Here is a 52,732-nt window from a genome sequence, read left to right as displayed (position 1 = left end):
CGAGCTTGAACTCGCGGCTGAACTTCCGTCGTTGCATCTCCATCCTCCGGTTCCGAAAAACACCTTATCTCGGTGTCCACGAAACCGGCAGCAGCTCAACCGCCAGATACTGGCTCAAATTTGTCCACGCCGCCTAGGCCAGCGCCTGGTCCTCGGGCCGATTACGATTTCTCCGCAGGTTGTCGTCGTCGGATGGGACAACGTCGCCAATCCGAACGGCACGAAGCCTGCCAACAACGCTACGAACAGTGCGGACCCCACTAGCCCGTTTGGCGGCAGCACGGTTGGCGTCGTGATCGACACGGTAGATCGAGCGTCACAGGACGCGGGCGACGCGAAGTCGATTGCCGAGCAAATCAATACGGTTGCCATTCCCGCAATCAACCAGGCGGTGGCGACGGCGAATGAGCGGATCACCGCTGCCCGGCAGGATGCGGATCAGGCGGCGGCCGATGCCAATGCCCGCATCGATGCCGCCGATCGGGCGATCGACGACGCCGTGCGCGACTTCGCTGCCGAGGCAACCCGGGCGCAGGGAGCCGACGAAGCCCTTACCCGGCGGATCGATTCGATCGTGGCCGAAAGCGGCGGTTATGATGATCGTGACCTTCGCGCGATCATTGCCACCGAGCAGACGGTCCGGGCCGATGACGACCGCGCGCTGGGGCGCGAGATCGCCACGGTTTCGGCTCGTGTGAAGGATGGCGATGATGCCGTTCGCGCCGACGTGAAGGTCACAACCGATGCGCTCGCTCGGTCGGACGAAGCATTCGCGCAGCGAGCCGAGGAGATCGAAGCCAACCTCGGCACGGTCGACAGCCGGATCACGGCAAAAGCCGAGCAGATCACGACCGCCTATGTTGAGGCTGACCGCGCTCTCACGCGGCGGATCGACAGCATCGTGGCTGAAGGTGGCTATGACGACCGGGACGTGCGAGCCGAGATCAAACGCGTCGACGATACTGCGATCGATCGCGACAGCGCCGTCGCTCGGCGCATCGATACGGTGGAGGCGACCTTCTCCACCGGCGGCGGCAACATGGTGCCGAACAGCGATCTCGTTACGACGGACGGTTGGTCGACCGGCATTCATGCGCCCGGCGGTCCGCTAGATCCCGCCCCGTATTTGGGTTTCAACGCGGCCGGTGATCCGTACCATCCGTCCGGTGAGAACGTGCTGTCGATCCTGCAATACGGACCGCCAAATTCGGCTGACGGTTCCGCGTATATCGAATGGGCAAGCGCGACCTTCCCGGTCACCGCCGGCGAATACCTCCAATTCTCTGCGCTGGTGAACTGCCACCGTGCACGGGTCACAGTGTTTTTGGCATTTCGCGATGCGGCGGGAGGGTACGTCACGGCGATCCCTTCGCCAGTCGTAGGACCGATCGACAACCTCGGTAACCGTCTGTCCTATTATGCTCGTACCGGTGTTGTTTCGGCGCGTGTGCCCGACGGCGCGGTCAACGGCTATTTGATCCTGCGGAAACTGGACACGATCAGCGGCCAAGCCGACAGTTACGCATGGTTTTTGCGTCCGTATGTCGGAACCGCGCGCGAAGGTCAGACGGCGTGGAACCCGTACAGCGTCGGCCGCAACAGCCCGGTGTTGTTGGGCACGGTTGCACGGGTCAAGGACACCACTGACGCGCTCGCTCGCGCTGACGCGGCATTTGCCGAACGGGCGCAGTCGATCGAAGCCAGCCTCGGGACGGTCGACGCGCGGATTGGCGCAAAGGCGGAAGAGGTGACGCGCGCCTATGCCGACGCCGATCGCGCGCTGGGCTCGCGCGCGGCGACACTGGAGGCCGCCGTATCTGCCACCAGCACCAGCATCGTCTTCAATGATACTTTTAACTTTTGGCCGGACGGTGCCGCACTGCCGACCCGCTGGTTTCTGTGGAGTACGAGCGGCAACTTCAGGACGAACAGGCTCGCACCGGGTCGCGGCGGCGGGCAATTCTGCGTCCAAACCTTGAACGACACGGCCGAGGTCGACAGCGGGTTCTTCCAGACCATCTACACGGCCGGCGCTGGCAAATGGGTGATCGAAGTGACCGCCGGCTTCGACACCTCGGGCGCGCGCGGTGCCGGCGTCACGCTGCACGGCGTCTGGAACATCGACTTCTGTTCTGATGCCGACATCAATGGCGTGATCGGTGATCGGCCCGGCGAGACCCGGTCGTGGACGAAGATGGTCGACCTTGATGGCCGTGACCAGATCAACGTCCACGCGATGCATGGGTGGTCGGGCTTCGGTCGCGGCATGGCCGCGAAGTATATGGTCTGGCACCGCTTGGCGCTTCGTCCCGCCACCGATGGTGAGATCAAGGCGGGCAAGGCGGATGCCGCGCTGAACGCGCCCGGCGGCGTGCTGGCGCGTATCAAGACGAACGAGGACACGCTCGCCGATCTGCCGAACCGGTATGCCGCAGCGAGCCGAACAACGACGTTGGAAGCGCAGCTGCGTGGCGACGCGCCGAGTGGCTTGAACGATGCGATCGGCGGCGTGAATGGCCGGATCGACACGTCGAACAGCCAGCTGATAGCTCGCATCGAGGACCGTGCAACCGCCATTGCCGATGCCAAGGCTGGGGCGGTGGCGGCCCGAGCCACGACGCTGGAGGCGCAGCTGCGCGGCGACGCGCCGAGTGGCTTGAACGACGCGATCGGCGGCGTGAATGGTCGTATCGACACGTCGAACAGCCAGTTGATCGCGCGCATCGAGGACCGCGCAACGGCGATCGCCGACGCGAAATCAGGAGCGGTGGCGCAGACCGTGCAGACGCTGCGATCAGAGTATAATCAGACGAAGGCCGATCTGACCGTAGTCGCTGGAGTGGCGAGCGACGCATATGGCCGAAGCCGGGCCTTCCTCCGGCAGGAGGCGGTCGCGGGCAACAATCGCGCGCAGATCTCGATCTACGCCGACAGCAACAGCGGCGCTGGCGTCGAGATCGTCGGCGACGTTCTGATAAGCGGCAACCTGCTGGTCACCGGAACCGTCAACACGCAGCAGCTGGCCGAAGGCAGCGTCAGCGGGTCGTTCGCGCTCTCCGGCCCCGACGTTCGCATCAATCCGGGCGGGGAAGTGACTTCGGTCGGCGGAAACGTCCGAACGTCGTCGACCTCTGCCGTCCGGATCGAATGGAAGATGCTCTCGGTACACCTTTTAGATGCCGGTCAGGGAAGCGACAATTGCTACGCAAATATCGTCCGGATCATCAACGGTGGCGAAACGATTGTCTTGGCCTATGCCCTCTCCCGAGGTGGCTTCAACACCGATTGGGTCATTGATTTCCCGCCGGAGGGAGTCGCCCGATATGAGCTGCGGTTTCGAGACTATCAGGGCAGCGGCGGCTCTTATTACTGGAATATGAGCCAGATCCAGATTGGCGTCACGGGGCTCAAGCGATGAGCCGATACGCGCTTGTATCCGGCGACGGTGATGTCGAGGCGGTCCTCTCGACCACGTCGATGCAGATGTTGGAGGACAACATCCCCCTCGGCGCGATCGCGATTGAGTGTCACGACGAATCGGTGATGCCGGGGCGGGTGATATGGGATGGTCAGGCTTTCGTGCCCGTCCTCCCGCCGCCGCCGTCCCTTGAGCAACTCAAGGTGCAGGTATGGGATGCGGTCCGGGGGGCGCGCGATCGGGCGGAATGGTGGGGTTGCAGCACGCCGCTCGGCCGCGCTGACAGCGATCCGGACAGCCAGCGCAAGGTCGCCGGCGCTGTGCAGATGGCGATGATCGCACAGGCGGCCGGCGCGCCGTTCTCGATCGACTGGACGATGCAGGACAACCGCAGCGTCACGCACGACGCTATCGCGATGATCACGCTCGGCGTTGCGGTCGGGCAGCACGTCGCCGCCTGCCATGCCGCTGCGCTGGCGAAGCGGGCTGCGATCGAGGCGGCGACGGATGCCTCAACGCTGGTCGACTTCGACAGCGAGGGAGGGTGGCCCGATGCGCCGACTGGCTGACGTGGTGATGCAGCTGCTGGTGTCGGTCGACCAGCTAGCACAGGTCGCGATCGTCGGCGTTGCCTACCTGCTGCGTCTGACCGATACCTGCCCCTCGGCCGACGAGACGATCAGCAGCTATGTCGGCCGCGGCCAGCTGCGCGGCGCACGCTGGGCGGCGATCGTCGCGCCGGCGATAGACGGCCTGTTCGTCCTGCTGGGGGAAGCGCCCGGCCATTGCCGGCGCAACGTCGAGAGCGCGTTTCTGGGCCTGCCGCCCAAGCCCTGACACCTGAAGGAATTGCGATGACCGACACGACGCCCTCGCCGGCGCCGCGGTGGCTGGCGTGGATGCCTGCCGCTTCGGTTGGCGCACTCATCGCCGGCGGGCTGCTGACCGGCGGTGGCTACATTTCCAAGCTCGACGAACAGGGCCGCCGTATCACGGTGCTCGAGGAAATGGCCAAGCAGCAGCAGGAAATCGACAAGCGGACCACCCGGATCGAGGCGAAGCTCGACGTGCTGGTCCCGCAGCAGGATCGGCAGGCACGGCGATGATGATCGATAGCGGAATCTTCCTCCTGCTGGTCGGCGCCGTGCTGCCGATCGCGCAGGCGGTCGCGGACAATTTTCGCGGCTGACGCCGCCCATCCAAAGGAACATCGAAATGCTGACGTCGCTCCTCAACCGGGGGCGCGTGCTCGCGCGCGCGCATTCGGTCCGCATCGCCGTGCTTGGCGCGGTCTCGCTGCAGGCCGGATGGCAGTCGCTGCCGCCGAATGTCGTCGCCCTGATCCCTGACCGGTTCCAGGAGTGGATCGGCAGTGCGCTCTTCTTCCTTGTGATCCTCGCCCGTGGCGTGCCGCAGCCGGTGGTTGCAGAGAAGCTTGGCCTGCTGGGCGGGGCGGTGCCGAAGTGGCTCGCCGCGGCGCGCGCACCGATCAACCGCGCAGTCACGGCGATCGTCGTGCACTGCTCGGCCACGCGCGAGGGGCAGTATGTCGATGCGGCCGAGATCCGGCGCTGGCATCTTGCGAAAAACTGGGCCGACATCGGCTACCACTTCGTCATCCGTCTCGACGGGATGATCGAGATCGGCCGCCCGCTGTACCTGTCGGGCGCGCATGTCGAAGGGCACAACCGGACAACGATCGGCATCTGCTACGTCGGCGGTGTCGCCAGTGACGGGAAGACGCCGAAGGACACGCGCACGCCGGCGCAGAAGGCCGCGCTGCTCGACCTGCTGACCGAGCTGAAGGCGAAATATCCGCAGCGCCCGATCGGAACCGCAACGGTCGCATCGATCCGCAGGAATGGATCAAGGCCTGCCCGAGCTTCGACGCGGTCGGCGAGTACACCGGCCTGTGATCGCAGGCCTCGCCAAGCTCGCGATCGGGATCGGGGTACCGACCCGTATCGCGAAGCCAGTGGCGATCGCCGTGGTCGTGCTGGCGATCGGCGGCGCGGTCTGGTTGGCGATCGCGCTGGTCTATCGCTCCGGTCGGACCGCTGGCGGGGCCAGTGCCCGGGTCGCGATCGGCGAACAGCACCGCGAGCGCACTGCCGAGGCGCGCGCCGACGAGCGCCTCGCGGCCGACGTGACGATCGCCATCGCCGACCGGACCGCGCGCGCGGACGTGCTGTCCGAGACCCTTCTCCGCTCCACCATCAAGGATCTGCGCAATGCACTCGACGCCACGCCGCCGGCTGTTGCCGGCGCTGCTCCTCCTGTCGTGCCTGTCGACCGGCTGCGCGACGACCTCAATGCGAGCATCGCTCGCGCGAACCGAGCGGCCGAAACTGCCGCCGCTCCCTGAAGCGCTGACGCGGACCGAGACGATCGCCCCGCTGACCGCCTCGCGGACGGGCGAACTGGTGTCGGTCCCGAAAGCCTTTCTTGCCGAGCTGCTGGAGCGGTTCGCCGAAGCCGTCGCCGCCGTCGGCCGTGGCAACGTCCGCGCCGTCGCCGTCCGCCAGGAGCGGACCTGCCTCGACGCCATCATCAGCACCGGCACCGCCCCTGCCGGCTGCACCACCCATCAGCCGCGCTGATCCTGCGGGAGCATATCCATGACCAAAGTTCTGTACTTTCCGCCGGCGTATCTGTTGTTGCCGCCGGTGTTGATGGACCTGCCCGAAGCGGCAGCGCCGTCGCTCGTGAACGCGGGCACCTTCGCATATCCGGTACCGATACTGGTCGATCGCGTGCTCGGCGTAGTAACACCGGCCCCGGTACCGACGCCTACGCCGAGCCCGACGCTTACGATCAGCGGCACGCCTGGTACGGCGACCGTAGGTACGTCAGCGACGTTCACGCCGGCGATCAGCGGCGGCACCGCTCCTTACACGCTATCGCTCGCCAGCGGCACGCTACCACCCGGTCGAGTGGTCAACGGATCGGCCAGGACGGTCACCGGCACCTACACCACCGATGGCAAGTACATCTATGTCCTGCGAGCAACGGATTCGGTCGGGGCAACGGCGGACCTGGCCATCAACCTGACCGTCGCCGCTGCGGTAGCCGGGTACGACGTGATCCTGCTCGCCGGACAGTCGAACATGGTCAGCCGCTCGGGTCCGATCAGCGCCACGCTCGACGCCACCGACGATCGCATCCTGCAGTACGGCTTCGATAGCCAGACGATCACGCTGGCGTCCGATCCGCTCGACAGTCAGGACGAGGGTGCTGATACGGTCAGCATGGGCCTGTCGCTGGCGAAGGCCTACATCGCCGATGGCAAGCTGGCACCAAACCGGAAGGTGCTACTCGTGCCGGTCGCGAAGGGCGACACCGGCTTCACCGGCGGCTTCTGGGTTGCCGGCGGGGAAGGCGATGTCGCCGCCATTGCCCGCGCCAACGCCGCTATGGATCAGCCGGGCTCGAACAAGCTGGTCATGATCGCATGGCATCAGGGCGAGCGTGACCGATTCTCGAACCGACTGGCGTATTCCTCCAACATCGATGAGCTCATCACGCGCTGGCGTTCCTCGATCACGGGTGCAGCTGGCGTGCCGTTCATCCTCGGCGGGCTTGTCGCTGGCGGTGCCCAGACTGCCGGCGATATCTCGGTCGCCCTCGAAGACACGCCCAACCGCGTCGCGTTGACGGCATTTGCCACGAGCGCCGGGTTGTCGGCCGGCAGCGACAACACGCATTTCATCGCGTCCAGCCTGCGCACGTTTGGCGGCCGGTATTATGCGGCGCAGGCCAGCGCACTTGCCAACAACGCCGCCCCGGCCGCGCCGGCCAAGGTCACCGGGCTGGTCGCATCGTCGGCATCCGGCCAGGCGGGTCTGACGTGGTCCCTGCCGTCCGCCAACCGGTCGGCGATCACCGACTACATCGTCGAGGCCAAGCCAAGCAGCGGTACGACCTGGACGGTGGTTGCAGATGGGACGTCTGCGAACACATCGGCGACGGTTACCGGCCTCACGAACGGCACCGCCTACGACTTCCGCGTCAGCGCAGTGAACGCGATCGGGACGGGTTCGGTCAGCGATCCGGCAAGCGCAACCCCGGCCGCGCCGCCTTCGACAGGGCTGCTGGCGACATATACCGCGCCGGATGGCACGAACCTGACGGCGTACACGACCGACAGCGGTCACTCGTACACCCGCACCGACGGGACGATGCAGATCATCGGTGGGCGTGCCACCGCGACGGCGGTCGGGGCGGATGGCGTCTACAGCTGGGAGCCGCAGAGCATCTTCCAGCGGATCAGGGCGCGGATGATCGTCAACAGCAAGAACGGTTCGCACCAGATCCGCTACCGTTTTCTCGACGCCAACAACCACTGCTACTTCGGGTTGGGGTCGGGCGGCTCGTCGCACTCGCTGGCGTGCGCCATTACCGGCCAGACCGGCAGCATGCAGGGCGGTGGGAGCATCACCACGCCGGCGGTCGCGGTCGGTGATGTGCTGGATTACGAGCTGACCATCACCGGGACCGTTGGGGACGAAACGCACACGCTGCGGCTTTCGCAGAATGGCGGGCCGCAGGTTGTTCTGTTCACCGGAAAACCGACGGCCATCGCGATGCAGACGTTGGCGAACCCCGGCAAGATTGGCCACAGGGAGTTCAGCAGCAGCAGCTCGGCCACGACCGGCGTCCAGATCGACAACCTCGACGCCGTCGCGCTGTAATTCAGAGCGGCACTTTCGGAGGGTGCCGTTCACGCCACTCGACGCGCTTCGGATCGCTGTCCCGCCACACGGCAAACGCGCTGATCGCGAGCAACGCCGTCAGGCAGAACGACAGCCAAACCTTCTGCCACCTCGGCATCGACCACCCCCGCGATCGAGGCCGAAAAACCCAACGCCTCGCCTGTCCCACATCGGGGCAAAATCCCGTCGCTGCAACGATCCGTCTAATCCGAACTGGAGCTATTATGACCGACGTCACCACCATCACCGCCAGGCACGGCAAGACCCCCAAATTGCTGCCGGGCCCACTGATCAAGTTTCCCGCCGCTCTCAACACGACCGTGGGAGCCTGGGACGAGGCGAAGCGGAAATACGCCTACAAGTGGGGTACCCGGGTCTGCTTCCTCGTTGGCATCGAGCGGCTCTATCTGGTGGAAGGCACGACCTATAGCGCGACAGCGCCCGTTATCGAGCAGCCGCCAGTGACGACGCCGACACCGTCCCCATCGACCAAGGTCCGCACCGGCACCTTCACCACGCCCGCCGGCGGCATCGAGGCGTTCCTGCTGACCGACTTCTATTCGCTTGGCGTCGGCAGCCTCGGCAGCTTCGGTACCGCTGGCCCGCTGCCGGCCGGTATCCCGACCGATGCCGATCGCGGCTATCTGCGCGGCGGTATCTTCTGCCATGCGACGGACCCGCTGATGGGCGACGCCGTCCTGTACGGTCGCTCTGTCGAAGGCTTCGTCACCGCGCACCGCGCCGGCGGCAAGACGGTCCAGTCGGCCTCGGCGGTGCTGACCGGCTATCACCAGGTGGACGGCACCGTGTCGGCCGAGGCCGAAGCGATCCGCTTCGTCGGTACCACGGACGACGGGATCGGTGTCGACCAGCGGATCTCGGTCGACGGCAAGCGCATCCTGATCGACGTCGAGTTGGCAAACCGCACCGCCGCCGAACTGGTCGACCTGCGCTACATGCGCCTGATCGACTTCGACCAGCCCGGTGCCTACGAGACCGTCAATGAGGTCGTGGAGCGCGGTCGCGCGCGGGCGACGATGGCGGGCAATCGCGTGATGCTGGTCGGCAGCGATGACCCACGTGCGACGATCGGGCTGGCGATCGCCGTCCCGCCGACGCTCGATCCCTATGCGATCAAGGCGCTGCCGGTCGGCACGAAGCGCAAGGGCGACGATTCGATNACGATCGGGCTGGCGATCGCCGTCCCGCCGACGCTCGATCCCTATGCGATCAAGGCGCTGCCGGTCGGCACGAAGCGCAAGGGCGACGATTCGATCCATATCGTGTTCGACATCGGCACGCTGGCGATCGGCGCGTCGACCCGCTTCCGGATCGTGATCGACGGGTCGGCGATCGCCTCTTGAGGCACCCTGCCCGTCAGGGCATAGCGAGCGGGCTGGTTCGAACCTAACCGTTAGGATCAGCCCGCGCGCGGAAATAGGCCGACCGGTTCGCCGGGTGGCCTGCGGAATAAAAGACCTTCGGGGAATACGTAGGGCGCAGTCGCCTATTCTGCGCGGTTAGCCACCCGGTACCTGGTGGTGCCGTTGAGGCGATCAGCCAACGTATCCCCGAAGGCCACCCCGACAGCTTTCCTCCTCGTCGCCATCCTTCGAACCTTCGGACCTTATCGTCCGGAGGTCCGAAGGGTTGCGACCCTCGCCGCTTGCCGTGGCGACACCAGCGCGGCCTAACCGACGTGCTTCTCCAGGAAGAAGCTGACCTTGACCGATCTCCCGAACGCATGCCCGCCGGCACCCTACCTCGGCGGCAAGCGCAACCTTGCCAAACGCCTTTGCGCGATCATCGAGACCATTCCCCACAAGGCCTATATCGAGCCGTTCGTCGGCATGGGCGGGATCTTCCTGCGCCGGGCTCGGCCGGCGCCCGTCGAGGTCATCAACGACCTGTCGGGCGACGTCTCCAACTTGTTCCGGATCGTCCGCCGCCATTATGAACCGTTCGTCGACGAGATGGCCTTCCTGTTCGCCGGCCGGGCCGATTTCGACCGGATGCGGATGGTCGACCCGGCGACCCTGACCGACATCGAGCGGGCGGTCCGCTTCCTCTATCTCCAGCGGCTCGGCTTCGGGGGGAAGGTCGTGGGCCGGACCTTCGGCCTGCGGCGCGACCAGTCGTCGCGCTTCGATCATGCCCGGCTCCGCGCCGATCTGCGGCGGCTGAGCGCGCGCCTCGCGCCGGTGACGATCGAGCAGCTAGATGCCGTCGAGCTGATCGTCCGGTACGACAGCAAGGACGCGCTCTTCTACCTCGACCCGCCGTATCATGAGACCACCGGGTACGGACTGGACTTCGGACCGGACCGGTACCGCGCGCTGGCCGACCGACTGGACACGATCGCGGGCAGCTTCGTGCTGTCGATCAACGACACGCCGCTCATCCGGGAGATCTTCGCCCGGTTCGTGATTGAGGAGGTCGCCACGACGTGGACGGTCTCCGGGCATGCTGCCCGCGCCGGCACGAAGGTGACCGAGCTGATCATCCGTAACCGGCCACGTTAAGTTTCGGCCGCCAGGATGCGGGTATCGAAGCGGGTATTGCCGGCTTGCGCAATTTCTCAAACTGGCGGTTTTCTGCGCCCTCGGATGTGACCACGGCGGACGGGTTGTCCGCCGTGGTCGGGGTAGGGCCCGGTTAGATCGGCTCACTCCGATCAACCCTGGGCCTGGGGGGGGCGGCCAAGAGCTGTCCCGAACCCCGACGCTCTCGGGGGGTATCCCTCCGGAATAGCCCCGCGCCAGCGGCGCGGCAAGTTCGTGCTTTCAGATAGGATTCGACGATGCTGACCAACGCCGCGGTGCGATCCGCGCGGCCGAAGCCGTGCGCCTACAAGCTCTCCGACGGGCAGGGCCTGCACCTGTATGTCGCGCCGACCGGGCTCAAATCATGGCGCGTGCGATTCCGCGTCGCCGGCCGCGAGCAGCTGCTGACCGTCGGCCAGTTTCCCGACGTCGACCTGACGGCCGCGCGTGACGCAGCAGCAGCTGCGCGGGACGCGCTGCGCGCTGGACGAGATCCGCGCGAAGAGCGCGCAGCGCGTGTCGAGGTCGACCGGACCTTCGCCACTGTCGCCCGCGCATGGCATGCGCACTGGCGGTCGAGCTGGACCGACGTTCACGCCGGCGACGTCATCACCAGCCTCGAGCGCGACGTCTTTCCGGCGATCGGCACGATCGACGTCGACGACATCGGTGCCGGCGACATCCGCGACCTGCTGCGCGCCGTCGAGGCGCGCGGTGCGATCGAGACTGCCAAGCGTCTGCGCCAGCGCATATCGAAGGTGTTCGGCTACGCGATCGCAAACGAGCTGGCCGAGGTCGATCCGTCGACCGCGGTCCGCCACGCGCTGTCGGCCGCGCCGATCGCCGGCGAGCAGCTGGCGTTAATCACGCTCGACGACGCGCGCGAGCTGCTGGCGGCGTCGACCGCCGCCGGCGGCCCGGCGATCGTCGATCTGGCGTCGCGCTTCCTCGCGCTGACCGCTGTCCGGCAGGGCACGCTGCGCGGCATGCGCTGGGACGAGATCGAGGGGCTCGACTGGACGGGCGACGCGATCGGGCCGGCCGCGCCAGTGTGGCGCGTGCCGGCGGCACGCATGAAACTCGCGAAGGCGAAGAAGGGCGACGCACGGTTCGACCACCTCGTGCCGCTGTCGCGGCAGGCGGTCGAGATCCTGCGCATTGTCCGCGCGTTCGGCATCGATACGGATCTCGTCTTCGGCCAGTTGTCGGAGAGCGCGATCGGCGGCCTGTATCGGAAGGCCGGCTTTGCCGGTCGGCATGTGCCGCACGGTTGGCGCGCCACCTTCTCGACCATTCTGAACGAGAAGATGCCTGCGGAGCGGGTGACGATCGATCGCGCGCTGGCGCACGCGGGGAAGGGGAACGTCGACGTCAACATCAAGGTCGAAGGTGCGTACAATCGCTCGAAGCAGATCCGCGCCCGCCGCCGGCTGATGCAGATCTGGGCCGATCTCCTATTCCCGGCCGCCTGACCTGTCCCCCCGGGGAGCGGGGAGGCTTTTTCGGCACGGTCCGTGCTCGTCCCCGTCGCTTAGCCTCGGGGCGGCGCAGCCGCCCTGTCCAGCAACGTCCGCTGGACGTGACGGTGCGTCTGCCGGGCGGTGGCAGGCGGGGACAAAACGCAAGGCGGGTCGGTTGGACTGGGTGGTGCTGCCTATTGATGCGTGTCGCGGAAGCGACACCTTCTGATCTTCATTCTGAGGGGGGAGACAGTCCATTATCCAGACTCGGGCATGGTCCTCGATCGACGGCGGCTTCCAGGGCGGCGAGGGCGGCAGCGAGCCCGGTGATGGCGGCGGGACGTGGAGCGGGGCTGGGCGCGGGCAGGGGGGGCGTAGTGGACCGCTGCTTTGCCCGAAGGACCATCCGGGCTTTTGCGCGGGCGAGCAGCTGGCGGAAGCGGTCGCGGACGTTCCGTCCGGCGCGGGAGGCGATGCGTGCCTCGTCGACGAAATACGAATTGTTGGTCTGCTGGCGAATCGGACCGCCCGGCATCGGATCGCTTAAGCGTATCGTGCGCCTAACCCATCCCAGGAAGCCATATTTGTCGAGGCGAGCAAGCGCGTCGACGATCGTCTGTCGGACATAGCCGGTCACCTTCATCAGTTGGCTGAGGGCCGGGTCGATCCGGCCAGTCTTGAACTCGTGCCAGTGATGCCGCAGCACCGCTTGCAGCACCACGATCCCCGTATCTTTCAGCGGCCGACCGTTGCCCTTGCTTCGCTCGAATAAGTCGAACTCGCGCGCGGTCGCCACCAAGGCGTCGACGACTGCGAACGTTGCCGCCTCACTGCCGTCGGCCAACCGCCGCGACACCTGCACGCGGCTGTCGTGGACGTCATAGCTCTCGCGATGGACTGCGCGATCGTGTCCGCGCTCGCGGCCAGAAAGCTTGGCTGCAAAGCCGCGGCTGACCGCCCGTGATGCGCGGGCGATTTCACGGGGGGTCGAAGGGGTAAGCGACATCGGTCGGCTCCCAACAGGGAAGTCGATGGGCGCACGAAAGCGCCGTCGGAATCGCATCCCGACGCCGCGCATCGTGTATGGGTTAGATCAGCGAGCCGCGACTATGGCGGGACTCGTGGATATCTGCGGGATGGAGGGGGGCCGCGAGCTGCAGCCCGCCGTCTCAAGCCTTATAGAGCTTGAGGGGTCTGTCGTGGTGGTCGCGCTCCTTCGCTACCACTTTATCCATCCGGTCAGAGCACCATCCGGGCTCCCGGAACTCCGACGACATCCGATGTGGCAGCATCCTCACATTCCGGCTTGGCCGCGTGTGACGGAATCAGTCGGTGGGCTGGATTCCAGGTTTGCCACGATCCGGTCGATCGCATTACATTGGACGACCATGCCGCAAATGTAGCTTTGCGTCTGGTAAAGGATACGGTTCGCCGTTCCCGACCACAATGCTCGTCCGTCCAAAACCGGTGATGCAAGATGTGATCAGCAGCCCATGCCGGCGTCCGTGCGATCGGTTTTTGTGTCCCAAAATCGAACTGTTGCCCGCTTCGTTGGTTTAGCTTCAACAACGATAACGGAGAGGTTCGGACATGGTTACCATTAGTCAACGCCGCCCGATGATCGATGGTTCGCGCGATCGTCCGCCCAACATGACCGGGTTGATCCTGTGCACCCTGCTGGCGATCCCATTCTGGGGAGTGGTCCTCGCCGTCGTCCTCTAACCCGTTCCCAAGGATGCGCTTGCAGCGGGTTCGGGACGCCCCATGTTGCGTTCGAATGTCGGCTCTGATTAGACGGGTCGAGTGTCTCGAACGGAAAATGTCGCAATGTCTGTAGTCCATCACACCCGTATGCTCGTCCTTGGCTCCGGCCCGGCGGGGTTATCCGCAGCAATTTACGGGGCGCGGGCCGGGATGGAGCCTATTGTAGTTCAGGGTATCCAACCCGGTGGCCAGTTGATGACCACCACCGACGTCGAGAATTATCCGGGCTTTCGCGATGTCGTGCAGGGTCCATGGCTGATGGGCGAGATGCAGGCACAGGCCGAGCATGTCGGTACCCGGATGATGTGGGACACGATCGTCGATGTCGACCTCACGCGCCGTCCGTTCCGCCTGACCGGCGACAGCGGCGACGTATACGAAGGCGACGTGCTGGTGATTGCGACCGGCGCACAGGCCCGGTGGCTCGGCCTCGAAAGCGAGGAGTTGTTGAAGGGCAAGGGCGTATCGGCCTGCGCGACCTGCGATGGGTTTTTCTATCGCGGCAAGAAGGTCGCGGTCATCGGCGGCGGCAACACCGCGGTCGAGGAGGCGCTGTACCTGACCAATCACAGCGACGATGTCACGATCATCCACCGCCGCGACAGCTTCCGCGCTGAACGCATCCTGCAGCAGCGGCTGTTCGCCAGCGACAAGATCAGCGTGCTATGGAACAAGCAGGTCGAACGTTTCGTCGGTGGTGGCAGTCCGCACGGGCTGGTCGGTATCGAACTGAAAGATACGGTGACCGGCGAACTGTCGATGCTGCAGGTTGATGGCGGCTTCGTCGCGATCGGTCATCACCCGGCGACCGAGTTGTTCCGCGGGCATCTGGCGCTCGACGAGGACGGCTATATCGCGGTCGAGACCGGATCGACCCGCACCAGCGTACCAGGCGTATTTGCCTGCGGCGACGTGATGGACAAGGTGTACCGCCAGGCAGTGACGGCAGCGGGGACCGGTTGCATGGCCGCACTGGACGCCGAGCGGTTTCTGCAGGCCGCCGAGTTCGACGAACTGGCCGAAGCCGCGGAATGACGCCGGGAGCGGGGGTGTTCCGGCACCCCCGCACGAAACCCTAAACGCCAGCGTTGGTCAGTCGGGCGAGTTGGTCGTCGGACAGTTGCACGCGCCACGACCCAACCAACTCCTCCAACTGCGCGACGCTGGTCGCACTGGCGATCGGGGCCGCGACACCCTCCTGCGCGGCCAGCCACGCCAGCGCCAGTTGCGCGAGCGTCGCACCGGTCTCCGGGGCTACCGCATCCATTGCAGCCAGAACCGCCGCACCTTTGCCCTCCAGCAACGTCGCCATGCCCGCACCCCGGACGCTTTGCGACAGGTCCTGCATCGAGCGGTATTTTCCGGTCAGGAAGCCGGCGGCGAGGCCGTAATAGGGCGCGACGCCGATATTATGTTCGACGCATAAATTCTGAAGCTCGCCTTCATATTTATGCCGGCTGACGAGATTATATTCGGGTTGCAGGACGTGGAAGCGCGGCAACCCTTCTGCAATGGCGATATCGATCGCCGATTTCAGTCGCATCGCTCGGAAGTTCGACGCGCCGAGTGCCCGGATCTTGCCGGCATCGATCAACCGGCCGAATGCGGCCAGATACTCGGCCTGCGGCACCGCCTCGTCATCCTGATGCGCATAATAGAGGTCGATACGGTCAGTGCCGAGCCGCGCCAGCGATGCCTCCGCCGCTGCCGCGATGCGCGCCGGTGCCAGCTTTTCGCCGCCGTCGCCGGATAGCATCCCGACCTTGGTTGCGAGCACCACCCGGTCGCGCTTGCCCGATTGCCGTAACCATTCGCCGATGATCGTCTCGGACTCCCCGCCGTGATGGCCATCGACCCATGCCGAATATATGTCGGCCGTATCGATCATCGTGCCGCCCATGTCGACGAATGCGTCGAGAATACGGAAGCTCTCGGCGCGGTCGATCGTCCAGCCAAAGACGTTGCCGCCAAGGATCAGCGGCGGGGTGGCGAGTTCGGTCGCACCCAAATTGCGCAGCGGGACATCGGTCATCATGGTTCCTTTGGTTGCGCCGTCAGAACATTGGCTTCGAGACTGTTCGCATCCAGCATCGCAGCAGCATCGTTCAAAGCCGCCGCTTCGCTATCGGTGACTCCACCCGGCGCACTCGGCTCGTCGCCCGCGCTACAAGCGGCGAGTAGCAGGAGGGGTAGGACATAGGTCTGCCGCATCGATCGTCTTCCTACGAAAAAGGCCGCACCCCGTTGCGTCGGGGTACGGCCTTTCGATCCAGATACCCGTCGTCCGTCAGCGCTGAAGGTCGCGTCCGGCCCGTTCGAGGCTCTGGCCGGCTTCGCGCTGGGCGTTGTCGGTGGCCGCATCTGCCTTTGCAGCACCGCGATCGATGGCGGCACCGGCGCGATCGGCTGCGTTCTCGATCTTGTCGCCCGCGCGATCGGTGGCGTTCTCCGCTGCTCCCAGCGCACGCTCGCCAGCGGTCTGGACGTCGTTCACGGCCTCACCCATCGTGGCGTTCACGTCGGCGGCGACGGCATCGGCGGCCTCGCCGGTTTCGTTCTGGGTCTTTTGGCTGCAGGCTCCGATCGAGAGTGCGACGGCGGCGATTGGCAGCAGAAGAAGCTTTTTCATGGCGGTTTCCCTTCCGGTATGATCGCGGCCCAACGCGCCAGCAACGGTACGGTTTCATCTGCGCAACGATGACGCAAAGCAGCACGCGGTCGATTGACCCCATATAAAGATATCTTTATATGATGACCCATGGCATTCGCCCTCGATATCCTGCGCGCGGCAAGCGACGTGACCCGGTTGCGGGTGCTGACGCTGTTGCGATCGATGGAATTGTCGGTCGGCGAGTTGGCACAGGTGCTGGACCAGAGCCAGCCAAGGGTCAGCCGGCACGTGAAAATCCTGTGCGATGCCGGTCTGGCGGTCCGCCGCAAGGAGGGTAGCTGGGTCTTCGTTGCACTCGGGACACCCGCGGTGGTCGATCCGCTGTTGGCGGCGCTCGATGCGTGGATGGCGGCGGACGATGCCGCGACCGCAGACGATCGGGCAAGGTTGGCCGCTGTACGCGCCGATCGCACGGCCGCTGCCGCTTCATGGTTCGAGGCACATGCCGGCGAATGGGATGCGATCCGGTCGCTGCATATCGCCGACGAACAGGTCGAAGCGGCGATGATCGCGGCACTGGGTTCCGCACCGATCGCACTGCTGGTCGATATCGGTACCGGCACCGGCCGGATGCTCGAACTGTTCGGGCCGCAGGCCGCACAGGCGATCGGGATCGACCGGTCTTCGGAAATGCTGCGGCTGGCGCGGGCGAAGCTGACCGAGCGCGGCATCGATCAGGCCGAGTTGCGGCAGGCGGATATTTACGCATTGCCGCTGGATACGGCGGTTGCCGACGCAGCGGTGCTGCATCACGTGCTGCATTTCGTACAGCATCCGGGCGCGGCGATCGAAGAAGCTGCCCGCGTCCTGCAACCGGGTGGCCGGCTGCTGATCTGCGATTTCGCGCCGCACGAGCGCGAGGAATTGCGGCAGCGCGATGCCCATGCGCGTCTGGGTTTCTCAGACGAACAGATGCTGGGCTGGTTCGCGAGTGCGGGCCTTGCCCCGGTATCGACCCGGACATTGGGTGGCGGCGAACTGACGGTGAAACTCTGGATGGCACGGCGGACGTTCGACGTGCGCGAGGTGAAGGCAGCATGACTCCTACCATTTCCGACCTCGAAGAAGCGCGGCGCGCACTGGATGCACCGTTGTTCGCCGATCTGGCGGGCGACTGCGCGGTCAGCTTCGAATTCTTTCCGCCCAAGAGCGACAAGATGGAGGCAGCACTGTGGGAAACGGTGCGCGCACTCGAACCCCTCGCACCGAAATTCGTGTCGGTGACTTATGGTGCGGGTGGATCGACGCGCGAGCGGACCCATGCGACGGTCGCACGCATCGCCCGCGAGACGTCGATGCCGGCCGCTGCCCATCTGACCTGTGTCGAGGCGAGCCGCGCCGAGATCGATCAGGTCGCCGAGGAATATTGGCAGGCGGGCGTGCGTCACATCGTCGCACTGCGCGGTGATCCGCCGACCATGGGGCAGAAGTTCGTCCCGCACGCCGATGGCTATGCTAATGCCGCCAATCTGGTCGCCGGGTTGCAAAAGCTGCATCCCTTCGAGATTTCGGTCGCGGCCTATCCCGAATGCCATCCGGACTCGGAGCATCAACAGGCCGATCTCGACAATCTGAAGCGAAAGATCGACGCCGGCGCGACGCGGGCGATCACCCAGTTCTTCTTTACGCCCGAAGCGTTCTTCCGCTTCCGCGATGCTGCCGCTGCCGCGGGGATCAGCGCGGAGATCGTGCCGGGCATCCTGCCGGTGTCGAATGTGGGGCAGGTGCGAAAGTTCGCCGGGCTGTGCGGTGCGTCGATCCCGGCGTGGATGGACCGGCTGTTCGAAGGGTTGGACGATCATCCGGGCGCGCGGCAGCTGGTCGCGGCGACGGTCGCGGCGGAAATGTGCCGCAAGCTATATGCCGGCGGCGTGCGCGATTTCCACTTCTACACGCTCAACCGTGCCGAATTGTCCTACGCCATTTGTCATTTGCTGGGGCTGCGGCCGCGCGCGACGCCGGTCGCCGCGGCAGCCTGATCCGAAGGTTCGAAGGAAGACTCATGACCTCCGTTCGCGAACGCCTGAACGCCGAAGCCGCAAAACGCGTCCTCATCACCGACGGCGCGTTCGGCACCGAAATCCAGAACTGGAAACTGTCCGAGGCCGACTATGCCGGCAGCCTGACGCTGGGGCATGACCAGAAGGGCAACAACGACATTCTGGCGATCACCAAGCCGGAGGTGCCGGAGACGATCACCCGTGCCTATCTGGACGCCGGGTCGGATATCGTTTCGACCAACACCTTCAGCGCGAACCTGATCAGCCAGGCGGATTATGGTGCCGAGGCGCTGGTGGCCGATATCAACATCCAGAGCGCCCGGATCGCCCGGTCGTTGGCCGATGACTATGCCGCGCGCGACGGCCGGCCGCGCTTCGTTGCCGGGGCGATCGGGCCGACCAACAAAACGTTGTCGCTGTCACCCGACGTGAACGATCCCGGTTATCGCGAAATCGATTTCGATCATCTGAAGAACGTCTATCGCGAACAAATCGATGCGCTGGTCAGCGGCGGGATCGATTTCGTGCTGATCGAGACGGTGTTCGACACGTTGAATGCGAAGGCCGGGGTGATGGCGGCGATCGAGGCAGGGCAGGCGCTGGGCCGCGATCTGCCGATCATGCTGTCGATGACGCTGACTGATCTGTCGGGGCGTAACCTGTCGGGCCATACGGTCGAGGCGTTCTGGCACGCGGTCCGCCATGCGAAGCCGGTGACGATCGGGCTGAACTGTTCGTTCGGCGCGGAACAGCTGCGCCCGCATGTGAAGACCCTGTCCGAGATCTGCGACACGCTGATCATGGTGTACCCAAATGCCGGGCTGCCTAACGAACTGGGTGCCTATGATGAGGCACCGGTGACGACGGCGGCGTTGGTCGGCGACTGGGCCGATCACGGACAGGTCAATATTCTGGGCGGCTGCTGCGGATCGACGCCCGCCCATATCAAGGCGATGGCCGAGCGGGTGAGGGGCGTCGCGCCACGCCGGGTGCCGAAGGTGCCGGTCCAGACGCGGCTTGCGGGCCTCGAACCGTTCACGATGGCGGCCTGAACCCGAAAGCCCTCTCTCCTTCAGGGGAGAGGGTTGGGAGAGGGGCAGTCCACCGTCCTCTCCCGTATATTCCCCTCTCCCCGGCCCTCTCCCCTGAAGGGGAGAGGGAGAGAAAGCTCTCATGACCAACGCTTCGACCATTTTCGTTAACATCGGCGAACGCACCAACGTGACCGGCTCCGCCCGCTTCAAGAAGCTGGTGATGGCCGGCGATTATGCCGCCGCGGTCGAGGTCGCGCTGCAACAGGTCGAGAGCGGGGCGCAGGTGCTCGACGTAAACATGGACGAGGGGCTGCTCGACGCGCATCACGCGATGACGACGTTCCTCAAACTCATTCAGGCCGAGCCGGATATCGCGCGCATTCCGGTGATGGTCGACAGCTCGAAATGGGACGTGATCGAGGCCGGGCTGAAATGCGTCAGCGGCAAGCCGATCGTCAATTCGATTAGCATGAAGGAAGGCGAGGAGCAGTTCCTGCGCCAGGCGCGCATCTGCATGAACTATGGCGCGGCGGTCGTGGTCATGGCGTTCGACGAGGTCGGGCAGGCCGATACGCAGGCTCGCAAGGTGGAAATCTGTGGTCGCGCCTATGACCTGTTGATGACGATCGGCTTTCCGCCCGAGGACATCATCTTTGATCCCAACATCTTCGCGGTGGCGACCGGGATCGAGGAGCATAATAACTACGGCGTCGACTTCATCGAGGCGTGTCGCGAGATCAAGGCGCGCTGTCCGCATTGCCATATCTCGGGCGGGCTATCGAACCTGTCGTTCAGCTTTCGCGGTAACGAGCCGGTGCGGCGGGCGATGCATTCGATCTTCCTCTATCACGCCATTCCGGCGGGGATGGACATGGGAATCGTCAATGCCGGTCAGCTCGACGTGTACGACACGATCGATGCCGAGTTGCGGACGGCGTGCGAGGACGTCATTCTCAACCGCGATCCGGGCGCGACCGATCGGCTGATCGCGCTCGCGGAGAAGTATAAGGGCACCGATGCGGTTGCCGAAAAGGCTGCTGCCGAATGGCGGTCGCTGCCGGTCGTGAAGCGGCTGGAGTATGCGCTGGTCAAGGGCATCGACGCGCATGTCGTCGACGATACCGAGGAGTGCCGCCAGCAGTTCGCACGCCCGATCGAGGTGATCGAAGGGCCGCTGATGGACGGCATGAACGTCGTCGGCGACCTGTTCGGGTCGGGCAAGATGTTCCTGCCGCAGGTCGTGAAATCGGCGCGCGTCATGAAGAAGGCGGTCGCGCACCTGCTGCCGTTCATCGAGGCGGCGAAGGAGCCCGGTGCGAAGGGCAAGGGCAAGATCATCATGGCGACCGTCAAGGGCGACGTCCATGATATCGGCAAGAACATCGTCGGGGTCGTGCTGCAGTGCAACGGTTTCGACGTGGTCGATCTGGGAGTGATGGTGCCGTGGACCCGCATCCTCGAATCCGCGAACGAGAATGATGCCGACATGATCGGCCTGTCGGGCCTCATCACCCCGTCGCTCGACGAGATGGTCACGGTCGCCGAGGAGATGAAGCGTGCAGGAATGACCATGCCGCTGCTGATCGGCGGGGCGACGACGTCGAAGGTCCATACTGCGCTGCGTATCTCGCCGGCCTATGACGGACCGATCGTCCATGTGCTCGACGCGAGCCGGGCGGTCGGCGTGGCGACGACGCTGGTCAGCGATACCGGGCGCGACGCCTATGTCGCGCAGGTCGCGGCGGATTACGAAGCGGTGCGGATCGCACGGGCGGGCAAGGGGCAGAGCGAACTAACGCCGATCGCCGATGCGCGGGCTAATGGCTTCAAGGCCGATTTCGCCCAAAAGCCGGCAGCGCCCGCCCAGCCCGGACGGCATGTGTTCGATGATTGGGATCTGGCGGACCTGCGCGACTATATCGACTGGACGCCGTTCTTCCGGGCGTGGGAGCTGGCGGGGAACTTCCCGGCGATCCTGACCGACGCGGTCGTGGGCGAGAGCGCGTCGTCGCTGTACGAGGACGCGCAGGCGATGCTCGACCGGATCATTGCCGAGAAATGGCTGACGGCGAAGGGGATTGCGGCGCTGTGGCACTGCTGTGCGCAGGGCGACGACGTGATCGTCGACGTGCCCGCCGAGCAGATCGAACCGGCGCTGGAGGCGGGGCGGGTGTCGCCGCTGTCGGGGGTGCCGCACGATTTTGCGACGCCGATGCAGACGACGCATGCCACCCACGCGATCCGCATGCCGTTCTTGCGTCAGCAGGTGCAGAAGCGTGAGGGTCGGGCAAATATGTGCCTGACCGATTTCGTCGATCCGGCGGGGGACTGGATGGGCGGGTTCGCGGTCGGCATCCACGGGATCGACCCGCATATCGCGCGGTTCAAGGCCGAGAATGACGATTATCAGGACATCTTGCTGAAGGCGCTGGCCGACCGGTTTGCGGAGGCGTTTGCCGAGCGGCTGCACCATCACGTCCGCACCGTGCTGTGGGGCTATGCCCCCGACGAGCAGCTGACCAACGAGGCGATGATCCGCGAGCAGTATCGCGGCATCCGCCCGGCACCGGGCTATCCGGCCTGCCCCGACCATAGCCAGAAACCGATCCTGTTCGAGATGCTGGGCGCGACGCAAGCCACTGGAATCACGCTGACCGACAGCTTTGCGATGCTGCCGACGGCGGCGGTGTCGGGGTTCTATTTCGGGCACCCGGACAGCGCCTATTTCGGGGTGGCGCGGATCGGGCGGGATCAGTTGGCGGACTATGCCGCGCGGCGCGGGGTCAGCGTCGAGCAGGCGGAGCGGTGGCTGCGGCCCAATCTCGACTGAGCGCGACCAGCACCTGGGCGCGCAACCAGTCGCGGTCGGCGGGGCGGGCGAAGCTGTGGCTGGCCGAAGCGTGGTGGTGCACGGGGATGCGGGCGCGCAGGTCCGAAAGGTGGCGAAGGTGCCACGCATCGAGGAATGCGCGGGCGGTGTGATCGTCGGTCGCGAGCAGGATGTCGGTCGGGGTGCCGGAGGCCAGCCCCTCCGCGAAGCGGTTGGTCAGGCCGGTTGGGGTGCGGCGATCGGTGGCGAGGGTGACCAATCCGCGCGTCAGACGGCCGAAGTTGACACGACCGGTCAATAGTCGTCGCCATGCCGAGGGCGAAACCAGCCGCTGCGCATAGGTCGCGCGGATCGCGGCGGCGGGCGGCAGGTCGTTGGTGGGTTCGACGACCCATGGGTTGGCGAGCAGCAGGCGGTCGATGCCGGCCGATCCGTGGAACAGCGCGAGGGTCGTCGCCGCGTCGCAATTGCCGAACGCCACGATCCGTTTCGCGCAGGTCGCCGCGCGCAGCCACGCGGTGGCGCACATCAGGTCCGGCGCGGCCGACAGGAATCCGCCATTGGTCCCGGTCGAATCGCCGATGCCGCGCCGGTCGTAGCGCAGCACCGGAAAGCCCGCCGCCGCCACCGCCGCCGCCAGCAGCGCCATGCCGCGATGCGCGCCGATCCGCAGTTCGTTGCCGCCCGAGACGATCAGCAGCGCGGTGTCCCCTTCGGCGGGATCGAGCGTCGCGGCGATGGTTTCGCCGGCACAGGGGATCGTCACCAGCCGACGCAAGCGCGGCTCCATGCGGCGAGGTCGTCGGCGAGGGCGGCGGCAAGGTCCGGGTCGTTGCCCGGTTCGCTCCTGCGCCACAGTGGTGCCGCGTCGATGCGAAGATCGGCCGGGCCGGGATCGGTGCCGAGCCGGACGGTTCGGAGCGGCTGGACGGTAGCAGGCGTCGCGGTTTCGAGTTCGGCGAGCAGCGTCGCCGACAGGCGGTTGCCGGCGACGTCGGCCATGTCGCCGTCGCGATCGATGCCGATGCGGGACAGTTCGCGGAGCAGCCGCTCGCCCGTTTGCGGGGCGAGGTGCCAGCGACCGGCGACGTCGGCGTCACGATCGAGCAACGCGCTGGCACGGATCGCGGCGGTGACGACCGGCCGGTCGGTTGCCTCGACCAGCGCGACGACGGCGCTGCGCCAGTCGGTCAGCGTGACCGCGTCGGTCGGGAGCAGGCTGTCGCCCTGTCCCGGCAGGTCGGGCAGCATCGCACCGATATCGCGGGCAGCGAGAGCGCGGAGCAGCCCGACCGCGAAGGTGCGGGTGCGGTTGGCTTCCTCGAACGGGGGCAGCAGCAGCAGGACGACCGGACCGGTAGCGGGACCGAAGCGCCAGAGCGCCTCGCTGCCACCGGGCCAGTCGTAGCGGTCGATCAAGCGGGGGCCTTGGCGCTCGCGAAGCGGACCAGCGCGCCGAAGGTTTCCATCGTTTCGCCGTCGATATCGTCGTCCTCGATCAGGATGCCGAGCCGGTCCTCCATCTCGGTCAGGACGCCGGCGACCGCCATCGAATCGAGTTCGGGCAGCGCGCCGAACAGCGGCGTCGCTTCGTCGAAGGCGGCGGCGCGTTCGGCGGACAGGCCCAGCACGTCGCGCAACACCGCGCGGACGGTTTCCTCGGTCGATGCTGAACCCTGTGCGATCACGTCGTTTCCCCTGTCGGCGATATGGTCGCCGGATCGCGGGTGTGTAAGGGTTGGGGCGCGGGATGCCAAGGTGGCGGGTTGGGGGGCTTTGCCGTCGTTCCTGCCTTGCGTTCGGCGGGCCCGCGCTTGTGGTCGTTGGAGCAAAAAAAGTCAGGTCGAGGGGGCCAGTCGCAGGGCGTTCTTCTGCTTGGCTCTGGACCCCCGCCTGCGCGGGGGCACGGCAGATGGGCGGGTCGTCCGAGGCGAGAGCGACATTCAGTTCGCTGGGCGCAGGAATAGTGTTCCATCCCCTTTCGTCACTCCCGCGCAGGCGGGAGTCCATATGTGCCAGCGTTGCGAATCCGGCCGAGACGTCAGTGTCTATGGATTCCCGCCTGCGCGGGGGCACGGCAGATGGGGCGGGTCGTCCGGGGCGAGAGCGACATTCCGCAGTCAGGCTAGCGAACTGCTCCCCTCCCTGACAAGGGAGGGGCGGGGGGTGGGTAGGTTTGGGGCTGGCGAGTCGTTCCCTCGCGGGCCGACCCACCCCCGACCCCTCCCTTGTCAGGGAGGGGAGAAATCGAAATCTTACTGAATGTCGATCGCTCTAGTCGCTCGCCGGGGGCGGCTGGGTCGGTGTGCTCGCAGTTTGACCTTCCGGACCGTGATGCCGGTAGCCTCACCGGTTCAATCCGTCCCGCAACTGGGCTAAGGCGCGGGGATGCTTGATCCGGTTCCGCAGACGATCGATCGATTGCCGCTTCGTGGGAGCCCCGACGCCCCGGCGTTGATCGATCGCGAGGGGGTGCTGACATTCGCCGAACTCGAAACGCTGGTCGCGCGGGTCGCCGGTGGGTTGCGGAGTTTACCCGCCGGCGCGCGGGTGGCGACGTGGTTGCCCAAGACGCGGCTGGCGTGCGTCATGCCGCTGACGGCGGCGCGGGCGGGGCTGGTGCATGTGCCGGTCAATCCCGCGCTCAAGCGGGCGCAGGTCGCGCATATTCTGGCCGATAGCGGGGCGTCGCTGCTGGTGACGCAGGCCGCGCGGCTTGCGGCGTTGGCCGCGGGGGATGTGCCCGCGGGATGTGCGGTCGCGACCGACATGCCGGATGGCGCGCCGATGGCCGCGAGCGACGGCGATCCGGCGGCGCTGGTGGCGATCCTCTATACCTCGGGGTCGACCGGGCGGCCCAAGGGGGTGATGCTGAGCCATGCCAATTTGTGGCTGGGGGCAGTTTCGGTCGCGCACTATCTGGCGCTGACGCCCGACGACCGGGTGCTGGCGGTGCTGCCGCTGAGTTTCGATTATGGGCAGAACCAGTTGTTGTCGAGCTGGGCTGCGGGGGCTGCGGCGGTGCCGCTGGATTACCTGACCGCGCGCGACGTGGTGAAGGCGGTCGACCGGTTCGCGGCGACGACGCTGGCCGGCGTGCCGCCGTTGTGGACACAGTTGCTGGAGGCGGAGTGGCCGGCGGGGACGGCGGCGCGGCTCAAGCGGCTGACCAATTCGGGCGGGGCACTGACGCCGCGGATGGTGCGGGGGTTGCGCGAGCGGTTCGCGGGTGCCGATGTGGTTGCGATGTATGGGCTGACCGAGGCGTTCCGGTCGACCTGGCTGGACCCGGCGTTGATCGATGCGAACCCCGATGCGATGGGTCGGGCGATCCCGTTTGCCGAGGTGGCGGTCGTGCGCGCCGATGGCAGCTGGGCCGGGCCGGACGAGCCGGGCGAACTGGTCCATGCCGGGCCGCTGGTCGCGCAAGGGTATTGGCAGGATGCCGAGCGGACCGCGCTCCGGTTCCGGCCGGCACCGGCGTGGATGGCGAGCGGCGGCATGGCGGTATGGTCGGGCGATACGGTGGCGGAAGGGGCGGACGGATTGCTGCGCTTCGTGGGACGCGATGACGAGATGATGAAGGTGGCGGGCAACCGGATCAGCCCGACCGAGGTCGAGGAAGCGGTCGAGGCCGGCGGCGAGGTGGCCGAGGCGGTCGCGGTCGGGCTGCCCGATCCACGGCAAGGGCAGGCGATCGTCGTCGTGGCGCGCGCGGCGGTCGAAGGCGCGGAGGTGGCGGTGCGGGCACGGCTGCGCCGCGACTTGCCGAGTTTCCAGCAGCCGGCGCATTATGTCTGGGTCGAGGCAATGCCGCGCAACGCCAATGGCAAGCTGGACCGGGTGGCGGTGCGGGCGCTGGCAACGGCGGCGGTCGCATGAAGCCGATCGGGCCGATCCCGGCGGGCTTTGCCGGGCAGTCGCGGTTGACGGTGGGCGGGGTCGACTTTGCCGAACTGCTGGCGCGTGCCGGGGATACGCCGGCGTTCCTGTATGACGGCGGGGCAATCGCGGCGCGGGTGGCGCGGTTGCGGGCGGCGCTGCCCGACGGGGTCGGGGTGCATTATGCGATCAAGGCCAATCCGCACCGCGACCTGCTGGCGATGATCGCGCCGCTGGTCGACGGGCTCGACGTGGCGTCGGGCGGCGAACTGGCGATGGCGCTGAACGAAAAGCCGGCGACGGCGATCAGCTTTGCCGGGCCGGGCAAGCGCGACGATGAACTGACGGCGGCGATCGGGGCCGGCGCAACGCTGCATGTCGAATCGGAGGGTGAAGCCGACCGGGCGCTGGCGATCGGCGATCGGCTGGGCATTCGTCCCCGGATCGCGGTGCGGGTGAACCCTGATTTCGAACTGCGCGGATCGGGGATGCGGATGGGCGGGCGCGCCTCTCCGTTCGGGATCGATGCGGCGCGGGTGCCGGCGCTGGTGCGGCGGCTGGTGGCGGTCGGTGCGGACTGGCATGGGTTCCATATCTTTGCCGGGTCGCAGACGCTCGACAGTGCGGCGATCATCGAGGCGCAGGCGGCGACGGTGACGCTGGCCGAGCGGCTGGCGGAGGAAGCGGGGGCGGTGCCGGCGTTCGTCAATCTGGGCGGCGGGTTCGGCATCCCCTATTTCGCGGGCGACCGGCCGGTCGATGTCGAGAGCGTAGGTGCCGCGCTGGGTGAGCGGCTGGCTGCGCGCGGTGCGGTGCTGCGCGAGACCGGCTTTGCGGTCGAACTGGGCCGCTGGCTGGTGGGCGAGGCGGGAGTGTATTGTACGCGCGTGCTCGACGTGAAGGTCAGCGGCGGCGAGACGTTCGTGGTGGTCGATGGCGGGCTGCATCATCAATTGGCGGCGAGCGGCAATTTCGGGACGGTGGTGCGCCGCAACTATCCGGTGGCGGTGGCCGAGCGGATCGATGCCGAACCGACGACGACGGCGTCGGTGGTCGGATGCCTGTGCACCCCACTCGACCGGCTGGCGGACCAGGTGGCGCTGCCGCAGGTGGCGGTCGGCGATACGATCGTGCTGTTTCAGGCGGGGGCGTATGGCGCGACGGCCAGTCCGGCGGCGTTTCTGGGGCATCCGCCGGCGCGCGAATTGCTGGTTCGGGAACCGTCATGATCCGGCGACTGTCGCAAAATGGGACAGGGTCGACGCTTGTTGCTGTACTCAACCGGATATTTACCCCTTGGCCGGCATAGCGGGCTACAGTCCTGCGCGGTCGTGGCCGTGCGCGTTCGAACGAGGAAGTTTTATGCGTCCAAAGGGTGGAGTTGCCGGGGTGGCGCTGTGCGCGGTGCTGGGCGGATGCGCCGGCGGCGCGACGCGACCCGAACTGCCGCCCGCGCCGTTCGTGCAGGCAAAGGAGGCACCGGGTGAGGCCTATGTCATCGGGCCGCTCGACCAGCTGAGCATCTTCGTGTGGCGCAATCCCGAATTGTCGGCGAAGGTGCAGGTGCGTCCCGATGGGCGGATCACCACGCCGCTGATCAACGACATGCCCGCCACCGGTAAGACCCCGGCGATGCTGGCCGACGACCTGAAGCTGGCGCTGGGCGAATATGTGAAGGACCCGCTGGTCTCGGTGATCGTCGAGAATTTCTCGGGGACCTTCAGCCAGCAGGTGCGGGTGGTGGGCGCGACCGAAAAGCCCGCGTCGCTGCCATACCGCGCGAACATGACGCTGCTCGACGCGATGATCGCGGTCGGCGGGCTGAACCAATATGCGTCGGGCAACCGGGCGCGGCTGGTCCGCTATGACCGGACGACCGGCAAGCAGCAGGAATTCGGGCTGCGCATTTCCAGCCTGCTCAAGAACGGCGATTCGAGCGCGAACGTGAAGTTGCAGCCGGGCGACGTCATCATCATCCCCGAGAGCATGTTCTGAGATGGACGGGCTGTATGGGGAGCTGAAACTGATCGTCCATGCGATCTGGCGGCGGCGCTGGATCGCGCTGGGCATCGCATGGGTGGTGTGTCTGGGCGGGTGGCTGGTCGTCAGCCAGATCCCCAACAGCTATCAATCGACCGCGCGAGTGATGGTCGAGATGCGGCAGGTGTTGCCCGGTGCCGAGGCGGCGGTGGCGCAGAATGCGCAGTCCAACAATATCGATCGCATCCGCCAGACGCTGACATCGGCGGTGAACCTGGAGAAGGTCGTGCGCGGCACGTCGATGGCGGAGACGATCGCCAACGACCGCGACGTGGCGGACCGGGTGGCGTCGCTGCAGAACGCGATCAAGCTGACCGCGCAGCAGGACAATCTGTTCGAGATTTCGGCGACGTCGGGCAATCCCAAACTGGCGCGCGAGATCGTGCAGAAGATGATCGACATCTTCGTCGAGGACAATCTGGCGAGCGACCGCGATGCGACGGTGCAGTCGCTGCGCTTCCTCGACCAGCAGCTGGCCCAGCGGCAGACGCAGCTGGCCGATGCCGAGGCGCGGCGGCAGGCGTTTCAGGCGCAATATATGGCGATGCTGCCGGGGACGGGGTCGCTCGACGATCGCATGTCGAATGCACGGGCGGAACTGGCGCAGATCGATGGCGATCTGGCGGCGGCGCAGTCGAGCCTGTCGGCGGCGAACGCGCAGATGGCGGGCACGGCGGCGACGCTGCCGGGCACCGCGGGGACGGCGATGGTCGGGCCGGCACGCGCGCGGCTGAACGCGATCGAAGGGCAGATCGCCGAGGGACGCAGCCGGGGCTGGACCGACGCGCACCCCGACATGGTGGCGCTGAACCGGCAGCTGGCGGCGGCACGGGCGGCGGCGCGCGGCGAGGGCGGTGGCGTCAGCGGCGGGACGGCGGCGTCGCCCAATCCCTTCTATCTGCAATTGCGTGCGGCGCAGGCCGACCGGCAGGCGACGGTTGCCGAACTGACCCAGCGCAAGCAGCAGATCGAGGGCCAGCTGAACGGATTGCAGGCGAAGATCGCCGCCGATCCGCAGGCCGCGGCACAGCAGTCGCAGCTCGACCGCGACATCGCGTCGCTGAAACAGCAATATGACTCGCTGTTCCAGGATCGCGAACAGGTGCGTATCCAGAGCAGCGTGCAGACCGATACCGATGCGGTGAAGTTCAGTGTGATCGACCCGCCGACCCAGCCGCGCGCACCCACCGCGCCCAACCGGCCGCTGCTGCTGCTGGGCGTGCTGGTCGTCGGGATCGGCGCGGGGCTGGGCGCGGCGTTCGCGCTCAGCCGGTTGAAGACCAGCTTCGCCACGGCGGCGCGGCTGGAAAAGATCAGCGGAATGCCGGTGCTAGGCGCGATCGGCGAGGTCGTGACCGAGACAGTGCGCGCCGAGCGCCAGCGGCGGTTGAAGCTGTTCGCGGGCGGCGCGGGGGCGCTGCTCGCCGCGTTCGTGCTGTTGCTGGGCCTAGAGTTCGCACAGCGCGGGCTGGTGGCCTGAAGGGAGGACGGCCAAGTGAACGATCAGTCGCACCGTGGCCTGCGTGGCGCATCCCTGCTGGAGCGGGCAGCGGACCGTTGGCGGCTGGAGCCGGTAGCCGGCCTGCCGCCGGTGGCCGAACCGGCCGTGCCGGAAACCGCACCGGCGGGACAGCCGATGCCCGAAGCGCGCGTTCCCGCGATCGATCCCGCGCGGATCGATCGCGATGCGCTGGCGGCCGGCGGCATGCTGGTGCCCGGCGGGCCGGTGACCGCGCTGGCCGAGGAATTCCGGCTGGTGAAGCGCCAGTTGCTGGCGACCGGTGCCGATGTCGCCAAGCGCGACGAGGATGCGGCGCGCATGATCCTGATCTGTTCGGCGCAACCGGGCGACGGCAAGACGTTCTGCGCGATCAACCTTGCGCTGTCGCTGGCGGCGGAGCGTGACCTGAACGTCCTGCTGGTCGATGCCGACGTCAACAAGCCCGACATTCTCGACCGGTTGGGGATTACGGCCGAACGCGGACTGCTCGACGCGCTGGGCGATGCGAGCATCGATGCCGAGGCGCTGGTGATCCCCACCGACGTGCCGCAGCTGTCGATCCTGCCGGCGGGGACACGGACCCATGCCGATACCGAATTGCTGCGCAGCGACCGGGCGCGCGCGGTGCTCGATACGTTGCTGGCGGCCGATCCCGATCGCATCATCCTGTTCGATTCGCCGCCGGCGCTGGCGGCATCGCCGGCAGCGGTGCTGGCGACGCTGGTCGGGCAGACGGTGCTGGTGGTGCGCGCCGATCGCAGCAGCGAAGCCGACCTGCGCGAGGCGGTCGCGCTGCTCGACGGGTGCGACGAGATCCAGCTGCTGCTGAACGCGACGACCTATCGCGCCGACGGGCCGCGCTTCGGCTATTACGGGCAGGAACAGGATTGATGCATCGCGCGGCCCTGCCGGTGCTGATCGCGACCGCCGTGCCGGCACAGGCGCAGCGCGTCGATGTCAGCCCCTATATCGAAGTCGGGCAGGCGGTCGCCGCCGACCTGACCGACGGCGACGTCGTCACCTATACGCAGGTGACCGCCGGGGTCGATGCGCAGGTCACGACGCAGCGCGTGCAGGTACAGGCCAATTACCAGTATCAGCGGATTTTTGATTGGGGCAGCGGCTTTGGCGGCGGTGAAATCCATTCGGGGCTGGCGCGCGCCAATGTCGCGATCACGCGCTGGCTGAACTTGGAGGGCGGCGCGATCGCGACGCGGGCGCGGGGCGACCAGCGCGGCGGCGGTTTCGGACCGTTCGTCAACGCCAGCAACGTCAATACCGCACAGGTCTATGGCCTGTATGCCGGCCCGACGATCGCGACGCGGGTCGGACCGTTCGCGGTCAACGGCACGTACCAGTTCGGCTATGTGAAGGCCGAGGCACCCGGCGCGATCGATCTGGCCCCCGGACAACGGCGGGTCGATTATTTCGACGAGGCGACCAGCCATCTGGTGATGGGGAGCGCGGGCACGCGCGCGGGCACGATCCTGCCGATCGGCCTGACCGTGTCGGGTGCGTGGCTGCGCGAGGATGCCGGGCAACTCGACCAGAAATTCGAAGGCACCTATGGCCGGGTCGATGCGGTGCTGCCGATCACGCGCACCCTCGCCGCGGTCGGCGGGGTCGGTTATGAAAAGATCGAGGTGACGCAGCGCGATCCGCTGATCGATGCGCAGGGTCGACCGGTACTCGACGGGGCGGGGCGGTTCGTGACCGATCCGGCGTCCGATCCGCGCATCGCCTATGATATCGATGGGCTGATCTGGGACGCGGGCGTGTTGTGGCGGCCGTCGCCGCGCACCGCACTGGAGGCGCGGCTGGGGCGGCGCTATGGTTCGATGAGCTATACCGCATCGCTGCAATGGCAGACCGGACCGGGCGCGGCGGTGCAGGTCGGGGTCTATGACAGCGTCACCACCTTCGGCCGGCAGCTGACCGGATCGCTGGCGCAACTGCCGATCAACTATATCGACGGGCAGGACCCGTTCGGCGCGCGCTATGGCGGGTGCGTGTTCGGTGGCGGGGTGACGCCCGAGGGACAGTCGAACGCGGGCGCGTGCCTGACGCCGGTGTTCCAGTCGATCAGCGCGGCGACGTTCCGCGCGCGCGGGATCGATGCGGTCTATTCGATCACGCGCGGGCCGACGCGGCTGGGGCTGGGTGCGGGCTATGCCAGCCGGCGCTTCTATATCCCGCCGGTGCCGGGGGCGGTCGTCTATTCGTCGCGCGACGAAAGCTATTATGTGCAGGGCTTTGGCCAATGGGCGATCGACGGCCGGTCGTCGTTCAGCGTCGATGTGTACGGCAACTATTTCACCAGCGGGATCGGAGGCGGTCTCGACGCATGGGGCGGCGGGGCGCAGGGCGGCTATTACCGGCGGTTCGGGCGGGCCTATGGCAGTTTGACGGCCGGGCTGTACGGCTTCGACGTCGAGGGGGCCGACGCCGATGTGATCGCGCAGGCGCTGCTGGGAGTCGGGTACCGGTTCTAGGGGCGATCGATCTTCAGCTGTCAGGCCAGCGAACTGCTCCCCTCCCTGACAAGGGAGGGGCTGGGGGTGGGTCGGTCTGGGGCTGGAGAGTCCGCTCCCTCGCGGGCCAACCCACCCCCGACCCCTCCCTTGTCAGGGAGGGGAGAAGTCGACACCCTACTGAATGTCGATCGCCCTCGGATGAAGTGATAGCGCCTCGCGCTTCCCCGCACTTCGCGTCCTTCCTGCGCAGGCGGGAATCGTTATCCGCGGACGGTCGTCCGGATTCGGCGACGCCGCGTCGATTGACCGCCGCTTTCGCGGAGGTGACGAGAGAATATCATGCCATCGTCAGCGGCTTGCCGCACGGTCGTGACCTGCACATAGGTCGCGGCGCGAAATTTTAAGAAGAATAAACCGATCGGGGGTTATACAGCTCCCAACGGAGATGCTGATGTACGACGATCACTATGGCCTGACCGGTCGCCCGTTCCAGCTGACGCCCGATCCGGCGTTCTGGTTCGATACCGCGACGCATCGCAAGGCGATGGCGTATCTCGGCTATGGCCTGAGCCAGGGCGAGGGCTTCATCGTCATCACCGGCGATCCGGGTACCGGCAAGACGACGCTGCTCGGCCATTTGATGCGGACGATCGATGCCGCGCGGCTGAACGTCATCCGGATCGTGACGACACAGATCGAGGCCGACGACCTGTTGCGGCTGGTCGCGTCGGGGCTGGACGTCGATCCCGCCGGGCTGACCAAGGCGCAGTTGCTGGGCGGGATCGAACGCGGGCTGCACAATGTCGCGCGGTCGGGCCGGCGGACGCTGCTGGTGATCGACGAGGCGCAGTCGCTGCCGGTCGGGTCGATCGAAGAATTGCGGATGCTGTCGAATTTCCAAGCGGGCGGCTATGCGCTGTTGCAGATCTTCCTGCTCGGCCAGCCCGAATTCCGGCAGCGGCTGCACGGGTCGGACCGGCTGGAGCAGCTGCGTCAGCGGGTGATCGCGATGCATCACCTCGACCCGATGGAGGTCGAGGAAGTCGGACCGTATCTGGAACACCGGTTGCGGGTGGTCGGATGGACCGGCAGCCCGAGTTTCTCGCCCGATGCACTGGAGTCGCTGCACCGCTGGTCGGGGGGGATTCCGCGGCGGTTGAACCAGTTGGCCAGCCGGGTGCTGCTGTTCGGCGCGATCGAGGGGATCGACCAGTTCGGCGCGCTCGACGTCGAGAACGTCATTTCCGATCTCGACCGCGACGGGCTGGGCAGCCGGGCGGGGGATGCCGAGGCCGAGGAACCGGCGTCGTTCGCCGACGCCGATCCGCGCCCGATGACCCCGCCGCCGCCGCCGATGCCGCCGCGCCCGATCCATTTGTCGGTGGTCGAGAGTGGTCAGCGCCCGCCGGCACCGGTTGCCGATACCGAGGCGTTGCTGGCGCGGATCGAGTCGCTCGAAGCACGGCTGGAGCAGCAGGATCTGGCGCTGCGCCGGGTGCTGACGCTGCTGGTCGACTGGGTCGAGGGCGAACAGCGCCGGCCCGACCTGACGTCCGTCCGCGTCGTGGGCTGAGTCACCCCGATGCGCAACGCGATGTCGGTCGACGTCGAGGACTGGTTTCAGGTCGGCGCGTTCGAAACGGTCATCGACCGGCGCGACTGGGACGGGCTGGAACACCGGGTCGAGGCGAATACCGATGCGGTGCTCGACCTGTTCGCCGCCGCCGGGGTGACGGCGACGTTCTTCACGCTCGGCTGGGTGGCCGAGCGGTTTCCGGGGCTGATGCAGCGGATCGTGGGCGGCGGGCATGAGCTGGCAAGCCATGGGTGGGACCATCGCCGGGTGTTCACGATGACAGCGGCGCAGTTTCGCGACGATCTGGCACGGGCGCGGACGGTGTTGGAGGATGCCGGCGGACAGGCGGTGACCGGCTATCGCGCGCCGAGTTTCTCGATCGATGCCCGCACGCCGTGGGCGCATGGCGTGCTGGCCGATTCGGGTTATCGCTATTCGTCGTCAGTCGCGCCGCTGGCCCATGACCATTATGGCTGGGCCGATGCGCCGCGCGGGCTGTACCGGCCGGTGGCGGGCAATGCGCTGGTCGAATGGCCGATCACGCTGGCGCGGGTGCTGGGTCGCTACGTGTCGGCGGGGGGCGGGTTTTTCCGGTTGCTGCCGAACCGGGTCGTCGAGGATGCGGTGGTGCGCAGCAACCGGACGGACGCGCATCCGGCAATGTTCTATTTCCATCCATGGGAGATCGATCCGGGGCAACCGCGCGTGGCGAACGCGCCGTTCCGGTCGAAGCTGCGCCATTATTCGCGGCTGTCGGCGATGGCGGGGAAGCTGGAGCGGTTGATGGCGCGGCACGACTGGGGCCGGGCCGATGCGATCGTCGCCGAGCGTGCGGTCGCGCTGTGAGCCTGCGCGTCCGGCGGGCGGATCTGGGCGATGTCGGCGAACGCGCGCGGATCATGACGTTCGTGGAGGGGCGGGCCGATGCGACGCCGTTCCATCTGCCGATCTGGGGTGAGGCGACGGCGGCGGGGTGCGGGCAGGCCTATCGGATGCTGCTCGCCGAGGATGCGGGGGTGCTGGTCGGGCTGGTGCCGCTGACGCAGGTGCGGTCGCCGTTGTTCGGGGCGGCTTTGGTATCGACCGGGTTCGGGGTCGGGGGCGGCGTGCTGGGTGACGGCGCGGCGGCGCGGGTGCTGGCCGAGGCTGCGGTCGGCGTCGCGCGCGAGCTCGGCTGTCCGACGATCGAGATGCGGGGCGGGGCGGCCGTCGAAGCGCCGGGATGGACGTTCGACGACAGCCGCTATCTAGGGTTCGTGCGGTCGCTTGCCGGCGATGACGAGGCGGAATTGCTGGCGATCCCGCGCAAGCAGCGCGCCGATGTGCGCAAGGCGCTGGCGGCACCGTTCGAGGTGGCGATCGGGCGTGACCGCGCGGCGCTGGCCGAGCATTTCCGGGTCTATGGGACGTCGGTGCGCAATCTCGGCACGCCGGTATTCCCGCGGTCCCTGTTCCGCGAAGTCGTCGCGGCGTTCGGCGAGGATGCCGATGTGCTGACCATCCGCCACGCGGGACGGGCGGTGGCGAGCGTGTTGTCGCTCTATTGGCGGGGCACGGTCTATCCCTATTGGGGCGGCGGGACGGCCGAGGCGCGGGGGCTGCGCGCCAATGAGCGGATGTATTTCGAACTGATGCGCCATGCGCGAGCGCGCGGCTGCGACCGGTTCGATTTCGGGCGGTCGAAAGTCGGGACCGGGCCGGCGGCGTACAAGAAGAATTGGGGGTTCGTCGGCGAACCGCTCGGCTATCCGACCTGGACCGCCGATGGTGCCGCGCCGCGCGATGCCAGTCCGCTCAACCCCAGATACCGGCTGAAGATCGCGGCGTGGCAGAAGCTGCCGCTGACGGTATCGAACCGGATCGGGCCGTGGATCGCGAAGGGGCTGGGGTGAGCGACATCCTGTTCCTCGCCCACCGGGTGCCCTATCCCCCCGATCGCGGCGACAAGGTGCGCAGCCATCATGTGATGCGGCATCTCTCGACGCTGGGACGGGTGCATCTGGCGACCTTCGCCGACGATCCGCGCGATCTGGGCCATGATGCGGCGCTGAAGCAATGGTGCGCGAGTGCGGTGGTGGTGCCACGGACCAAGGGCAATAAGCGGGCGGCGGTCGAGGCGCTGGCGAGCGGGCGGGCGGTGTCGCTGGCGGCGTTCGATCATCGCGCGATGCGGGGGGCGGTGGCGCGGTTGCTGGGCGAGCGGCGCTATGCCGCGATCTATGTCTATTCGGGGCAAATGGCGCAGTATTTGCCGGACGATGCGCGGTTCGTCATGGATTTCGTCGACCTCGATTCGGCGAAGTTCGCCGCCTATGCCGACGATGCGCGCGGGCCGATGCGCTGGATGCTGCGGCGCGAGGCGCGGTTGCTGGGCGCGTTCGAACGCGGGGTGGCGGATCGGGCGCTGGCGACGCTGTTCGTCAGTGCGGCGGAGGCGGCGTTGTTCGGGGGGGCAGCGCAGGCGGTCGAGAATGGCATCGACACCGGCTTTTTTGATCCGGCGGCGGTCGCGCCGGTGGCGGAGGCGGGGCCGCTGATCGTGTTCACCGGGCAGATGGATTATCGGCCGAACATCGACGCGGTGCGCTGGTTCGTGCGCGAGGTGCTGCCGGGGGTGCCGGGCCGGTTCGCGATCGTCGGGCGCAATCCGACGGCGGCGGTCCGCGCGCTGGCGGGTGAGCGGGTGATCGTGACCGGCGAAGTCGCCGACGTGCGGGGCTGGATCACGGCGGCGGACGTGGTCGTCGCGCCCTTGCTGCTGGCGCGCGGCGTGCAGAACAAGGTGCTGGAGGCGATGGCGATCGCGCGGCCGGTCGTTGCCTCGACCGCGGCCGCCGAGGGTATCGATCATGACGGTTCGATCCGGGTTGCGGGGGATGCGGCTGCTTTCGTAGATGAGATCAGGGCGTTGCTGGACGATCCCGTCGCGGCCGATACGCTCGGACAGGCGGCGCGGGCGCGGACGATCGCGCGCTATGGCTGGGATGCGCGACTGGCACCGCTTGCCGGGCTGATGGGACTGTGAGCAGCGTGGCGCTCGACCGGCCGGTGGACGTGCTGACGCCCGACTGGCGGCGGTCGTTGATCGCGCTGGGCGGAATCTGGGCGGCATTGCTGCTGATCTTTCGCCGCGATGTCGGCGATGTGGTGGATATCTGGTGGAATTCGACCACCTATGGTCATTGCCTGTTCGTACCGCCGATCATCGGCTGGCTGGTATGGCAGCGGCGGCGTGAGGTGCTTGCGTTGCAGCCGGGCGCGTGGTGGCCGGGACTGGCGATCGTCGTGGGCGGTGGCGCGGGCTGGCTGGTGGGCGAAGCGGCGGCGGTGGCGCTGTTCCGGCATGTCGGGCTGGTGATGCTGTTGCAGGGGGCGGTGGTCACGTTGCTGGGGCCGCGCGTCGCGCGGGGTCTGCTGTTTCCGCTGGCCTATATGGTGTTTCTGGTGCCGTTCGGCGATTTCATGGAGCCGTGGCTGCAATCGGTGACGGTCGCGCTGACCATGCCGATCCTGCACGCCCTGGGCGTATCGGCGAGCGTCGACGGCGTGCTCATCACCATTCCGGGCGGCTATTTCGAAGTCGCGGAGGCGTGTTCGGGCGCGAAGTTCGTGATCGCGATGATCGCGTACGGGGCGCTGGTCGCCAATGTCTGCTACGTCGCATGGGCCCGCCGCGCGGCGTTCATGGCGATGGCGCTGGTGGTGCCGGTGCTGGCCAATGGCGTGCGGGCGGCGGGCACGATCTATGCCGCGCATCTGACGTCGGTCGCGGCGGCGACGGGGTTCGATCACATCGTCTATGGCTGGGTCTTCTTTGCGCTGACCATGGCGGGGGTGCTGGCGATCGGGTGGCGCTGGTTCGATCGCGATCCCGATGCGCCGTGGTTCGACGTCGCGCGGGTGCAGGCGATGCCGATGCGCGTTGCCGACCGGTCGATGGCGGCAGGTGCGGTGCTGGGCATCGCCGTCGCCTTTGCCGGCTGGGGGTGGGTGATCGACAGCCGCGCCGATCCGCTGCCCGACCGGATCGACCTGCCGAGCGTACCGGGGTGGCAGCGGATCGCCATCACCGGCGAGCCATGGGTGCCGCACTATCCCGGCGCGGACCATTTCCTGATCGGTCGCTATGGCGATGCCCGCGGACGCAGCGTCGACGTTGCGATCGCGGTCTATGCCGCACAGGGCGAGGGGCATGAACTGGTCGGGTTCGGTCAGGGGCCGATCCGCGAGAACGACCGATGGGTGCGGATCGCCGACACCCCGCCGATCGCCGGTGGTACCGCGCAGCGCATGGCCGCGCCCGGTCCGGTCGAGCGCGAGGTCGCGACCTGGTATCGGATCGGATCGACGACCACCGGCAGCGAGGACCGGGTGAAGCTGGAAACGCTGAAGACGCGTCTGCTGGGCGGGCCGCAGCGCGGCGTGGCGGTATTGATGTCGGCGGAAAAGGGCGCAGGCGATCCGCGCGGGACCATCACCGAATTCCTGCGCGCAGCAGGACCGGTCGACGCCATCGCCGATCGCGCTGCGGGAGGACGCTGACCATGTGCGGTATCGCCGGCCTCTTCCATCCCGCCAGCCCCAAGCCGGTCGATCCGGCGCGGATCGTCGCGATGACCGATGCACAGGCACATCGCGGGCCGGACGGGTCGGGGGTGTGGACCGCGCTCGGCGTCGGTCTGGGCCATCGGCGGCTGTCGATCATCGACGTGGCGGGCAGTCCGCAGCCGATGGCGCTGCCGGGCGAGGGACTCGTCGTCACCTATAATGGCGAAATCTACAACTTCGCCGAGTTGCGCGCCGAACTGATCGCGCGGGGCGCGGTGTTTCGCACGCAGGGCGATACCGAAGTGCTGTTGCACGCATGGGCGGCGTGGGGGCCGGACATGCTGGCGCGGCTGAACGGCATGTTCGCCTTCGCGATCCATGATGCCGATCGCCAGTCGCTGTTTCTCGCGCGCGACCGGATGGGGGTGAAGCCGCTATACTATGTCGAGCTGGCCGATGGCGCGGTGGCGTTCGCGTCCGAACTGAAGGGGTTGCTGGCCCACCCGCTGGTACGGCGGACGCCCGACCTGCGCGCGATCGAGGATTATATGGCGCTGGGCTATGTCCCCGACGACGCCTGTATCGTCGCGGGGGTGCGCAAGCTGCCGGCCGGGCATTTCCTGCTGTTGCAGCGCGGACGGGCGGTGCCGCCGCCGGTGCGGTGGTGGGACATCGACTTTTCGAAGCGTGCGAAAGGCAGCACCCGCGATCTGGAGGTCGAACTGGTCGAGCGGATGCGCGAGGGCGTCCGGTCGCGGATGGTCGCCGACGTGCCGCTGGGCGCGTTCCTGTCGGGCGGGGTCGATTCGTCGGCGGTCGTCGCGCTGATGGCGGAGGCGAGCCGCGCGCCGGTCCAGACCTGCACGATCGGTTTTGACGAGGCGGGGCATGACGAACGCGGCCCTGCCGCCGCCATCGCGACGCGCTTTGCCACCGACCATGCGGTGCGGACGGTGCAGTCGGACGATTTCGGGCTGATCGACACGCTGGTCGCGGCGTTCGACGAACCCTTTGCCGATGCCTCTGCGCTCGCGACCTATCGCGTCTGCGCACTGGCGCGCGAGCGGGTGACGGTCGCGCTGTCGGGCGACGGCGCGGACGAGGCGCTGGCGGGATATCGCCGGTACAAATTCCATGCTGCCGAGGAACGGGTGCGTGGACTGCTGCCGCCCGGATTTCGCGAGCCGGTGTTCGGGGCGCTGGGCGACGTCTATCCCAAGGCCGATTGGGCACCGCGTCCGTTCCGGGCCAAGACGACGCTGCTGGCGTTGGCGCAGGACGGCGACGAAGCCTATGCCGGCGCGGTCGGGGTGACGACGCCCGGCGTGCGGCAGGCGCTGTATACGCCGGCGATGGCGCGGCAACTGGGTGGGCATCGCGGCGAGGATCGCTATGTCGCGGCAATGCGGCAGGCACCGGGTCGCCATGCGCTCGACCGGGCACAATATGCCGATTTCCGCCACTGGTTGCCCGGCGATATCCTGACCAAGGTCGACCGGACCAGCATGGCCGTCGGGCTGGAGGCACGCGAGCCGTTGCTCGACCATCGGCTGATCGAATTCTGCGCGACCCTGCCGCCCGGGCTGCGGCTGCGGCGGGGCGAGGGGAAATGGTTGATGAAGAAGGCGCTGGAGCCATGGCTGCCGCGCGACATCCTTTATCGGCCGAAAATGGGGTTCGTGACGCCGGTCAGCGCATGGTTTCGTGGGGCACTGGCCGACGAGGCGGCGGCGCTGGTGCGATCGCCGGTGCTGGCGAACTGGTTCGACCTGCATGCGATCGAGCGGATCGTCGCCGATCACCGCGCGGGCCGGGCGGAGCATGGCCGGACGCTGTGGCAGCTGGTGATGCTGGAGCGGAGCGCCACGCGGCTGTTCGGCTGATCAGCTTCGTTTCTGCACACAATCGCCACTCGACAAAGAACGGCGCTGCGATAGACCTTTGACGACCGGCGGGGGCCGGCGAACGAGGGGGATTGCGTGAAGCGTTTGGTCATGGCTCGGGCTGCCATATTGGCGGCAGTGTGTGTTCCGGCACTGGCGTTTGCCAGCGATACGCCGCTCTATCAGCCCGCCCCGGCATGGGTGATCGCGCCGCCCCCGGTTCCGACGAACGCGGCGGAGGAATTGCCGCCGATCGTGCTGCTCGATTTCCAGAAGCGGATCGAGGGCGACCGGCTATGGTCCTATGTCCATCAGCAGACGCGGATCGCCAGCAGCGAGATGCTGTCGCAGGCAGCGACGCTGACCCTGCCCTGGGCACCGGACAAGGGCGACCTGATCGTCCATGGTCTCACCATCCTGCGCGGCGATCGGCGGATCGACCTGTTGGCGAAGGGGCAGAAGTTCGTCGTGCTGCGGCGCGAACAGTCGCTCGAACAGCGCGAACTGACCGGCATCCTGACCGCGACGATGGCGGTCGAGGGGCTGGAGGTCGGCGACATCCTCGACATGCGGTTTTCGGTCACCGGACGCGATACGGCGCTGGGCGGGCGGGTGCAGGATGTCATTCCGCTGGTCGCGGCCCCGATGCGGATCGGGGCGGGGCGGGTCCGCTACAGCTGGCCGAAGGGAACCCAGCCGAAGTGGAAGGTAATCGCTGACGGGGTGCAGGCGACGCCGGTCACGAAGGGCGAGTTTACCGAGCTGAACTTCGCGCTGCCGCTCGCCAAGCCCAAGGAGATGCCCGAGGATGCGCCGTCGCGGTTCCGCCATCCGCCGTTGATGGAGGTGGCGAGCTTCGCCGACTGGGCCGATGTGTCGAAGACCTTTGCGACGCTGTACAAGACCGACGGGCTGGTCGCGACGGGCGGTCCGATCGCCGGCGAAGTCGCGGCGATCATGAAGGCGGACGCGACGCCGCTCGGCCGGGCGCAACGCGCGCTGGAGGTGGTGCAGGACAAGGTCCGCTATCTGGCGGTCGGGATGGACGGCGGGAACTATGTCCCGCAAGCTCCTGCGAAGACGTGGGAAGTCCGCTATGGCGATTGCAAGGCCAAGACGCTGTTGCTGCTCGCCATGCTGCACGCCATGGGCATCGAGGCGGAGCCGGTGATCGCCAGCGTTGGCATGGGCGACTTCGTGCCCGAACGGCTGCCGAGCGCCGCTGCGTTCAACCATGTGTTCGTGCGGGCGACGGTCGGTGGCGAAACGCTGTGGCTCGACGGGACGGGCAGCAATGCGCGGATCGTCGATGTCCGGGATACGCCGGGCATCGGCTATGTCCTGCCGCTGCGGGCGGCTGGGGCGGTGCCGGTGATGGTCTCGACCCACGCCAATGCGCTGCCGATGGGCATCGTGACGATCGACGCCGACGAAAGCAGCGCGGTCGATCTGCCCAGTGCGGTCGACGTGACGTTCGTGGCGCACGGCGTGGTCGCGGCACAGCTGCGCGCGGCGAAGAGCCAGCTGGGACCGAAGGAACAGCGCGAGCTGATTTCGAACGTCCTGCAAAAGGCCGCGGGGGAGGGGCAATTCGCGGACGGGACGATCACGCCCGATCCGGTGAGCGGCGACGTCGTCATCCGTGCGAAGGGCGTGGTCGGCACCAGCTGGGGCATGGAGGACCGGCGGCGCAAACGGTCGTTGAACGGTCCGTTGAGCGATCTGACCTTTTCCCCCGATCGCAGCCGTCCCGACTGGACGGCGATCCCGGTCGCCGCGCCGCCGCCGCTGGGGTTCGAGCGCCGATTGCGGATCAGGCTGCCCGATGGCGGACGCGGGTTCACGCTGGATGGAACGGCGGACGCCGATCAGCGACTGGCGGGCCATGTCGTCAAGCGGACGACGCGCCTGACGAACGGCCTGCTGACGATGGACGAACGGGTCGACGCACTGGGCGTGGAGGTGCCGGCGGCGCAGATCGCCGCCGAACGCGATGCGGTGGCGACGGCGACCGCCAATATTCCGCATCTGGTCGCGCCCGCCGACACGCCGCGCCGCTGGACGCTGGACAGCGCGGGGATGGCGCAGTCGAGCCAGATCAAGGCGATCCGCGCGGTCTATGCCAAGGCGATCGCCGCCGATCCCGACGAGATCGGCGGGTATCAGAGCCGGGCCAGTTTCGAGAGCGGGGTCGGCAATTACCGCGCGGCGCTGCCCGATCTCGACCGGGTGATCGCCAAGGAACCGGACATCAATCTGTACCTGCAACGGGCCTATGTCCACGACATGCTCGGCGACCGGACAAAGGCGCTGGCCGATGCCGAAAGCGCGCGGCGGCTCGACCCGTCGAACCAGAGCGCGACGATGCGGCTGGCGTGGCTGAAGGCGGAGAATGGCGACCTGCCCGGCGGCGTTGCGCTGCTCGACCAGCGGATCGCGCTGGGCGGTGAACAGAAGCGCGCGGCGCGGCAGGACAAGGCGGCGCTGATCGGGGAGTTCGGTGACGCGGCAGAAGCGGTGAGGCTGTACGATGCGATGATCGCCGAAAAGCCGGGTTCGCCGAACCTGCTGAACGGTCGTTGCTGGATCAAGGGCACGCGGTCGGTGATGCTCGACACCGCGCTCAAGGATTGCACCAGTGCGATCGAATTGAGCGACAGCACGCTCGCCGCGCTCGATAGCCGGGCGATGGTCTGGTACCGGATGGGCCGGTATCCCGAGGCGCTGGCCGATCTCGACGCCGTGCTGGCGGCGGAACCCGACATGGCGAGCAGCCGCTATCTGCGCGCCGTGGTGATGAAGGCGATGAAGCGCGATGCCGATGCGCTTGCCGACCTGACGATGGCCCGGCGGGTCGCGCCGCAGATCGATCGGCAATATGCCCGGTTCGGGTTCAAGATGTAGGCGTTCGCCGAACCGCAGATACGAGAACGGCGGGGGATTGCTCCCCCGCCGTTTACGTTTTTGGCGATGGTTCGAGGATCAGTCGAACATCTTGCCGAAGGCGCGCTTCGTGCGATCCTTCCACGCGCCGCGGTGATAGGCGTCCGAGGCAAGGAGCGGCATGACCGAGCCGGCTTCGGCGAAGACCATCTGTTCGAGCGCGGTGTCGACCTTGCCCCAGCTGGCCGCTTCCTTCAGCGTCGACGACGAACACGCGCCGTCGCGGACGTCGGCGACGGTGATCTGCACGGCGTATTTGTGCATCTCGACATCGTCATGGCCGAGGATTTCGGCGCAGACGACGGTGTCCTGGATGAAGTTCTTCGGCACGCCGCCGCCGATCATCAGCAGGCCGGTGGTGCCCGCCTTGATCTTGATGTCGGTCAGTTCGCGGAAGTCGGCGATGGCGTCGAGCACCATGTACGGCTTGCCTTCCTTCGCGCGGTCGACCTGGTGCTTGACCAGACCGAAGCCGGCCGAGCTGTCGACGAAGGCCGGGCAGAAGATCGGCACGTCATGCTCGTACGCCAGCTTGACGAGGCTGTTTTCCTTCTTGCCGTGCTCCGAGAGATACTTGCCCATCTCACGGATGAAGGCGCGCGACGAATAGGCCTTCGGTTCGAGCGAATTGGCGATCTCACCGATGGTGTGATCGCAATCCTGCAACTGCTCTTCGTCGATATAGGTGTCGTAGATGCGGTCGATGTAGAGCGAGCGCAGCACGTTATCGTCGGGGATTTCAAGCGCCTGATAGTGTTTGTGACCAAGCCCTTCGAAGAAGTCCATGTCGACGATCGACGCGCCGGTTGCGACGACGCCGTCGATCATGTTCGAGCGCAACAGTTCGGCGTACAGATCCATGCAGCCGCCGGCCGAGGTCGAACCGGCGATCACGAGGAAGATCGAGCAGTCCTTGTCCTCCAGCATCTGGTTGTAGATGCGGGTGGCGCGCGCGAGGTCGCGGCTGGTGAAACTCATCTTGCCCATGGCGTCGATGATCGGGCGGGCGTCGAACTTGGTGATGTCGACATGCTCGACGGTGGTCGAAAGCAGTTCCGCCTTGCGGGTGTCGTTGATCGTCGTGTCGGTCATGATGGTCCCATCATCATCGATAAGCCGTCGTCGTTATGGGGACGCGGAAACCCGGTATGGCCTCCTGCCCGAAAAAGTGGGGAGGAGCCGATGGCGGTCGCATAGCGCAAAGGCCATGCAAAGCCCACCCCCGGCCCCTCCCGCACAGGTGCGGGAAGGGGGAGGTGGCTGGTTAGGATAGTGGCGTTACAGCTTGACGACGTTGTTCGAAACGAACGCCGGCACGGGATCGAGTTCGATATACATCGACTCCATCGGCTCGTCGTCGGTCACGACGGTCTCGCCATTGCCGAAGCCGTTGAACGCGGTGCGCATGGCCGAGCCATAGGCACCGAGCATGCCGATCTCGAAATAATCGCCGCTGCGGGTATCGGCCGGCAGCGGGAACGGTCCCTGCATCTGGTCGATATCGTCGCAGGTCGGACCCCAGAAGCTGAAGTCCATGTCGCGCGCATCCGATTCCGGCTGCCGCAGCAGCTGCACCGGATATTTCCAGCCGATATGCGCGGCATCGAACAACGAGCCATAGGCACCGTCGTTGATGAACAGTTCCGCGCCACGGCGATGTTCGACGCGGACGACGACCGATGCATATTCGGCACACAGCGAGCGACCCGGTTCGGCCCACAATTCCGCCGAATAGCTGATCGGCAGGCTTTCGAACGCGCGGTGGATCGTTTCGAAGAAACGCTCCAGCGGCGGCGGGGTCATGCCGGGGTAGCAGGACGGGAAACCGCCACCGACGTCGATGACGTCGACGGTGACACCGGCATCGACGATCGCGCCACGAACGCGTTCCATCGCGTTGCTGTACGCATCGGGCGACATCGTCTGGCTGCCAACATGGAAGCAGATGCCCAGCGCATCGGCGACCTGACGGGTCGCGATCAGCAACTGCTTCGCTTCCCCCGGACCAACGCCGAACTTCGATCCCAGCGACAGCTTCGCATATTCGGACGACACGCGCATCCGCACGCACAGGGTCAGATCGGTCGCGCCGTCGGTAGCGGCCACGATCTTTTCCAGCTCGTCCATGCTGTCGAGCGAGAAGGTCCGCACGCCATGGTCGAAATAGGCCTCGGCAATCGCTTCCGGGGCCTTGATCGGGTGCATGAAGTGACAGGTCGCTTCGGGCAGCGTCGACTTCACCAGACGCACTTCGCCGATCGAGGCGGTGTCATAGTGCGCGATGCCGTTGTCCCACAGGACACGGAGCAGGTCGGGCGACGGATTCGCCTTCACCGCATACATCGAGCGGCCCGGAAACTTCTCCACGAAGAATCGGGCTGCGCGCGCTGCGGCGTGCGGGCGAACGAGCGTGACCGGTTCGACCGGTCGGCGCTCTGCGATGTCGATCCCGCACTCGAACGAGGAGTCACGGGCGATAAAGGGGGCAGCTAGCCCCAGCGCGCTATAGTGCTTGGCCAATTCAAGGGACCTCCAATTGCCTTTCGGCATACGGTGACAAAAGCTGCCTTGCGGTTGGAAGTCCCATGGGGCAGCGGAGGCGCGATCTATGGTCCCTAACCCACGATGTAAAGTGGTTCTGCGACGGAACGGGCATTTTATGACGATTTTGCGACAGCCGACGCGAGCAGGGGTCCGCGACGCAGCGGCCAAGATGGCGGGTATCCTGCTGCCGTCGCCCTTGATGGTGAGGGAAATCAACGGCTTGCGGGTCGCGTTGAAGATGGAATCGCTGCAGCCGATCGGGGCGTTCAAACTGCGCGGCGCGTGGCACCGTTTGACGGCGCTCAGCGACGAATCGCGGGCGCGGGGCGTCGTCGCTTTTTCGTCGGGCAATCATGCGCAGGGGGTCGCGTGGGCGGCCAGACGACTGGGAATCGCCGCCACGATCGTGATGCCCGCCGACGCCCCCGAGACGAAGCTGCGGGCGACGATGGCGCTGGGTGCGGAGGTCGTCCGCTACGACCGGGCGACCGAAAGCCGCGAGAAGATCGCCGCGCATCTGGCGCATGCGCGCGGCGCGACACTGGTGCCCAGCTTCGACGATGCGTGGGTAATCGAGGGGCAGGGGTCCGCCGGGATCGAGGCGGCGGAGCAGATGGTGGCAGCCGGGCTTCCGGTGCCGTCGCAGGTCGTCGTGCCGTGCGGGGGTGGCGGACTGGCGGCCGGCATCGCGCTGGCGCTGCCCGATGCCGAGATCGTGACGGTCGAGCCGGAAGGTTGGGACGATATGCGCCGCAGCCTCGAGGCGGGATGGATCGAACCCGTCGGCGATGCGCCACCGCCGACCGCCTGCGACGCGCTCCAGACGCTGCGGGTGGCCGAGCGGACCTTCGACGTGCTTTCACGCCGTGGTGCCACCGGGGTGGCGGTCAGCGAGGCGGAGATTGCCCACGCGCAACGCTGGGCCGCGCAGCACTTGCGGGCGGTCGTCGAACCCGGCGGCGCGGTGGCGCTGGCGGCGATCCTGTCGAAACGGGTGACGGTGAAGCCGGGTACGCTGGTGCTGGTGTCGGGCAGCAATGTTGATCCCGTCGCCTATGGCGCGGTGCTGGCGGCGTGACGCAGGGGCCGGCGGGGACGCTGCTCGCGATATTGATGCTCGTCGCGATCCTGCTGATCGTCTTCGGCGTCCGGATGATTGCGCGTGGCGAACGGCGCAACGGCAGCCTGATGATCGTGTGTGCGCTGGTGATGGTCGGGAACGTCGCGATCTGGACGATGTAGGCGTCAGTCGCGCTGCGACGGCATGCGGTAGCTTCGCTGGTCCAGCGCCTGAGCGGCATTGGCGGCATTCTGCGCGTCGATCTGCGTCCATTCGGTTCTGGTGTGGCAGACCGGGCGGGCCATGATCGAGCCGGTCGTCATTTCGCGGCGGCAGACTTTCTTTTCGGGTTTCGGTGGCGTCGGGGCGGCAGTGGCTTGCGTTGCCGCCGCTAGCAGCAAGATGGTCAGCATGGGCAGGATGTCCTGTACCGGAATGGCACCGGCATCCTATGGTCACCATTCAAGATGGCAAGCATCAAACGTTCGCCGCGGCGAAGCCGCGTCGTCGGTCGGTGCCGATTGGCACCGCCGGCCGGGCGCGCCGCCGGGCGCGGATTGGCGTTGCCAATCCGCTGCGCCGCGCCTCACTTGATCGGCGAGTTCGGGTCCAGCCGCATGTCCAGATACTTGTCCACGCTGCCCATCAATTGCGGCATTTCGTTCTGGAAGAAGTGGTTGGCACCCGGGATCACATCGTGATGGATGGTGATGTGACGCTGGGTACGCAGCTTGTCGACCAGCTTCTGCGTCGCCACCGGCGTCACGACTTCGTCGGCGTCGCCCTGGATGATGATGCCGGAGGAGGGGCATGGCGCGAGGAAGGTGAAGTCGTACATGTTCGCGGGGGGCGCGATCGAGATGAAGCCGCGGATTTCGGGGCGGCGCATCAGCAGCTGCATGCCGATCCATGCGCCGAAGCTGACCCCCGCGATCCACGTCGTCTGCGCCTCGGGGTGGAAGCTCTGCACCCAGTCGAGTGCCGAGGCGGCGTCGGACAGTTCACCCACGCCATTGTCGAACGTGCCCTGGCTCTTGCCGACGCCACGGAAGTTGAAGCGCAGCGTCGCGAAGCCGCGACGCTGGAACGTCTTGTAGAGTTCCTGCACGATGCGGTTGTTCATCGTGCCGCCCGACGACGGATGCGGGTGCAGGATCATCGCGACCGGCGCGCGGGGGCGGGGGGCGGGGGCGAAACGGCCCTCCAGTCGACCTTCGGGACCGGGGAAGATGACTTCGGGCATGGGACGTCCTGTTAGGTTTCGGGCGCGGCAATGGCGCGAAGATGGATCGCGGCTATATAGGCCCGTGCAATCGGAACGGAAGTGTTTTGACGACCCGCATCTATCTCGACCACGCCGCGACCACCCCGATCCGGCCCGAAGCGGCAGCCGCCGTCCTCGACGGCATGGCGCGCTGGGCCAATCCGTCGAGCCCGCATGCCGAGGGGCGCGCCGCCCGGCGGGCGCTGGAGGATGCGCGCGCGCGCATCGCCACCGCGCTGGGCTGGGATGGCGAGGTCATCCTGACTGGCGGCGCGAGCGAAGCGCTGGCGATCGCGCTGCGCGGTGCGGGGCGGTACGAGACGGTCGTGAGTTCGGTCGAGCATGATGCGGTCCTGCGGGCGGCGGAGAGCGACATCCGGTTGCCGGTGGGCGAGGATGGACTGGTCGACACTGACGATCGTTCGCCCTTGTTGAATGCCCTCGACCCCCGCGAAGCGACCGAGCGGTTCGCGATCCAGTCGGCCAACAGCGAGACGGGCGTGTTGCAGCCGCTCGACCGGATCGATGCACTCCGGCGGGAGGCGTGGATCGGGCGGCCGATCACGCTGGTCGCGGACTGTTCGCAAAGCGCCGGCAAGCTGCCGCTGCCGCCTGCCGACCTGATCGTCGTGTCGGCGCACAAGCTGGGCGGACCGCCGGGGATCGGCGCGTTGCTCGTCCGGGACCTGTCGTTGTTGCGCCCGACCGGCGGACAGGAGCAAGGCTATCGCGGGGGCACGGAAAACCTGCCCGCCGCGCTGGGCTTTGCCGCCGCGCTGGAAGCGCCGGGCGACTGGTTCAACCGGGTGGCACTGCTTCGCGCCGAACTGGACCGCATCGTGCGGACGAACGGCGGCGAGGTGATCGGCGATGCGTCGCCCCGGATTCCAACCATCGCCGGCTATCGACTGCCGGGCCGGTCGGCGGCGGCGCAGCTGATGCGGCTGGACTCGGCCGGGTTCGCGGTGTCGGCCGGGAGCGCGTGTTCGTCGGGGACGCTCAAGATCAGTCACGTCCTGACCGCCATGGGCCTCGACGCCAGGGCGGCGAGCGAGGTGATCCGCGTCAGTTTCGGCTGGACAACGACCGCCGACGAGGTCGAGCGATTCGCCGAGGCATGGAAGGCGATGGCGTGACCTATCTGGATTATCAGGCGACGACGCCGCTCGCGCCGGAGGCGTTCGCGGCGATGGTGCCGTGGCTGCGCGACCACCACGCCAACCCGCATTCGGCGCATCGCGAGGGACGGCGAGCAAAGGCGACGGTGGAGGTCGCGCGCGATCAGGTGCTGGCGGCGCTGGCCCCGGGCGCGGAGGGGCGGCTGTTCTTTACCAGCGGCGCGACCGAGGCGGCGAACTGGGCGATTGCCGGGACGTTCGAACGGTCGGGGGCTGCCCGGCCGAAGGTGGTGACGATCGCGACCGAGCATAGCTGCGTGCTCGATACCGTGCGGGCGTTGGCGGCGCGGGGGGCGGAGGTCGTGGTGCTGCCGGTCGGCGCGGACGGGCTGGTCGATCGCGACGCGGCGGTGGCAGCGATCGATGAACGAACCGCGCTGGTCGCCGCGATGCTGGTCAATAACGAGATCGGCGTGGTGCAGCCGATCGCATGGCTCGGCGAACTGGCCCGGTCGGTCGGGGCGGTGATGGTTTGCGATGCGGTGCAGGGCTGGGGGCGGGTCGCGCTGCCGGTTTCTGGTTGCGACCTGATCGCGGTGTCGGCGCACAAAATCTATGGACCGAAGGGGATCGGCGCGCTGTGGGTTCGCGCCGGAACCGAACCGGCCACCCTCCTGTACGGCGGCGGGCAGGAAGGAGGGTTGCGATCGGGCACGCTCAGTCCCGCCTTGTGCGCCGGGTTCGGCGTGTCAGCGGCGTTGCTGACGCAGGACGATCCGTCGCATGTCGAGACCTTGTGGGATGCGGCGCGGGCGGTGTTGTCGGCACCCGACTGGGTGCTGAACGGGGATGCCGGGGCGCGCTGGCATGGCAATCTCAACGTGCGGATGGACGGGCTGGATGTGGCGCGGCTGATGAGCGAATGTCGTGACATCGCCTTTTCGGCCGGATCGGCCTGCGCCAGCGGATCGGGGCGGACCAGCCATGTGCTGCGCGCGATCGGATTGAGCGATGCGCAGGCGAAGAATGCGATCCGGATCGGGTTCGGGCGCTACACGACGCAGGAGGAACTGGTGGCGGCATTGCAGACGATCGATCGCGCGGCGCGGGGGCAACGATGATCGTCCGCTTCGTCCGTGCCGATGGCAGCGTCGAGGAAGCGCGCGGGGCGACCGGCGACCGGCTGCTCGATCTGGCGCAGGCCTATGACCTGCCGCTCGAAGGGACGTGCGGCGGGCAGATGGCGTGTTCGACCTGCCATGTCATCGTCGATCCCGCCGACGCGCCGCGCCTGCCGCCGCCAGGCGATGACGAGGAGGACATGCTCGATTTTGCCGAAGGCGCGGTCGCGACCAGCCGGCTGGCCTGTCAGATCGTGCTCGACGAGTCGCTCGACGGGCTGACGGTGCGGATGCCGGCCGCGGCGCGCGACGCGCGGCGGTAACGTTCGACCAGCAGTACCGCGACCGCGCCGCTGGCATAGGCGATGAAGTCTTTCGGATCGAAACCGCTGCCGAGGATCATCCGGGTGAAGCGGTCGTGATCGAGGCCGATGGCGGCGAGTACCCGGAAATACTGGCCGAACTCGATCACGACGGCGATGGCGAATGCGATCAGCGTCGCCGGCAGGACGCCCGCGCTGGTGACGGCGCGCAAGCCGGCATAGACCAGCACCACCGCCAGCGCGTCGCCGACATAGGGCCGTATGATCGGATCGTGCAGGAACAGCGCGATGGCCAGCTCGATCGCCAGCAGCGCGATGGTCAGCGCGGCATAGCCCTTGTGCAGTCGCATGGTCGCTCCCCGAACGGTGCGATCGGCATGGCGTGCGACGGGCGTCGACGCAAGCGCTTGCCCCGACGCGGCACCACCGCCTAAAGACCCTCGATGACCGTGAACGTCGATATGGGGACGGACCCGGCGGGCAAGACCGTTCCCCTTGATCTCGAAGAATTGTTGGCGACCCGATTGCTGGTGCAGGGCAATTCGGGATCGGGAAAGTCGCATCTTCTCCGCCGCCTGCTCGAGCGCAGCGCAGGCCATGTCCAGCAGGTGGTGATCGATCCCGAAGGGGATTTCGTGACGCTGGCAGGTGCCTATGGCCATGTCGTGATCGAGGCGGCCGACCATAGCGAGCGCGAAGTCGCGAGGTTCGCGACGCGCGCGCGCGAGCATCGCGCGTCGGTGGTGCTCAGCCTCGAAGGGCTGGAGGCGGAGGGGCAGATGAAGTGCGCCGCCGCGTTCCTGAACGCGCTGTTCGATGCGCCGCGCGAACATTGGTATCCGGCGCTGGTGGTCGTCGACGAAGCGCAGTTGTTCGCACCGGCGGGCGGGGGCGAGGTCGTCGAGGAAGTGCGCCGCGCGTCGCTGTCGGCGATGACCAACCTGATGTGTCGCGGGCGCAAGCGCGGCCTTGCCGGCGTGATCGCGACCCAGCGTCTGGCGAAGCTCGCCAAGAACGTCGCGGCCGAGGCGTCGAACTTTCTGATGGGGCGCACCTTCCTCGACATCGATATGGCGCGGGCCGCCGATCTGCTGGGCATGGAGCGACGGCAGGCCGAGGCGATCCGCGATTTGCAGCGCGGGCATTTCCTCGCGCTGGGGCCGGCGGTGTCGCGGCGGCCGTTGTCGATCAAGATCGGTCCGGTGCAGACGTCGGCGCGCAGCGGCAGTCCCAAGCTGACGCCGCTGCCGAGCGCACCGGTGGCCGATATCAAGGGTTTGTTGCTTGCCCCGGTCGAAGCAATGCTGCCGCTGGGGCCGCCGATCCGGCACGTCGCGCCACCCGAAGCGGTGGAGGCGGCGATTGCCGCGCCGGTGCGGCCCAGCAACGCGCCCGACCTGCCCGAACGGTCGGCGGACGAAACCGATACGATCGTCGCGGAGGTGCTGCGGGCACTTGTCGAGGACGAAGGCGATCAGCCGCGCGCGGCGGCGGTGCTGTATCAGGATTTCGACGTGCGCTGTCGCATGGTCGGCCTGCCGCGCCCGCCGCTCGACCTTCCGGCCTTCACGCGCCGGCTGGCGTGTGCGCGGGCCGGGATTTTCGAAGCGCCGGACGAGGAATGGGCGCAGGCGCTGGCGATTGCCGATGTGCTGCCCGACGACATGCTCGGCGCGTTCATGCTCATCGCGCGGGCGGCACGCGAAGGGCGGCCGTGCCCGAGCGACGCGGCGATCGCGCGGACCTATGGGACGAGTTCGCTGGGGCGGGTGAAGCGGTTGCTTGCCTATATCGAGGGGCGCGATCTGCTGGTGTGCCGGATCGATCTGGCGGGGAAGCGGTCGATCGCGTTGCCGCATCTGGGGTGGACGACCGAGGCGGCGGAGGCGGCGTAACTCCTCCCCGGCACGGGGGAGTGTTCACGTCGGACTCTGTAGGCGTTTTCTGGCGAGGAAGATGTCGAGGGTGATCTCGAGCATTTGTTGGGTCTTGGAAGCGCGTTTGGTTCGGCGGTTGAAGCGGG

General features: G+C 67.1%; 46 protein-coding genes and 1 pseudogene. 35 read left to right on the top strand and 12 right to left on the bottom strand.

Features of this window, described 5'->3' with window-relative positions; genetic code table 11:
* Positions 1–292: 292 nt before the first annotated feature.
* From ASE70_RS10250 to ASE70_RS10205, 11 genes and pseudogenes are all read left to right on the top strand, one after another.
* Entirely contained in the window at positions 293–3,418 is a 3,126-nt protein-coding gene (locus tag ASE70_RS10250; RefSeq protein WP_056504371.1) for a hypothetical protein, read from the top strand.
* Positions 3,415–3,987, top strand: a complete 573-nt coding sequence (locus tag ASE70_RS10245) for a DUF4376 domain-containing protein (RefSeq protein WP_056504366.1) — start codon at positions 3,415–3,417, stop codon at positions 3,985–3,987. The genes ASE70_RS10250 and ASE70_RS10245 overlap by 4 nt, the downstream gene beginning before the upstream one ends.
* Positions 3,971–4,255, top strand: coding sequence for a hypothetical protein (locus ASE70_RS10240; protein WP_082450959.1), 285 nt, complete (start codon positions 3,971–3,973; stop codon positions 4,253–4,255). The genes ASE70_RS10245 and ASE70_RS10240 overlap by 17 nt, the downstream gene beginning before the upstream one ends.
* 17 nt (positions 4,256–4,272) lie before the next feature.
* A complete protein-coding gene (locus ASE70_RS10235) occupies positions 4,273–4,524 on the top strand; it encodes a hypothetical protein (protein WP_056504361.1) in 252 nt (83 codons plus the stop codon).
* A gap of 109 nt (positions 4,525–4,633) precedes the next feature.
* A pseudogene (locus ASE70_RS21075) lies at positions 4,634–5,230 on the top strand (DUF7940 domain-containing protein); the annotation flags it as partial.
* A gap of 100 nt (positions 5,231–5,330) precedes the next feature.
* A complete protein-coding gene (locus ASE70_RS10230; protein ID WP_056504356.1) occupies positions 5,331–5,783 on the top strand; it encodes a hypothetical protein in 453 nt (150 codons plus the stop codon).
* Complete coding sequence (locus tag ASE70_RS10225) at positions 5,731–6,018, top strand: hypothetical protein (RefSeq protein ID WP_056504352.1); 288 nt, start codon at positions 5,731–5,733, stop codon at positions 6,016–6,018. The genes ASE70_RS10230 and ASE70_RS10225 overlap by 53 nt, the downstream gene beginning before the upstream one ends.
* Before the next feature lie 18 nt (positions 6,019–6,036).
* Entirely contained in the window at positions 6,037–8,109 is a 2,073-nt protein-coding gene (locus tag ASE70_RS10220) for a sialate O-acetylesterase (protein ID WP_056504349.1), read from the top strand.
* Positions 8,110–9,311: 1,202 nt separating this feature from the next.
* Positions 9,312–9,494, top strand: a 183-nt coding sequence (locus ASE70_RS20665; protein WP_235519767.1) for a hypothetical protein, incomplete at its 5' end; no start/stop codon positions are given.
* Between the two features lie 360 nt (positions 9,495–9,854).
* Positions 9,855–10,652, top strand: a complete 798-nt coding sequence (locus ASE70_RS10210; RefSeq protein ID WP_082450958.1) for a DNA adenine methylase — start codon at positions 9,855–9,857, stop codon at positions 10,650–10,652.
* Between the two features lie 278 nt (positions 10,653–10,930).
* On the top strand, positions 10,931–12,145 hold the full coding sequence (locus ASE70_RS10205; RefSeq protein ID WP_056504339.1) for a tyrosine-type recombinase/integrase: 1,215 nt from the start codon (positions 10,931–10,933) through the stop codon (positions 12,143–12,145).
* A gap of 220 nt (positions 12,146–12,365) precedes the next feature.
* Here ASE70_RS10205 and ASE70_RS10200 read toward each other — a convergent pair whose 3' ends face one another.
* Complete coding sequence (locus ASE70_RS10200) at positions 12,366–13,139, bottom strand: hypothetical protein (protein WP_056504337.1); 774 nt, start codon at positions 13,137–13,139, stop codon at positions 12,366–12,368.
* 845 nt (positions 13,140–13,984) lie between these two features.
* On the opposite strand from ASE70_RS10200, the gene trxB reads away from it, so the two are divergent.
* A complete protein-coding gene (gene trxB / locus ASE70_RS10190; protein ID WP_056504330.1) occupies positions 13,985–14,932 on the top strand; it encodes a thioredoxin-disulfide reductase in 948 nt (315 codons plus the stop codon).
* Between the two features lie 40 nt (positions 14,933–14,972).
* On the opposite strand, the gene ASE70_RS10185 is transcribed toward trxB, so the two are convergent.
* The 3 genes from ASE70_RS10185 to ASE70_RS10180 form a co-directional block, all read right to left on the bottom strand.
* Positions 14,973–15,929 carry an aldo/keto reductase gene (locus tag ASE70_RS10185; RefSeq protein ID WP_056504379.1) on the bottom strand — a complete coding sequence of 319 codons (957 nt, stop codon included), beginning with the start codon at positions 15,927–15,929 and terminating at the stop codon, positions 14,973–14,975.
* Positions 15,929–16,108, bottom strand: a complete 180-nt coding sequence (locus ASE70_RS19835; protein WP_156356160.1) for a hypothetical protein — start codon at positions 16,106–16,108, stop codon at positions 15,929–15,931. Before ASE70_RS19835 ends, ASE70_RS10185 begins: the two co-directional genes overlap by 1 nt.
* 76 nt (positions 16,109–16,184) lie before the next feature.
* A complete protein-coding gene (locus ASE70_RS10180) occupies positions 16,185–16,526 on the bottom strand; it encodes a hypothetical protein (RefSeq protein WP_082438809.1) in 342 nt (113 codons plus the stop codon).
* A 129-nt stretch (positions 16,527–16,655) separates the two neighbouring features.
* Here ASE70_RS10180 and ASE70_RS10175 point away from each other — a divergent pair, with 129 nt between their 5' ends.
* The 4 genes from ASE70_RS10175 (at position 16,656) to metH (ending at position 22,432) form a co-directional block, all read left to right on the top strand.
* Positions 16,656–17,609 (top strand): ArsR/SmtB family transcription factor, encoded by a 954-nt coding sequence (locus tag ASE70_RS10175; protein ID WP_056504328.1) that lies wholly within the window; start codon positions 16,656–16,658, stop codon positions 17,607–17,609.
* Positions 17,606–18,547 (top strand): methylenetetrahydrofolate reductase, encoded by a 942-nt coding sequence (metF, locus tag ASE70_RS10170; protein ID WP_056504323.1) that lies wholly within the window; start codon positions 17,606–17,608, stop codon positions 18,545–18,547. The genes ASE70_RS10175 and metF overlap by 4 nt, the downstream gene beginning before the upstream one ends.
* A gap of 23 nt (positions 18,548–18,570) precedes the next feature.
* The gene (locus tag ASE70_RS10165; RefSeq protein WP_056504319.1) at positions 18,571–19,620 is read left to right on the top strand and encodes a homocysteine S-methyltransferase family protein; all 1,050 of its coding nucleotides are present in this window, start codon (positions 18,571–18,573) and stop codon (positions 19,618–19,620) included.
* A gap of 121 nt (positions 19,621–19,741) precedes the next feature.
* On the top strand, positions 19,742–22,432 hold the full coding sequence (gene metH / locus ASE70_RS10160) for a methionine synthase (RefSeq protein ID WP_056504316.1): 2,691 nt from the start codon (positions 19,742–19,744) through the stop codon (positions 22,430–22,432).
* On the opposite strand, the gene ASE70_RS10155 is transcribed toward metH, so the two are convergent.
* From ASE70_RS10155 to ASE70_RS10145, 3 genes are read right to left on the bottom strand one after another with little or no spacing between them, the layout of a single operon-like run.
* Positions 22,386–23,210, bottom strand: coding sequence for a hydrolase 1, exosortase A system-associated (locus ASE70_RS10155; protein WP_056504376.1), 825 nt, complete (start codon positions 23,208–23,210; stop codon positions 22,386–22,388). The two genes, metH and ASE70_RS10155, sit on opposite strands and share 47 nt — an antisense overlap.
* Complete coding sequence (locus ASE70_RS10150) at positions 23,195–23,851, bottom strand: hypothetical protein (protein ID WP_056396612.1); 657 nt, start codon at positions 23,849–23,851, stop codon at positions 23,195–23,197. Before ASE70_RS10150 ends, ASE70_RS10155 begins: the two co-directional genes overlap by 16 nt.
* Positions 23,848–24,120 carry an acyl carrier protein gene (locus ASE70_RS10145; RefSeq protein ID WP_056396609.1) on the bottom strand — a complete coding sequence of 91 codons (273 nt, stop codon included), beginning with the start codon at positions 24,118–24,120 and terminating at the stop codon, positions 23,848–23,850. Before ASE70_RS10145 ends, ASE70_RS10150 begins: the two co-directional genes overlap by 4 nt.
* Before the next feature lie 700 nt (positions 24,121–24,820).
* Here ASE70_RS10145 and ASE70_RS10140 point away from each other — a divergent pair.
* From ASE70_RS10140 to ASE70_RS10080, 13 genes are all read left to right on the top strand, one after another.
* Positions 24,821–26,314 (top strand): AMP-binding protein, encoded by a 1,494-nt coding sequence (locus ASE70_RS10140; protein ID WP_056504313.1) that lies wholly within the window; start codon positions 24,821–24,823, stop codon positions 26,312–26,314.
* Positions 26,311–27,543: a pyridoxal-dependent decarboxylase, exosortase A system-associated gene (locus ASE70_RS10135; RefSeq protein WP_056504311.1), complete on the top strand. Its 1,233-nt coding sequence runs from the start codon at positions 26,311–26,313 to the stop codon at positions 27,541–27,543. Before ASE70_RS10140 ends, ASE70_RS10135 begins: the two co-directional genes overlap by 4 nt.
* 133 nt (positions 27,544–27,676) lie before the next feature.
* A complete protein-coding gene (locus tag ASE70_RS10130) occupies positions 27,677–28,309 on the top strand; it encodes an XrtA/PEP-CTERM system exopolysaccharide export protein (protein WP_056396601.1) in 633 nt (210 codons plus the stop codon).
* 1 nt (position 28,310) lies between these two features.
* Positions 28,311–29,834: an XrtA system polysaccharide chain length determinant gene (locus ASE70_RS10125; protein WP_056504308.1), complete on the top strand. Its 1,524-nt coding sequence runs from the start codon at positions 28,311–28,313 to the stop codon at positions 29,832–29,834.
* A gap of 15 nt (positions 29,835–29,849) precedes the next feature.
* Entirely contained in the window at positions 29,850–30,746 is an 897-nt protein-coding gene (locus tag ASE70_RS10120; RefSeq protein ID WP_056504305.1) for an AAA family ATPase, read from the top strand.
* Complete coding sequence (locus ASE70_RS10115) at positions 30,746–32,347, top strand: hypothetical protein (protein WP_056504302.1); 1,602 nt, start codon at positions 30,746–30,748, stop codon at positions 32,345–32,347. The genes ASE70_RS10120 and ASE70_RS10115 overlap by 1 nt, the downstream gene beginning before the upstream one ends.
* Before the next feature lie 433 nt (positions 32,348–32,780).
* Positions 32,781–33,902 carry an ExeA family protein gene (locus ASE70_RS10110; protein WP_056504374.1) on the top strand — a complete coding sequence of 374 codons (1,122 nt, stop codon included), beginning with the start codon at positions 32,781–32,783 and terminating at the stop codon, positions 33,900–33,902.
* Positions 33,903–33,911: 9 nt separating this feature from the next.
* Positions 33,912–34,751: an XrtA system polysaccharide deacetylase gene (locus tag ASE70_RS10105; RefSeq protein WP_056504299.1), complete on the top strand. Its 840-nt coding sequence runs from the start codon at positions 33,912–33,914 to the stop codon at positions 34,749–34,751.
* A 53-nt stretch (positions 34,752–34,804) separates the two neighbouring features.
* Positions 34,805–35,797 (top strand): FemAB family XrtA/PEP-CTERM system-associated protein, encoded by a 993-nt coding sequence (locus ASE70_RS10100; protein WP_082450961.1) that lies wholly within the window; start codon positions 34,805–34,807, stop codon positions 35,795–35,797.
* Positions 35,794–36,930 (top strand): TIGR03087 family PEP-CTERM/XrtA system glycosyltransferase, encoded by a 1,137-nt coding sequence (locus ASE70_RS10095; protein WP_056504294.1) that lies wholly within the window; start codon positions 35,794–35,796, stop codon positions 36,928–36,930. The genes ASE70_RS10100 and ASE70_RS10095 overlap by 4 nt, the downstream gene beginning before the upstream one ends.
* Positions 36,927–38,447, top strand: a complete 1,521-nt coding sequence (xrtA, locus tag ASE70_RS10090) for an exosortase A (RefSeq protein WP_056504292.1) — start codon at positions 36,927–36,929, stop codon at positions 38,445–38,447. Before ASE70_RS10095 ends, xrtA begins: the two co-directional genes overlap by 4 nt.
* Positions 38,448–38,449: 2 nt before the next feature.
* Positions 38,450–40,336, top strand: coding sequence for an XrtA/PEP-CTERM system amidotransferase (locus tag ASE70_RS10085; RefSeq protein ID WP_056504289.1), 1,887 nt, complete (start codon positions 38,450–38,452; stop codon positions 40,334–40,336).
* A 111-nt stretch (positions 40,337–40,447) separates the two neighbouring features.
* Positions 40,448–43,240, top strand: coding sequence for a DUF3857 domain-containing protein (locus tag ASE70_RS10080; RefSeq protein ID WP_200925620.1), 2,793 nt, complete (start codon positions 40,448–40,450; stop codon positions 43,238–43,240).
* A 78-nt stretch (positions 43,241–43,318) separates the two neighbouring features.
* On the opposite strand, the gene ASE70_RS10075 is transcribed toward ASE70_RS10080, so the two are convergent.
* The gene (locus tag ASE70_RS10075) at positions 43,319–44,371 is read right to left on the bottom strand and encodes a 1,9-bis(guanidino)-5-aza-nonane synthase (RefSeq protein ID WP_056504283.1); all 1,053 of its coding nucleotides are present in this window, start codon (positions 44,369–44,371) and stop codon (positions 43,319–43,321) included.
* Positions 44,372–44,557: 186 nt separating this feature from the next.
* Positions 44,558–45,799 (bottom strand): type III PLP-dependent enzyme, encoded by a 1,242-nt coding sequence (locus ASE70_RS10070; RefSeq protein WP_235512178.1) that lies wholly within the window; start codon positions 45,797–45,799, stop codon positions 44,558–44,560.
* 139 nt (positions 45,800–45,938) lie between these two features.
* Here ASE70_RS10070 and ASE70_RS10065 point away from each other — a divergent pair, with 139 nt between their 5' ends.
* Entirely contained in the window at positions 45,939–46,901 is a 963-nt protein-coding gene (locus ASE70_RS10065) for a threonine ammonia-lyase (protein WP_056504280.1), read from the top strand.
* Positions 46,898–47,065: a hypothetical protein gene (locus tag ASE70_RS19830; RefSeq protein WP_156347301.1), complete on the top strand. Its 168-nt coding sequence runs from the start codon at positions 46,898–46,900 to the stop codon at positions 47,063–47,065. The genes ASE70_RS10065 and ASE70_RS19830 overlap by 4 nt, the downstream gene beginning before the upstream one ends.
* 3 nt (positions 47,066–47,068) lie before the next feature.
* Here ASE70_RS19830 and ASE70_RS10060 read toward each other — a convergent pair whose 3' ends face one another.
* Both ASE70_RS10060 and ASE70_RS10055 read right to left on the bottom strand, forming a co-directional pair.
* Complete coding sequence (locus ASE70_RS10060) at positions 47,069–47,296, bottom strand: hypothetical protein (protein ID WP_056504277.1); 228 nt, start codon at positions 47,294–47,296, stop codon at positions 47,069–47,071.
* Positions 47,297–47,469: 173 nt separating this feature from the next.
* Positions 47,470–48,126: an alpha/beta hydrolase gene (locus tag ASE70_RS10055; protein WP_055994400.1), complete on the bottom strand. Its 657-nt coding sequence runs from the start codon at positions 48,124–48,126 to the stop codon at positions 47,470–47,472.
* Positions 48,127–48,167: 41 nt separating this feature from the next.
* Here ASE70_RS10055 and ASE70_RS10050 point away from each other — a divergent pair, with 41 nt between their 5' ends.
* Genes ASE70_RS10050 through ASE70_RS10040 form a run of 3 tightly spaced genes read left to right on the top strand, consistent with a single transcriptional unit; the run spans position 48,168 to position 50,709 of the window.
* A complete protein-coding gene (locus ASE70_RS10050; protein WP_056504274.1) occupies positions 48,168–49,283 on the top strand; it encodes a cysteine desulfurase family protein in 1,116 nt (371 codons plus the stop codon).
* Entirely contained in the window at positions 49,265–50,386 is a 1,122-nt protein-coding gene (locus ASE70_RS10045; RefSeq protein WP_056504271.1) for a cysteine desulfurase family protein, read from the top strand. Before ASE70_RS10050 ends, ASE70_RS10045 begins: the two co-directional genes overlap by 19 nt.
* Positions 50,383–50,709, top strand: coding sequence for a 2Fe-2S iron-sulfur cluster-binding protein (locus tag ASE70_RS10040; protein WP_056504268.1), 327 nt, complete (start codon positions 50,383–50,385; stop codon positions 50,707–50,709). Before ASE70_RS10045 ends, ASE70_RS10040 begins: the two co-directional genes overlap by 4 nt.
* Here the strand turns inward: ASE70_RS10040 and ASE70_RS10035 are convergent.
* Positions 50,634–51,059, bottom strand: a complete 426-nt coding sequence (locus ASE70_RS10035; RefSeq protein WP_082450957.1) for a ribosomal maturation YjgA family protein — start codon at positions 51,057–51,059, stop codon at positions 50,634–50,636. The two genes, ASE70_RS10040 and ASE70_RS10035, sit on opposite strands and share 76 nt — an antisense overlap.
* 93 nt (positions 51,060–51,152) lie before the next feature.
* Here ASE70_RS10035 and ASE70_RS10030 point away from each other — a divergent pair, with 93 nt between their 5' ends.
* On the top strand, positions 51,153–52,604 hold the full coding sequence (locus ASE70_RS10030) for an ATP-binding protein (RefSeq protein WP_055994392.1): 1,452 nt from the start codon (positions 51,153–51,155) through the stop codon (positions 52,602–52,604).
* Positions 52,605–52,732 lie beyond the last annotated feature (128 nt).

Source organism: Sphingomonas sp. Leaf22 (assembly GCF_001421715.1).
GTDB lineage: Bacteria > Pseudomonadota > Alphaproteobacteria > Sphingomonadales > Sphingomonadaceae > Sphingomonas.
The sequence above is the reverse complement of the archived record's forward strand: the minus strand, read 5'-3'. Positions and strand labels throughout refer to the sequence as shown.

Bases quoted from the DNA above. Each gene is read 5' to 3' on its own strand.
- ASE70_RS10235 (WP_056504361.1), top strand. From the start codon at position 4,273: ATGACCGACACGACGCCCTCGCCGGCGCCGCGGTGGCTGGCGTGGATG.
- ASE70_RS10125 (WP_056504308.1), top strand. From the start codon at position 28,311: ATGGACGGGCTGTATGGGGAGCTGAAACTGATCGTCCATGCGATCTGG.
- ASE70_RS19835 (WP_156356160.1), bottom strand. From the start codon at position 16,108: ATGCGGCAGACCTATGTCCTACCCCTCCTGCTACTCGCCGCTTGTAGC.
- ASE70_RS10040 (WP_056504268.1), top strand. From the start codon at position 50,383: ATGATCGTCCGCTTCGTCCGTGCCGATGGCAGCGTCGAGGAAGCGCGC.
- ASE70_RS10100 (WP_082450961.1), top strand. From the start codon at position 34,805: ATGACGTTCGTGGAGGGGCGGGCCGATGCGACGCCGTTCCATCTGCCG.
- ASE70_RS10105 (WP_056504299.1), top strand. From the start codon at position 33,912: ATGCGCAACGCGATGTCGGTCGACGTCGAGGACTGGTTTCAGGTCGGC.
- metF (WP_056504323.1), top strand. From the start codon at position 17,606: ATGACTCCTACCATTTCCGACCTCGAAGAAGCGCGGCGCGCACTGGAT.
- ASE70_RS10080 (WP_200925620.1), top strand. From the start codon at position 40,448: ATGGCTCGGGCTGCCATATTGGCGGCAGTGTGTGTTCCGGCACTGGCG.
- ASE70_RS10050 (WP_056504274.1), top strand. From the start codon at position 48,168: ATGGATCGCGGCTATATAGGCCCGTGCAATCGGAACGGAAGTGTTTTG.
- ASE70_RS10055 (WP_055994400.1), bottom strand. From the start codon at position 48,126: ATGCCCGAAGTCATCTTCCCCGGTCCCGAAGGTCGACTGGAGGGCCGT.
- ASE70_RS10245 (WP_056504366.1), top strand. From the start codon at position 3,415: ATGAGCCGATACGCGCTTGTATCCGGCGACGGTGATGTCGAGGCGGTC.
- ASE70_RS10065 (WP_056504280.1), top strand. From the start codon at position 45,939: ATGACGATTTTGCGACAGCCGACGCGAGCAGGGGTCCGCGACGCAGCG.
- ASE70_RS10110 (WP_056504374.1), top strand. From the start codon at position 32,781: ATGTACGACGATCACTATGGCCTGACCGGTCGCCCGTTCCAGCTGACG.
- ASE70_RS10045 (WP_056504271.1), top strand. From the start codon at position 49,265: ATGGAAGGCGATGGCGTGACCTATCTGGATTATCAGGCGACGACGCCG.
- ASE70_RS10035 (WP_082450957.1), bottom strand. From the start codon at position 51,059: ATGCGACTGCACAAGGGCTATGCCGCGCTGACCATCGCGCTGCTGGCG.
- ASE70_RS10130 (WP_056396601.1), top strand. From the start codon at position 27,677: ATGCGTCCAAAGGGTGGAGTTGCCGGGGTGGCGCTGTGCGCGGTGCTG.
- ASE70_RS10060 (WP_056504277.1), bottom strand. From the start codon at position 47,296: ATGCTGACCATCTTGCTGCTAGCGGCGGCAACGCAAGCCACTGCCGCC.
- metH (WP_056504316.1), top strand. From the start codon at position 19,742: ATGACCAACGCTTCGACCATTTTCGTTAACATCGGCGAACGCACCAAC.
- ASE70_RS10200 (WP_056504337.1), bottom strand. From the start codon at position 13,139: ATGTCGCTTACCCCTTCGACCCCCCGTGAAATCGCCCGCGCATCACGG.
- ASE70_RS10175 (WP_056504328.1), top strand. From the start codon at position 16,656: ATGGCATTCGCCCTCGATATCCTGCGCGCGGCAAGCGACGTGACCCGG.
- ASE70_RS10140 (WP_056504313.1), top strand. From the start codon at position 24,821: ATGCTTGATCCGGTTCCGCAGACGATCGATCGATTGCCGCTTCGTGGG.
- ASE70_RS10180 (WP_082438809.1), bottom strand. From the start codon at position 16,526: ATGAAAAAGCTTCTTCTGCTGCCAATCGCCGCCGTCGCACTCTCGATC.
- ASE70_RS10075 (WP_056504283.1), bottom strand. From the start codon at position 44,371: ATGACCGACACGACGATCAACGACACCCGCAAGGCGGAACTGCTTTCG.
- ASE70_RS10165 (WP_056504319.1), top strand. From the start codon at position 18,571: ATGACCTCCGTTCGCGAACGCCTGAACGCCGAAGCCGCAAAACGCGTC.
- ASE70_RS10205 (WP_056504339.1), top strand. From the start codon at position 10,931: ATGCTGACCAACGCCGCGGTGCGATCCGCGCGGCCGAAGCCGTGCGCC.
- ASE70_RS10135 (WP_056504311.1), top strand. From the start codon at position 26,311: ATGAAGCCGATCGGGCCGATCCCGGCGGGCTTTGCCGGGCAGTCGCGG.
- ASE70_RS10085 (WP_056504289.1), top strand. From the start codon at position 38,450: ATGTGCGGTATCGCCGGCCTCTTCCATCCCGCCAGCCCCAAGCCGGTC.
- trxB (WP_056504330.1), top strand. From the start codon at position 13,985: ATGCTCGTCCTTGGCTCCGGCCCGGCGGGGTTATCCGCAGCAATTTAC.
- ASE70_RS10220 (WP_056504349.1), top strand. From the start codon at position 6,037: ATGACCAAAGTTCTGTACTTTCCGCCGGCGTATCTGTTGTTGCCGCCG.
- ASE70_RS10240 (WP_082450959.1), top strand. From the start codon at position 3,971: ATGCGCCGACTGGCTGACGTGGTGATGCAGCTGCTGGTGTCGGTCGAC.
- ASE70_RS10030 (WP_055994392.1), top strand. From the start codon at position 51,153: ATGACCGTGAACGTCGATATGGGGACGGACCCGGCGGGCAAGACCGTT.
- ASE70_RS10225 (WP_056504352.1), top strand. From the start codon at position 5,731: ATGCGAGCATCGCTCGCGCGAACCGAGCGGCCGAAACTGCCGCCGCTC.
- ASE70_RS10185 (WP_056504379.1), bottom strand. From the start codon at position 15,929: ATGACCGATGTCCCGCTGCGCAATTTGGGTGCGACCGAACTCGCCACC.
- ASE70_RS10115 (WP_056504302.1), top strand. From the start codon at position 30,746: ATGCATCGCGCGGCCCTGCCGGTGCTGATCGCGACCGCCGTGCCGGCA.